Source organism: Lentzea aerocolonigenes, assembly GCF_000955955.1.
Lineage (GTDB): Bacteria > Actinomycetota > Actinomycetes > Mycobacteriales > Pseudonocardiaceae > Lentzea > Lentzea aerocolonigenes_A.
Window position 1 is genome coordinate 1 of the sequence record NZ_JYJG01000231.1, and the last position, 40,584, is coordinate 40,584.

The window sequence follows — 40,584 nt, forward strand, 5'->3', positions numbered from 1 at the left end:
CAGCGTTTTCGTTCGGTACGCTGGAGAACGGGGGGATCCCCGCGGCCTGCTCCAAGATCACGTGGGCGTTCGTGCCGCTGATGCCGAAGGACGAGACGGCGCAACGGCGGGCCCGGCCGGTTTCCGGCCACTGGGTCGTGTCCTGGAGTAGGGCGATGGTGCCCGGGGTCCAGTCGACGTGGGTCGAGGGCTCGGCGGCGTGCAGGGTGCGGGGCAGGACGCCGTGCTGCAGGGCCATGACCATCTTGATGACCGAGGCGACGCCCGCGGCCGACTGGGTGTGGCCGATGTTCGACTTCACCGAGCCCAGGAGCAGCGGGCGGTCGGCGTCGCGGTCGCGGCCGTAGGTGTTGAAGAGGGCCTGGGCTTCGATGGGGTCGCCCAGAGAGGTGCCGGTGCCGTGGGCGTCGAGGGCGTCGATGTCGTTGGTGGCCACGCCGGAGTTGGCGAGAGCCTGCATGATCACGCGTTGCTGCGACGGGCCGTTCGGGGCGGACAGGCCGTTGGAGGCGCCGTCCTGGTTGACGGCCGAGCCGCGGATCACGGCCAGGATGCGATGGCCCGCAGCCACAGCGTCGGACTGGCGCATCAGCAGGAGCATGCCGATGCCCTCGGAGAGGATCATGCCGTCGGCGGAGTCGGAGAACGACTTGCAGCGGCCGTCGCGGGCGAGGGCGCGTTGGCGGGAGAAGGCGATCAGCGGCTTGGGGTTCGGCATGATCGTCGCGCCACCGGCCACGGCGAACGCGGACTCGCCGGTGCGCAGCGACTGGCACGCGAGGTGCATTGCCACCAGAGAAGAAGAGCAGGCGGTGTCGACGGTGACGGCCGGACCCTCGAAGCCGAACACGTAGGCGACACGACCGGACAGCACCGAAGGCGAGGTGCCGGTGACCTGGTAGCCCTCGGAGCCGCCGTCACCGCCGCCGTACTCGATGTAGGAGGAGCCGATGAACGCGCCGACCTTCTTGCCGCGCAACGCGGCCGGGTCGATGCCCGCGCGTTCCACGGCCTCCCAGGTGGTTTCGAGGAGCAGGCGCTGTTGCGGGTCCATGCCCGTGGCTTCGCGCGGTGAGATGCCGAAGAACGACGGGTCGAAGTCGCCCGCGCCGGGCAGGTAGCCGCCGGCGGTGGTGTAGGTGGTGCCGGGACGGTCGGGGTCCGGGTCGTACATCTGCGCCATGTCGAAGCCGCGGTCCGCCGGGAACTCCGTGATCGCGTCCGTGCCGGCGAGCACCATCTCCCAGAACGCCTCGGGAGTGTTGGCGTCGCCCGGGAAACGGCAGCTCATGCCGACGATCGCGATCGGCTCGTCCGAGTCGATGTTCGCCGAGTAGGTCAAGGCTTCCGCTGCCGAGCCGAGCAGTTCAGCGAGCAGGTGATCGGCGAGCACGACGGGTGTCGGGTAGTCGAAGACCAGGGTGGCGGGCAACGACAGACCGGTGGCGTCGGACAGCTTCTTGCGCAACTCCACGGCGGTCAGCGAGTCGAACCCGATGTCGCGGAACGCGCGGTTCTCCCCCACCTCCTCGATCGAGCTGTGGCCGAGCGTCGCGGCGGCTTCGGCGCGGACGAGTTCGACCAGCTTGAGCTTCTGGTCCTCTTCGGACAGTGAACGCAGCTTGCGTGCGAACTCCGAGTCGTCGCGGCGAACCTCCTCGACGACCGTCAAAGCCCTGACCTCGGGCAGATCTGCCAGCAGCGCGGACGGGCGCACCGAGGTGAACAGCGGGAAGTAGGTGTCCCAGTCGATGTCGGCGACGGTGACGCAGGTGTCGTCGTGCATCACGGCACGGTTCAGCTCGACGACGGCCTGGTCCGGCTGCAGGAACGTCAAACCGCGGCGCGCCAGGTTGTCGGACATGGCCTCGTGGGTCGCCATGCCGACCTCGGCCCACGGGCCCCACGCGATCGACGTCGCCCGCAGGCCACGTGCGCGGCGCGCCTCGGCGAGGGCGTCGCAGTAGGCGTTCGCGGCGCCGTAGGCGGCCTGGCCACCACTGCCCCACACGCCCGCGATCGAGCCGAACAGCACGAAGAAGTCGACCTCGCCGACCAGCGCGTCGAGGTTCGCGGCACCGGTCACCTTGGCGGACAACACATCCGCGAAGTCGTCCAGCGACGTCAGCTCGAGAGGAGCGTGCTGCGCGGCACCAGCCGTGTGCACGACACCGGACAGATCGGAGATGCCCTCGAGGACAACGGAAAGCGCCTCACGGTCGGCGACATCGCAGGCGACGATCGAGACCCGCGGGCCGAGTTCCTCCAGCGCCGCCTTCAGCTCGGCGGCGCCCGGCGCGTCCATGCCGCGGCGGGAAGTCAGCACCAGCCCGGAAACACCGCGCTCAGCGAGCCACTTCGCCGTCGTGGCACCAAGTCCGCCGGTGCCGCCGGTGATCAGCACCGTGCCGTTCGCGGTGTAGTCGGACGGCAGCGCGTCGACCGGACGATGCGCCAGACGACGTCCCATGACGCCGGACGACCGCACGGCCAGCTGATCTTCGCCTTCGAGACCCGCGACGCAGGACACGAAGCGGCGCAACGCGTTCTCGTCGAGCACCTCGGGCATGTCGATCAGACCGGCCCAGCGCTGCGGGTACTCCAGCGCTGCCGCACGGCCGAAGCCCCACACGGCGGCCTGCGCGGCGGAGCGCACCGAGTCGGAAGTCTCGGCGGCGACAGCACCGGACGTGACCGCCCAGATCGGCGCCTCTACCGACTTGACGAGCAGAATCGACTGCTCCAGGCCGGCGGTCAGCACCTGAGCGGGCGACTGGTCCAGCGCCACCAACGACACCACGAGATCGCACTCAGGAATGTCCGCGATCGACGTGACGACCGTGGCCTCGGCGCCGTAAGCGGCGAGCGTGGCGCGGTAAGGCTCGGCGTCGACAGCCGGAGTCGTCAGAACCGTGATGTGGCCGGACAGGACCGGCGTGCCCGTGATGCGGACCGGCGCCCACAGCACCCGGTAGCGCCACGAGTCGAGCAGCGATTTCTCCTGGTTGCCCGCACGCCACGACGACAGGGCGGGGATCAGCGAGTCCAGCGAGGCGCTCTGCTCCTCCCCCAGCCTCAGCAGGGCCGCGAGCTCACGGGCGTCGCCGCGTTCGATGGCCGCCCACAGCTTGGCGTCCGCCGGGTCAGCGTCAGCGACCGCCGGAGCGACGGAGCCCAGCGGCCAGTAGTACTCGTGCTGGAAGGCGTAGGTCGGCAACGCCACGCGGTGCGCCGGGCCGAAGTAGGCCTTCCAGTCGACGGACACACCGGTGGCGAACAGGCGTCCCAGCGCCAGCGCGACCGAGGCCTCTTCCGAACGGTCCTTGCGCAGGACCGGGATCGCCCCGTCGACCAGTGCCGAGAGAGCGCCCTCGGGCCCGATCTCCACGAACGTCGTCACGCCGGCAGCGCGGGCCGCCTCGACGTTGTCGTGGAACCGGACAGCCTCTCGCACGTGTGAGACCCAGTAACCGGGCGAGGTCACGTCCCCGGACGTGTGCAGCGGGATCGACGGCGTCGCGAACGACAGGCCCGCCACGACCGCGCGGAACTCGTCGAGCATCGGCTCCATCAGTGGCGAGTGGAACGCGTGCGATACCGGAAGTTGCCTGGTCTTGCGATCGTTAAAGCTTGTAACGATCGTTAGAACCTCTTGCGCAACGCCCGCGATGGTCACGGAGTCCGGGCTGTTGATCGCGGCGATCGAGACGCCCGCGGTGAGCAGCGGGGTGACTTCGGCTTCCGTTGCCTGGATGGCGACCATGGCGCCGCCGGCCGGGAGCGCCTGCATCAGGCGGGCGCGGGCCGACACGAGGGTGCAGGCGTCGTCGAGAGAGAGGACACCGGCCACGTGGGCGGCGGCGATCTCGCCGATCGAGTGGCCTACGAGAGCGTTGACCTTCACCCCCCACGAGCGGACGAGACGGAACAGCGCGACCTCGAAGGCGAACAGGGCCAGCTGGGCGTTGCCGGTCTGCTGCAGCTCCTCCTCGGAGGAGCCCCACATGACGTCGCGAACGGGCAGGCGGTCGAGCACCTCGTCGAGCGCGGTGGCGAACACCGGGTAGCGGACGTAGAGCTCGCGGCCCATGCCGAGGCGCTGCGATCCCTGGCCGGAGAACAGGAACGCCACCTTGCCCGGCGCCACCTCCCCCTCGACCACGGCGGGGTCGGCATTCTCGGTTGCGAGAGCCCCTAGCGAACGCAACAGGGTCTCACGATCGTTAGCCACTATCGCCGCTCGCTGTTCGAACGCCGAACGCGTCGTCGCGAGAGAGAAGGCCAGGTCGTGGAGCGTGACATCAGACGACTCGACGAACGAACGCAGGCGCGCGGCCTGTCCGCGCACGGCACGGCGGGTGCGACCGGACAACACCACCGGCACGACGACGTCCGAAGGCGCGGAACCCGGAACGCCGGCGGCCGGCGGCTGCTCGATGATGACGTGGGCGTTGGTGCCCGAGATGCCGAACGACGAGACACCCGCACGTCGCGGCCGGGAAACCGCAGGCCAGGACCGCGACGAGGTCAGCAGTTCGACGGCGCCCTCGGTCCAGTCGACGTGCGAGGAAGCCGTGGTGACGTGCAGCGTCTGCGGCACGACGCCGTGACGCATCGCCTGCACCATCTTGATCACGCCGGCGACACCGGCGGCGGCCTGCGTGTGGCCCATGTTCGACTTCACCGAGCCGAGGAGCAGCGGTTCCGTGCGGTTCTGGCCGTAGGTCGCGAGAAGGGCCTGCGCCTCGATCGGGTCACCCAGCGTCGTGCCGGTGCCGTGCGCTTCGACGACGTCCACATCGGACGAAGCGAGCCCGGCGTTCGCCAGCGCGGCACGGATCACACGCTGCTGAGCCGGTCCGTTCGGCGCCATCAAGCCGTTCGACGCGCCGTCCTGGTTCACCGCCGAACCGCGGATCACGGCGAGAACGGGGTGGCCGTTGCGCTGGGCGTCGGAGAGGCGCTCCAGCACGACCACACCGGCCCCCTCGGACCAGCCCACACCGTCGGCCGAGTCGGAGAACGCCTTGCACCGGCCGTCCGGCGACAGACCGCGCTGCCGGGAGAACTCGATCAACGCGGTCGGCGTCGACATGACCGTCACGCCACCGGCCAGCGCGAGCGAGCACTCCCCCGCCCGCAGCGCCTGCATCGCCCAGTGCATTGCCACCAAAGAAGAAGAGCAGGCGGTGTCGACCGTGACCGCCGGGCCTTCCAAGCCCAGGGTGTAGGAGACACGACCGGACACAATGGACGGTGAGGTGCCGGAACCCTGGAAGCCCTCGAAGTCGCCGCCGCCCAAACGCGCCCCGTAGTCGTTGTACATGACGCCCGCGAAGACGCCGGTTTGCGTGCCGCGCAACGACACCGGGTCGATTCCGGCGTGTTCGACCGCCTCCCAGACGACCTCCAGCAGGATGCGTTGCTGCGAGTCGGTGCCGAGAGCCTCGCGGGGTGACATGCCGAAGAAGCCGGCGTCGAACTCGCCCGCGTCGTGCAGGAAGCCGCCGGAGCGCGAGTAGGTCGTGCCGGGGTGGTCGGGGTCGGGGTGGTAGAGGTTCTCCAGGTCCCAGCCGCGGTTCGACGGCAGGCCGGAGACCGCGTCGCCGCCCTCGGACACCAGGCGCCACAGGTCGTCCGCGGAGCCGATGCCGTCCGGGTAGCGGCAGCCCATGCCGACGATCACGATCGGGTCGTCCGAGCCGGCGGCCTGGACCTGCACTGGCACAACGGCATCCGCGTCGCCGTCGGACAGTTCGTCCAGCAGGTGCGCGGACAGTGCGACCGGTGTCGGGTAGTCGAACACCATCGTCGCGGGCAGGCGCAGGCCGGTCACGGCGGTCAGCTGGTTGCGCAGCTCGACGGCGGTCAGCGAGTCGAAGCCGAGGTCCTGGAACTGGCGCGTGGGCTCGATCTCGTCGCCGCTCGCATGGCCGAGGACGGCCGCGACCTGACCGCGGACCAGCTCCAGCACCGCGTCGGAGCGCTCTTCCGCGCCGAGGCCGGAAAGCCTGCGGATCAACGTGTCGGCGGTCTCCGAACCAGAGGCAGCACGGCGGGTCCGGACGCGGATCAGGCCGCGCAGCAACGGCGGCACCTCGCCGCGCTGCCGCAACGTCGCGAGGTCGAGGCGTGCGGGCACCAGTGCGGCGGCGGTGGTGGATGCCACCGCGCGGTCGAACAGGCTGAGGCCCTGTTCGACGGTCAGCGGAGGCATACCTGATCGCGTCATGCGTTCGGCGTCCTGGTCGGTGAGCATGCCGTCGCCCGCCCACGCGCCCCATGCCAAAGACACCGCGGGAGCACCGGTGGAACGGCGGAACTCGGCCAAGGCGTCCAGGAAGTGGTTGCCTGCCGCGTAGTTCGCCTGCCCGGCCGTTCCCCACGTGCCGGCCAGCGACGAGAACAGCACCAGCGGCACGCCGGGCAGCGCGACGTGCAGGTTCCAGGCGGCGTCGACCTTCGGAGCCAGCACCGGGTGCAGCCGCTCCGGCGTGAGCGACGAGATGACGCCGTCGTCCAGGACGCCGGCGCTGTGCACGACGGCGGTGATCTCGTGCCCGGAGACCAAGGCAGCGACCGCCGAGGCGTCGGTGACATCGCACGCGACCACGGAAACGCTGGCGCCCAACGACTCCAGCTCCGACACGTCACCCGTGCCACGACGTGACACCAGTACGAGCTCGCGCACGCCGTGTTCGGTGACGAGGTGCTTGGCGACGATCTTGCCCAGGCCGCCGGTGCCGCCGGTGATCAGGACCTTGGAGCCCCACTCGATCGGAGCTTCCCCGATGTCGGCGCGGGCCAGGCGCGGCGCGTAGACCTCACCGTTCCGCAACGCCAGCTGCGGCTCCTCGGAGGCGACAGCGGCAGCGAGCGCGGCGTCGGAGGCGTCGGTGCCGTCGAGCTCGATCAGCGAGAAACGGCCGGGCGACTCGGACTGCGCCGAACGCACCATTCCCCACACCGCGGCCGATGCCAGGTCCGCGCTGTTCGTGACGAAGACGACGCGCTCGTCGCGTTCTTCTTGCAGCAGGCCGAGAACTCGCTCGGTCAGTTCGTGGACCGAAGCGACGACGTCCTCGTTGCCCCGCAGCGGGATGACCAGGGCAGCGGAGTCGGCAGCGGCCGGAACCGTCACGGGCACCCAGTCGACCTGGAACAGCGCGTCTCGGTCCACAGTGGACTCTGCTGCGACCGCGCGCACCACCAGCGAATCGGCCGAGGCGACCGGCTTGCCGGCACCGTCGACGGCCGCGATGGCGTAGGCGTTGTCGCCGGAACGGGTCAGGCGGACGCGCAGCGTGGAGGCGCCGGTCGCGTGCAGCGAGACGCCCTCCCACGAGAACGGCAGCCCGGCCTCGCCCTCACCCGAGATCAGCGCGGCGTGCAGGGCGGCGTCGAGAAGTGCCGGGTGCAGGCCGAATCCGGCCGGGTCGACACCTTCGGGAAGCGACACCTCGGCGTACACGACGCCGTCCCCGGCGCGCCAGGCTTGACGCAGGCCTTGGAAGACAGGCCCGTACTCGAAGCCCATCGCGGCGAAGTTGTCGTAGCAGCCGTCGGTGTCGAGAGGTGTGGCGCCGGCGGGTGGCCACACCGTGGCGTCGAAGGCGGCTTCGCGGGCGGGGGCGCCCAGAACGCCGATCGCGTGCTGCGTCCAGGGTTCGTCGTCGGAACCCTCGGCGCGCGAGTAGATCTTGACGGTGCGGCGGCCGTTGGCGTCGGCGTTGCCGATCCACAACTGCACCTGGACGCCGCCGCGTTCGGGGACGATCAGCGGTGCGGTCAGCGTGAGCTCTTCGACGCGGTCGCAGCCGACCTCGTCGCCCGCGCGGATGGCGAGTTCGAGATAAGCCGTGCCGGGCAACAGGACCGCGCCTCGCACGGCGTGGTCGACGAGCCACGGGTGGGTCTGGCGGGTGAGGCGGCCGGTGAGCAGCGCGCCGTCCTGGTCGGCGAAGGAGACGGTCGCCGTGAGCAGCGGGTGGTGTGCCGCGCCGAGACCGGCGGCGCGCGGGTCGTGGAAACCGCCGCCGCCCTTGGGCCAGTAGTGCTTGGTCTGGAACGCGTACGTGGGCAGGTCGATGCGCTTGGCGTTGGTGTGCGCGAAATAAGCCTGCCAGTCGATCTTCGTGCCGCGGACGTGGAGGTTCGCCAGCGCGGTGGTGATCGCCTCGACCTCGTTGCGGCCCTTGCGGAGCAGCGGTGTGGCGCCCTCTTCGACCAGTGCGGAGAGGATGCCGTCGGGGCCGATCTCGACGAACTGGGTGACGCCGTGGGTGGTGAGCCAGGTGATGCCGTCGGCGAACCTGACTGCCTCGCGGACGTGGCTGACCCAGTAGTCGGCGGTGGTGATCTGCTCGACGCGGGCCTGCTCGCCGGTGAGGTTCGAGATGAGCGGGATGATCGGTGCTTCGAAGGTGATTTCGGCGATGGCCTGCTTGAAGTCGTCGAGCATCGGCTCCATCAGCGGCGAGTGGAACGCGTGGGAGACCTTGAGCTGCTTGGTCTTCTCGAAGTTGGCCGCGACTTCGCGGGCTGCTGCTTCGGTGCCGGCGATGACGATGCTCGTGGGGCCGTTGATGGCGGCGATGGAGACGTTGTCGGTGAGGTGCGGGGTGACCTCGTCCTCGGTGGCCTGGAGCGCGATCATCACGCCGCCGGGCGGAAGGTTCTGCATCAGGGTGGCGCGGGCGGTGATGAGCTTCGCGGCGTCTTCGAGGCTGAACACACCGGCGATGTGCGCGGCGGCAATCTCGCCGATGGAGTGGCCGGCGACGAAGTCCGGTTTCAGGCCCCACGACTCGGCGAGGCGGTAGAGGGCGACCTCGATGGCGAACAGCGCGGGCTGGGTGTTGCGGGTTTGGTCGAGGGCTTCCGCGTTGTCGCCCCAGATGATGGTTTTGAGGCTCGGGTCGAGGTGGTTCAGAACCGCGTCGAACGCCTCGGCGAACACTGGGAAGCGCGTGTAGAGGTCCTTGCCCATGCTCGTGCGCTGAGCGCCTTGGCCGGTGAACAGGAAGGCCTGCTTGGTGCGGGCGGCGGTGCCCTGGGTGAGGCCGGGAGCGAGGGTGCCGGTGGCGAGGGCTTCGAGGCCGGTGCGGAGGTCGCCGACGATGGCGGCGCGGTGGTCGAACGACGCGCGGGTGGTCGCGAGAGAGTAGGCGAGGTCGAGGTTGTCGAACCCGCCGGCCGGGTCGTGCGCGTCGACGGCGGACAGCAGGCGCTCGGCCTGGGCGCGCAACGCCTCGCGGGAGCGGCCCGAGATCAGGAACGGCACGGTGCCGCGCTCGATCGGCGTGGCCCCGGCGCTCGGAATCGATACGGATTCGCGGGCCCCCTGGGGGGAGCCACCCCCCATCCCAATCGTCTCAGAAGGGTCTGACAATTCCTGGCGCGCCGGTTCTGGGGCGGGTGCTTCCTCGATGATCGTGTGGGCGTTGGTGCCCGAGAGGCCGAACGAGGAGACGGCGGCGCGGCGGGGTTGGCCCGTGGCAGGCCAGGGGGTGGTCGAGGTGACCAGCTGGACGGCGCCCGCGTCCCAGTCGACGTGGGTGGACGGGGTGTCGACGCCCAGGGTTGGCGGGACGATGCCCGCGCGGATGGCCATGATCATCTTGATCACGCCGGCCACGCCCGCGGCGGCCTGGGTGTGGCTGATGTTGGACTTGATCGAGCCGAGCAGCAGGGGCTGTGAGGCCGGGCGGCTGCGGCCGTAGGTGGCCAGCAGGGCCTGGGCTTCTACCGGGTCGCCGAGGACGGTGCCGGTGCCGTGCGCTTCGACGACGTCGATCTGGTCGCTCGACAGGCGGGCGTTGACCAGGGCGGCCTGGATTACGCGTTGCTGGGAGGGGCCGTTCGGGGCGGTCAGGCCGTTGGAGGCGCCGTCCTGGTTGACGGCCGAGCCGCGCAGCACGGCCAGCACCTCATGCCCGTTGCGCCGAGCGTCCGACAAGCGCTCCAGCACCAGCATGCCGACGCCCTCGGACCAACCCGTGCCGTCGGCCGAGTCGGAGAAGGAGCGGCAGCGGCCGTCGGAGGACAGGCCGCCCTGGCGTGAGAACTCCACGAACGTCGCCGGGTTGGCCATCACCGTGACGCCACCGGCCAGAGCCAGAGACGACTCGCCCGCGCGGAGGGACTGCATCGCGAGATGCATTGCCACCAAAGAAGAAGAGCACGCGGTGTCCAGCGTCACCGAAGGGCCGACGAAGCCCAGGGTGTAGGAGATTCGGCCCGAGATCACCGAGTTCGAGGAACCCAGCAGGACCATGCCCTCGCCGCCCTCGCCCGGGCCGAGCTGGTAGTCCTGGTTCATCGCGCCCGCGAAGACGGCGGTCGAGGAGCCCTTCAGGGCGTGCGGGTCGATGCCCGCCCGTTCCAGGGCTTCCCAGGTGACCTCGAGCAGCACGCGCTGCTGCGGGTTCATGCCGAGGGCTTCGCGCGGCGAGATGCCGAAGAAGTCGGCGTCGAACTCGCCCGCGCCCTCCAGGAAGCCGCCCTGGTCGCTCGACGACAGGGCGAGCATCTCCGGGTCCCAGCCGCGGTCCGTGGGAAACGCACGGATGCCGTGCTCGCCGTTCACGACCATCTGCCACAGATCTTCGGGACTGCGCACCCCGCCGGGGAAGCGGCAGCCGATGCCCACGACGGCGATCGGTTCCGACGCGGCCGATTCCAGGTCCTGCAGGCGCCTCTTGGTGCGCTGAAGGTCCGTACTGGCCCGGCGGAGGTAGTCCCGGAGCTTCTGTTCGTTGTCCATCCCTCAACCCATCTCGAGACGCGACCTGCAGGAATCCTCGCGAAGAAGCGCCTGGCATACCCCTAGAAACGAACAGGGGCGCCCCTACAAGAGAGGCGCCCCAACGAAAAGCACGTCACCACACCACGGGGAGCTCCCGCAGCGAGTAGACGATCGCGCCGTCGCGGAAGCGGAGTTCGTCGGCGGGCTTGGCCAGAGCCAGTGTGGGAATGCGGGTGATCAACGTCAGCAGAGCGACCTGAAGCTCCACCCGGGACAGGAACTTCGCGATGCACGAATGGATGCCGTGCCCGAACGCCAGCGGAGTCGAGTCCTTGCGCGTGATGTCCAACGAGTCGGGGTCGGCATACACCGACGAGTCACGATCGGCGGAGGACAGCAGGGCGATGATCCCCTCCCCCGCCTTGATCGGCTGGCCGGCGATCTCCAGGTCCACTTTGGCCACCCGGCCGACACCGCACTGCATGACGTTCTGGTGCCGCAACAGTTCTTCGACGGCACCCACGATGAGGTCCGGGTTCTCGCGCAGCTTCACGAGCTGTTCCGGGTGCTCCAGCAGCGTCAGGATGCTCAGAGCGATCGACGACGCCGTCGTGTCGTAGCCTGCCGACAACAGCATCATGCCGATGACCACGGCTTCTTCGCGTTTGAGCTCGCCCGCGGCCATCTGCTGAGTCACGAGACGGCCCAGCACGTCGTCGGTCGGCTCTTTTTCCTTCTGGGCCACCAGCTTGGTCAGGTAGCCGAAGAGAGCACCCGCCGCGGCGTTGCGATGTGCCTGGGAGGACGTGGTTTCGACCAGGGTGTTGATCCAGCGGCCGAACGCCAGCCGGTCCTTGTAAGGGACGCCCAGGAGCTCGCAGACGACGGTCAACGGGATCGGGCGCGCGAAGTGCGTGACCAGGTCGACCGGCTGCGGCAGCTTCAGGATCGCGTCGATCCGCTCGTCCACCAGCTTCTGCGCCGACGGACGGACCTCCTCGGCCTTCTTCTTGGTGAACATCGACATGATCATGCGCCGGTAGCGGGTGTGGTCAGGCGGGTCGACCGTCACGAACGCGCCCGGCTGCGGGTCGACCGGGAACAGGTACCGCGGGTAGCCGGGGTTCATCACCTCGGCCGAGAACCGTTCGGTGTCAGCCAGCAGCGCCCGCACGTCGTGGTAACGGGCGACCAGCCACGCCGTGTCTCCCGCCGGCGTGACGACCTTCTGCACCGGGCGGTCCGCGCGCAGGCGGCCGTACTCCGGCGGCAGGTCCAGCGGGCGGTGCGGGTCGCGGGCGAACGGGAACGGGCACGCCGAAGCCGGCGCGACTACTTCTTCCGTCATCGCGGGAACCTTCAGGTAGAGGTGCGGAATCGGTTGATCGCGCCGAGATTTCTGTCGCGCAGCTCGTGGTCCAGCACGCCGAGGCCTTCGGACGGCGCCAGGCACAGCACGCCGACCTTGCCCTGGTGCGCGTTGCGGTGCACGTCGAACGCCGCCTGGCCGGTCTCGTCGAGCGAGTACACCTTGGACAGTGTCGGGTGGATCTTCCCCTTGGCCACCAGGCGGTTCGCCTCCCACGCCTCGCGGTAGTTCGCGAAATGAGAGGACACGATCGACTTCAGGTTCATCCACAGGTAGCGGTTGTCGTACTGGTGCAGGTAGCCGGAGGTGGAAGCACAGGTGACGATCTTGCCGCCCTTGCGTGCCACGAAAACCGAGGCGCCGAACGTCTCCCGGCCAGGGTGCTCGAAGACGATGTCCGGGTCCTCGCCGCCGGTCAGCTCACGGATGCGGGCGCCGAAACGCTTCCACTCGCGCGGGTCCTGCGTGTGCTCGTCCTTCCAGAACTGATAACCCTCGGCAGAGCGGTCGATGATCAGCGAGGCACCCATCGCACGGCAGAGCGCGGCCTTGTCCGGCGATGACACGACGCAGACAGGAGTCGCGCCGCCGTTCAACGCGAACTGCGTGGCGTACGAACCGAGTCCGCCGGAAGCACCCCAGATCAGGACCGTGTCGCCCTGCTTCATGTTGCCGCCGTTGACCGACACGAGCTGCCGGTACGCGGTGGAGTTCACGAGACCGGGAGAAGCGGCCTCTTCCCACGTCAGGTGCTCGGGCTTCGGCATCAGCTGGTTCGCCTTGACCAAAGCCAGATCGGCCAGACCGCCGAAGTTCGTCTCGAAACCCCAGATCCGCTGCCGCGGGTCCAGCATCGTGTCGTTGTGGCCGTCAGGGTGCTCCAGCGGCACGTCCAGGCAGTGCGCGACAACCCGATCGCCCGGCTTCCACACGGAAACACCAGGCCCGACGCGCAGCACGACACCGGCGAGATCGGAACCCACCACGTGGTACGGCAAAGCATGCCGGCCACCGAGGCGACGCAGGAACCCGAACGTCGACACCGGCTCGAAGATCGACGTCCACACCGTGTTGTAGTTGATCGCGGACGCCATCACGGCGATCAACGCCTCGCCAGGAGCCAGCGGGGGCGTCGCGACCTCGCGGACCTTCAGCGACCGCCGCGGGTCCTTGTCGCGCGACGAGAGGCCCGCGAACATGTCCGCGTCGGTCTCCTCCACGACCACCGCGCGGTAGCTGCCGGGCACCGGTAGCGCCTCGAAGTCCCGCGCCACCGCGTCGTCCGATTCGATGGCGCTGAGGATTTCGCTCATGCCCTAGACGGTAGGAGAGCGAACGCTAGGGAATCTCCGTGAGAAACTGCGGTCTGCTGGACCGCGTGCTCGTCAGATTCCTGAACCACCACCTCCGGCCCTACCGGGGAACACTCGTGCTCCTGGTGGCGCTGCAGCTGGTCCAGACAGCCGCGACCCTGCTGCTGCCCACGCTCAACGCGCAGATCATCGACAACGGGGTGCTCCGAGGCGACGCCGGCTACATCTGGAGCACCGGACTGACCATGCTCGGCGTGGCGGCCGTGCAGATCCTCACCGCGAGCGGCGCCATGCTGCTCAGCTCCCGCGCGTCCTCCGGTCTCGGCCGGGATCTGCGGCAGAAGGTGTTCCGCAAGGTGATGAACCTCAGTGCCCGCGAGGTCGACCAGATCGGCGCGCCGTCGCTGATCACCAGGACCGTCAACGACGTCGGGCAGGTCCAGAGCATCGTGCTGACCACCGCGGACGTCGCGGTGTCGGCGATCATCATGTGCGTCGGCGGTGTCGCGCTGGCGCTGGTGCAGGACGTGCCGGTGTCCACGATCCTGATCGCGCTGGTCGCGATCGTGATCATCGGTCTCGTGCTGATGCTGGGCAGGCTCTCGCCGTTCTACGAGGCCGTGCAGCGCTTCCTAGACCGCATCAACCACCTGCTGCGCGAGCAGATCACCGGCGTGCGGGTGATCCGGGCGTTCGTCCGCGACCCGCACGAACGCGGCCGCTTCGACGCCACGAACCGCGACCTCTACGGCACCTCGCGCCGGGTCGGCCAGATCATGGCGGCGATGCCGGTGATGGTCATGACCATCATGAACGTGCTGACCATCGCGATCATCTGGTTCTCCGGCCACCGCATCAACGACGGCAGCATGCAGCTCGGCGCACTGCTCGCGCTGCTGTCCTACATCACGCTGATCATCGTCGCGATCATCATGGCGATGCTGGTGTTCACCGAGGCCCCGCGCGCCGCGGTGTCGGCGGGCCGCGTGAACGAGGTGCTGCAGGCGGAATCGAGCATCAAGCAGCCGGAGAAGCCCATCACGGCAATGCGGACGCGTGGGCACCTGGAGTTGCGCGGCGCCACGTTCGGCTATCCCGGCGCCGAGAAACCGGTGCTGCGGGACATCGACCTCGTGGCCAGGCCGGGCGAGACGATCGCGATCCTGGGCAGCACGGGCAGCGGCAAGTCGACGCTGCTGTCGTTGGCTCTGAGGCTCTACGACGTCACGGGCGGCCAGGTGCGGATCAACGGCGTGGACATCCGCGACCTCGACCCGTTGGCACTGCACAAGGTCATCGGGTACGTGCCGCAGAAGGCTCACCTGTTCAGCGGCACGATCGCGTCGAACCTCCGCTACGGCGCGGAAGACGCGACCGACGACGAGCTGTGGCACGCGCTGGAGATCGCGCAGGCCGCCGAGTTCGTCCGGCCGCTCGGTCTCGACGCGCCGATCACGCAGGGCGGAACGAACGTCTCAGGTGGACAGAGACAACGACTCGCCATCGCCAGGACGTTGGTGCGCAGGCCCGAGATCTACCTGCTCGACGACTGCTTCTCCGCACTCGACCTCGGCACCGAGGCCCGTCTGCGCACAGCGCTGGAACAAGAACTCGGCACCGCCACCATCCTGCTGGTCACCCAGCGGATCAGCACCGTCGAGGCGGCGTCGCGGGTCGTCGTGCTGGAGGACGGCCAGGTCGTCGGCTCCGGCACGCACGCCGAGCTGATCGCGGCCAACCAGACCTACCGGGAGATCGCCGGCTCCCAGCCTGTGGGAGGGGCCGTCCGATGACACTGCTCGCCGATCCCGAACTCACGACGACAGCACCTGAGGAGAAGAAACCCGGCGCCACGAAACGACTGTTCGGGTTGCTGTTGCCGTACAAGGGAAAGCTCGTCGTGATCGGCTCGCTCGCGGTCGTGACGATCGGGCTCAACCTGCTCGGCCCGATCCTGCTCGGCCGCGCCACCGACCTCATCTTCACCGGCCTGGTCAGCCGCGGCCTGCCCGCCGGCGCCACCCAGGAGCAGATCCTGGCCCAGCTGCGCGACGAGGGCAAGGACACGCTCGCCAACGTCATCAGCACCGTCCACATCGTCCCCGGACAGGGCGTCGACTTCCCGGCACTCGGCCTGCTGCTGCTGTTCATCCTCGGCCTGTACGTGATCGGCTCGCTGTCGATGCTGGTGCAGGGCTGGGTCGTCAACAACATCGTCCAGCACGCCGTCTACAAGCTGCGCGAGGAGATCGACGCGAAGCTCACCCGGCTTCCGCTGGCCTACTTCGACCGCAACCCGCGCGGCGAGGTCCTTTCCCGTGTCTCCAACGACGTCGACAACCTGCAGCGGACCGTGCAGCTGTCCATCGGCCAGATGCTGACGAGCGTCGTCAGCGTCGCCGGCGTGCTGGCGATCATGCTGGTGATCTCCGTCGAACTGGCCGTGCTGGTGCTGATCTGCGTGCCGATCGCGCTGGTGCTGGCGGCGTGGATCTCCAAGCGCGCCATGCCTAAGTTCGCCCAGCAGTGGCAGTCGACCGGGGCGTTGAACGCGCACGTCGAGGAGATGTACAGCGGGCACGCGCTGATCACCGCGTTCGGGCGGCAGGAGCAGGCGGCGCGGGAGTTCGCCGAGCGCAACGAGACCATGTACCGGTCGTCGTTCGGCGCCCAGGCGATCTCCGGGCTGATCGGGCCGGCCACGAGGTTCATCACCGACCTCAACTACGTGCTCGTGGCCGTGGTGGGGGCTTTGAGGGTCGCCACCGGCACCGTGTCGATCGGTGACGTGCAGGCGTTCATCCAGTACTCCGGCATGTTCTCCCGGCCGATCATCGACGTCGCGAACTTCTCCGGCCAGCTGCAGTCCGGAATCGCGTCCGCCCAGCGGGTGTTCGAGCTGCTGGACGAGCCGGAGCAGTCGCCGGCTCCGGCCGACCCGGCGAAGGTCTCGCCCGTGCGCGGGCACGTCGAGTTCTCGCACGTGTCGTTCCGGTACGTGCCGGAGAAGCCGCTGATCGACGACCTGTCGCTCACCGCCTCCCCCGGCCAGCTCGTCGCGATCGTCGGGCCGACCGGTGCGGGCAAGACGACGCTGGGCAACCTGCTGCTGCGGTTCTACGAGCTCGATGACGGCCGGATCCTGTTGGACGGCACCGACATCACCGCGATGACCCGCGAGGACCTCCGCTCCGCCATCGGGCTGGTCTCGCAGGACACGTGGCTGTTCGAGGGCACGATCGCCGAGAACATCGCCTACGGACGGCCCGGCGCGACCCGCGAAGAGGTCGTCGAAGCGGCGAAAGCCATGTGCGTGGACCGGTTCGTGCGGTCGCTGCCCGACGGCTACGACACCGTGCTCGACGAGGAGCACGGCGGGCTGTCCGCGGGTGAAAGGCAGCTGATCACGCTCGCCCGCGCCTTCCTCGCCCAGCCCGCGATCCTGCTGCTGGACGAGGCCACGTCGTCGATCGACACCCGCACGGAAGTCCTGATCCAGCAGGCGATGACGTCGCTGAGGGCAGGCAGGACGAGCTTCGTCATCGCGCACCGGCTGTCCACGATCCGCAACGCCGACCTGATCGTCGTGATGGATCAGGGCGCGGTGGTGGAACGGGGTACGCACGAGGAACTCATTGCCGCCAACGGGTTCTACGCCCGCCTCTACACCGCCTGAAATCGGTCGCCACCGGGCCGGCGGCCGTGTCACGCTCGTGCGCATGCACATCGACACGCCGCTCGGCCCGGTGACGTTCGTGGCGCGGCCCGGCGCGGACGTGGTCATCAGCAAGGCCGAGCCCCGAATTCCCGACCACTTCCCGCGGGTGACGCTGTGGACCGCGACCTTCCGGTTCGCCGCGAGGCAGGACGTGGAGGTCACCGCTCGTCTGACCGCGACGGCGCCCGACGTCGGCGGCGGCCCCGGTTCCGGCGAGTGGCTCGACGCCGTCACGCTCGAGAACGACTCGGCGACGGTGTCCATCGGCGGACCGGACGAGGACCGCCTGCTGGAGGAGCTGGGCGTCGAGGGAACCGTGGAGTACCTCGACGACCGCACGATCACCTGGCGGTTGTCCTCGGCGGCCGAGCTGACCATCGCGGTGGCGTGGAGCGAGCTGACCTCGCATCCCGCGACCTGGGTGGCGGTCGACCTGCCGTTCCGGAACCAGTGGCGTGGCCCCTAGCCCAGCACGAACGGGATCGCGAGATCTCCCAGCTCGGCGCGCTCCGCTTCGGTCGGCGCGCGCCGACCCGTTCCCACCAGCAGCACGTCGGCATCGGACCACGCCACCGGGAACGCGCCCGCGATCTGCTCCAGCATCTCGCGGCAGCGGGCCAGGGTTTCCAGAGGCGGACCAGCGGCTTCCGGAAGGTGCATGACCAGGTCGAGGTGGTGCAGCGTCCACTCCCAGACGTACGCGCCGAGGTAGCCGGACGTGCACAGCACCATGTCCTGCGTGCTGACCTTGAGCGTCGGATCGGCCAGCTCAGCGGCCCGCAACGCCGCCCGCCCCACGTCGTCCACGTGGTGCTTCAGCATCCACGGTTCGCCGTAGGCCGCCGCGAGCCGCACGGTCAACGCGGCCAGCGGATCGTCGGACGGCGAATCGGAAGCCTTCCAGTACGTCACGGAATCATGCGTGACCGGGTCCGCGGTCGGTGTGACCAGCGTGATCAGCACGTCCTGCGCGTCGATCACGAGGTGGCACACGAGATCCCGCACCAGCCAGCCCGCACACCCGGACGGCCTGCCGAAATCGTCGTCGGAAAGCTCACCCACCGTTTCGAGCAGCGCCCCCAGGGAAAGCGAAAAAAGATCCACAGCCGCAAAACTACAGCGGCTGCGGATCCGGGGCAGATGGATCTACCAGCTGGCGGCGGCCAGCAGGTCGCCGTACTCGTGCTCGGTGGCGACGTGCTTCAGGTCGGCCTCCACCATCATCTTCATCAGCGACGAGAAGTCGACCTCCGGCTTCCAGCCGAGCTCACCGCGCACGCGGGTGGTGTCGGCGCACAGGATCTCGACCTCGGCCGGGCGGACCAGCACCGGGTCGATGTAGACGTAGTCCTCCCAGTTGAGGCCGACGTGCTCGAACGCCAGGCGCACCGCGTCGCGCACCGAGTGCATCTCGCCGGTGCCGACGACGTAGTCCTCCGGCTCGTCCTGCTGCAGCATCATGTGCATGGCGCGCACGTAGTCGCCCGCGAAACCCCAGTCGCGCAACGCGTCCAGGTTGCCCAGGGCCAGCTTGTCCTGCAGTCCCTGGGCGATCTTCGCGACACCGAGGGAGATCTTGCGGGTCACGAACTCCGCGCCGCGGCGCGGTGACTCGTGGTTGAACAGGATGCCGCCGACCGCGTACATGCCGAACGACTCGCGGTAGTTGCGGGTGATGAAGTGGCCGTACGCCTTCGCGACGCCGTACGGGCTGCGGGGGTGGAAGATCGTGGTCTCGCGCTGCGGCGTCTCGGCCGCCTTGCCGTACATCTCCGACGACGACGCCTGGTAGAAGCGGATGTTCTTGGCCGAAGCGCCGTTGTGGCGGCTGCTGGACAGGCCCGAGACGATGCGGATCGCCTCCAGCACGCGCAGCACGCCCATGGCGTTGACCTCGGTGACGAGCTCGGCCTGCTGCCACGACATCGGCACGAACGAGATGGCGCCGAGGTTGTAGACCTCGTCCGGCTGCACCAGGTCCACAGCGGACACCAGCGACGCCTGGTCCATCAGGTCACCGTCCACGAAGGACAGTTCGGACATCAGCCGCGACACCCGCATCTTGCGCGGGTTCGCCTGTCCCCTCATCAATCCCCACACCTGGTAGCCCTGCTTCAGCAGGTGCTCGGCGAGGTACGACCCGTCCTGCCCGGTGATCCCGGTGATCAGTGCCCGCTTGGTCATCCCGTTTTCCTCTCATCACCAAAGGTCCGCAACGGGACGGACCCGAATCCCTTGCAAAATTAGGGGTTCAGGCACTAGGTGATTCGCCGGAAACGAGAGCGGCGACGGCACTTCTGTTGTCCGAAAGAAAGAAATGGCCGCCGGGGAACACGTTCAACGAGAAAACACCGGAAGTGCGCTCACGCCACAACGACACCTCGTCCACCGAGGCCTTCGGATCGGCGTCACCGGTCAGCGCGGTCAGCGGACACGACAACAAGGGCCCGGGGCGATAGCGGTAGGTCTCCGCGGCCCGGTAGTCGGCGCGGATCGCGGGCAGCACCATCCGCACCAGCTCCTCGTCGTCGAACACGCGTGCGTTCGTGCCCGCGAGCCGCCGCACCTCCTCGATCAGACCGGCGTCGTCCCGGAGGTGCACGCGGTCGTCCCGGACGATCTGCGGGGCGCGGCGCCCGGAGACGAACAGGCGCTCGGGCGCGAAGCGCAGAGCCACCTCGAACGCGATCATCGCGCCCATGCTGTGGCCGAACAGGTGCAGCGGCCGGTCGCGGGTCAGCAACCCCGCGATCTGGTCGGCCACCGTCCGGATGTCGTCCAGCAACGGCTCTGACCTGCGGTCCTGCCGTCCCGGGTACTGGACCGCGACCAGCTCGCACCGGCCGGAGAAATGCGGTGCGAACGGCTGGAACCAGCTCGCCGCGCCGCCCGCGTGCGGGAAGCACACCAGCCGGGGAGCCCCGTCGGGTGCCTCGCAGAGTCGTCGGAACCAAAGACCGGTGTCAACAGCCACGCCTGCCAGCGAAACACCGTTCGGGCTGAGGAAACGCCTGGAAGCGGTTAGGTTGAACGGCATGGGCAAGTCTCCGGCTGTGGAGCTCGAGGTGGACGACCGCGTCGTGCGGATCTCCAACCCCGACCGCGTCTACTTTCCCGCGCGCGGCGAGACGAAACTGGATCTCGCGAACTACTACCTGTCCGTCGGCGACGGAATCGTCCGGGCGCTGCGGGAACGGCCGTGCATGCTGCACCGCTTCCCCGAGGGCGTGACCGGCGAGAAAGTGCACCAGAAAAGGCTTCCGCACGGCGCACCGCCGTGGGTGCGGACCGTCCGCGTGCATTTTCCGCGCTACAACCGCCATGCGGACGAACTCTGCGTCACGCACGTCGCCGACGTGATCTGGGCCGTGCAGATGTCCACTGTGGAGTTCCACCCGTGGAACTCCCGCGCGGCCGACACGGAGAAGCCCGACGAGTGGCGCATCGACCTCGACCCCGGCGAGACCTGCACGTTCGACCGGGTGCGGCGGGTGGCGCTCGTGGTGCAGGAAGTGCTGGCGGAACTGGGCGCCACCGGGTTCCCGAAGACGTCCGGCAGCAAGGGCCTGCACATCTACGTGCGGATCAAGCCCGACCACGGCTTCCAGGACGTCCGCAAGGCCGCACTGGCGTTCGCGCACGAGGTCGAACGCCGGGCGCCCGACGACGTCGAGACGACGTGGTGGCGCAAGGACCGCGACCCGTCGCTCGTTTTCGTGGACTACAACCAGAACACGCGCGACCGGACGATCGCGAGTGCGTATTCCGTGCGCGGTTTCCCCGAGGCCACCGTGTCGACGCCGATCCGCTGGGACGAGGTCCCGGACGTCGACCCGCGCGAGTTCACCATCGCGACCGTGCCGAAGCGCTACGCCGAACTGGGCGACCTGCACGCCGGCATCGACGACGCGGTGTGGTCGATCGAGCCGCTGCTGGAGTGGGCCGCGCGGGACGAACTCGAGGTTCCCGATGAGCAGTAGCGAGATCAAGTTCTCCAGCCTCGACCAGCCGCTGTTCGGCGGGACGGTCAAGGGCGACCTGGTGGAGTACCTGGACTTCGTCGCCGACCGGTTCGTGCCGGTGCTGAAAGGTCGTCCGCTGTCGGTGTGGCGGATTCTGCGCGGCCAGGACCCGTTCATGCAGAAGAACGTCCCCAAGTACACGCCGGACTACGTGAAGACCGTGGAGATGTGGGCGGAGACGTCGCATCGGCAGATCAAGTACGCGTTGTGCGACGACAAGCAGACGTTGATGTGGTTCGCGAACCAGCGCGCGGTCGAGTACCACGTGCCGTTGTTCCTGGGAGATCACCAGACCCACATGGTGCTCGACATCGACCCGCCTGAGGGCTCCGGTTTCGGCGTCGTGGTGCGGTCGGCGTTCCTGATCAAAGAGGCACTGGCGAACGCCGGTCTGGAAGGCGCGCTCAAGACCAGCGGCGCCAAGGGCGTGCACATCTTCGTGCCGCTGGGCAAGCACGATCCGGACGACGTGGCCGCGGCGACGCGGGCGGTGGCGGCCAGGGCCGAGAAGCTCGGCCCCGAGATCGCCACCACCGCCTACATCCGGGCCGAACGCGGCGGCAAGGTCTTCCTCGACTCGACCCGCGCGTGGGGCGCCACGGTCGTCGCCGCCTACAGCCCGCGCCTGCGCGAGGGCCTGCCGATCTCGTTCCCGGTGCCCTGGGACTCGCTGGCCGACATCTCCCCGTCCGACTTCACCGTGCGGACCAGGTTCGACGGCGATCCGTGGACCGACCTGATGCCCGCGCCGCAGGTGCTGCCGTCCGACCTGATCGCAGAAGGCCACGAGATCCCGGTGGCACGGGTCGTCGCGATGCACGAAGGCAAGCGGCGCAAGAAGGAGCGCGAAGGGTGATCAGCGCGCCACCTTGACGACCCGCACGACGATCCCGACGCCGGAGCCGACCGTGCCCGCGATGCCGTCACCGATCTCGTCCCGCGTCGTGACCAGGGACTCGGCCAGCGTCTCGTTCGCCACGAACGTCTCGTGCGCCTTGAGCGCGGCGAGCACCTCGTCCGGTGCGGCGATCGTGAGCACGACACGATCCGTGACTTCGAGCCCGGTGTCACGGCGCGCCTGCTGCACCACGCGCACGACGTCGCGGGCGATGCCCTCGGCGGCCAGCTCGTCGGTGATCTCCGTGTTCAGCGCGACGGAGACGCCCCGCTGGGACTCGACCACCCAGCCACTGCGCGGCACCTCCGTGACGATGACCTCGGAGACGTCCAGGGTGATCGGTTCGCCGTCGAGCAGCACCGTCGCCGCGTCGCCCGCACGCAGCTGCGCGACGAGCTCCCGCGGGTCGGCCGCGAGCACGGCGCTCGCGGCCTGCTGGGTCTGCTTGCCGAACCGCTTGCCCAGCACCCGGAAGTTCGGCTTGACGGTGACGTCGACGGCCTCGTCGGCAGCGGCCATGGGTTCCAGCCGCTTGATGTTCAGCTCCGCGGCGATGTCGTTCAGCAGCTCCTCGGACAGCTCGCTGCCGGTGGGCAGGCCGACCAGCGCCCGGCTGAGCGGCTGGCGCACCCGCACGGCACTGCCCTTGCGCGCGGCACGGCCCGCCTCGGTCACCGTCCTGGCGAGCGCGACCTGCTCGGACAACACCGGGTCGATCAGCGCCTCGTCGGCCTGCGGCCACGTCGCGAGATGCACCGACTCGGGCGCCTCGGCGTCACCAGGCCGGATCACCGACCGCCACACCTCCTCGGTGATGAACGGGACGAACGGCGCGAGCAGGCGGGTCAGCGCGTCCAGGCACTCGAACAACGTCACCAGCGCGTTCTGGTCGCCGTTCCAGAACCGCTGACGGGAACGGCGCACGTACCAGTTCGAGAGATCGTCGACGTAGTCCGACAGCAACCGGCCGGCACCGGCCGTGTCGTAGTCCTCCAGCGCCGCGTCCACGTCCCGGACGAGCCGGTGCGTCTCCGAGAGCACCCACCGGTCGAGCACGTGCCGCTGCGCCACCGGATCGGCGAGCTCCGGCGCCCACCGCGCGTGGCTGGCGTACAAGCTGAAGAACGACACCGTGTTCCAGTACGTCAACAGGATCCGGCGGGCGATGTCGTCGAGCGGGCCGGGACCGACGCGACGCGCCGACCACGGCGAGCCGGAACACGTCATGAACCAGCGCAGTGCGTCGGCACCGTGCGCGTCCATCAACGGAATCGGCGCGAGGATGTTGCCGAGGTGCTTGCTCATCTTGCGGCCGTCCTCGGCCATGATGTGCCCGAGGCACACCACGTTCTCGTACGACGACCGGTCGAACACCAGCGTCCCGACCGCCATCAGCGTGTAGAACCAGCCTCGGGTCTGGTCGATGGCCTCGGCGATGTACTGCGCGGGGTAGTTGCGCTCGAACTCCTCGACACTGCCGGGCAGATACGGGTATCCCAGCTGCGCGAACGGCATCGCACCGGAGTCGAACCACGCGTCGATCACCTCGGGCACCCGCACCGCCCGCTCCCCGCACTCGCGGCAGGAGAACGTGATCTCGTCGATGTACGGCCGGTGCGGGTCCACTTCGGACAGATCCGCGCCCGCGAGATCACCCAGCTCCGCCCGCGATCCGATGGCGGTCACGTGGCTGTTCTCGCACCGCCACAACGGCAACGGCGTTCCCCAGTACCGGGAACGGGACAGCGCCCAGTCCACGTTGTTGTCCAGCCAGTCGCCGAACCGGCCGTGCTTGATGTGGCCGGGGTACCAGTTGGTGCGCTCGTTCTCCCGCGCCAGCGCCTCCCGCACCACGGTGGTGCGGACGTACCAGGAAAGCTGCGCGTAGTACATCAACGGCGTGTGGCAGCGCCAGCAGTGCGGATACGGGTGCTCATAGCGGTCGAAGCGGTAGAGCAGCCCGCGGTTCTCCAGGTCGTCGACGAGCACCTGGTCCGCTTCCTTGAAGAAGATCCCGCCGACCAGCGGCACCTCGTCGAGGAAGTGCCCGTTCGCCGCGACCGGGTTCACCACGGGCAGGTCGTTCGCCCGGCACACCGCGAGGTCCTCGGCGCCGAACGCGGGCGCCTGATGCACCAGCCCGGTCCCGTCGGACGTCGTCACGTAGTCCGCGAGCACGACGAAGTGCGCGCCGGGGATGTCGACCAGGTCGAACGGGCGCCGGTAGCGCGCACCCGCCAACTCGGTGCCCCGCACGGTCGCGAGCCGCTCCGCGTCCGCTCCGAGCACCGCCTCGACGAGCGGCTCGGCGACGACGAACACACCACGATCGGTCCGGGTGACGACGTACTCCACGTCCGGGTGCACGGCGACCGCGGTGTTGGACACGAGGGTCCACGGCGTGGTCGTCCACACCAGCAGGTCCGCCTCGTAGCCGGCGACCGGTTCGGCGAGCGGGAACCGGACGTGCACCGACGGGTCGGCGACGGTCTCGTACCCCTGAGCCACCTCGTGATCGGACAAGGTGGTGCCGCACCGCGTGCAGTAGGGCGCGACGCGGTGGTCCTCGAACAACCGGCCGTCGGTGAAGATCTTCTTGAGCGCCCACCACACGCTGTCCACGTACTCGGGCGACATCGTCCGGTACGGGTGGTCAAGGTCGATCCAGTACCCCATCCGCTCGGTCAGCGCCTCGAACTCGTCGACGTGCTGCTGGACCGAGACGCGGCACCGCTCGTTGAACTCCGCGACGCCGATCTTCTCGATGTCCGGCTTGCCGTTGAGGCCGAGCTGCTTCTCCACGGCGAGCTCGACGGGCAGCCCGTGGCAGTCCCAGCCGGCCCGGCGGGGCACCGAGAAACCCTTCATCGTCTTGAACCGGGGGAACACGTCCTTGAAGACGCGGGCCTCGACGTGGTGGGTGCCCGGCGATCCGTTCGCCGTCGGCGGCCCCTCGTAGAACACCCAGCGGGGACCGTCCGCGGTGCGGTCGAGGCTGCGCTGGAAAATGTCGTTGTCCCGCCACCAGGCGCTCACGCGCCGGTCCAGCTCTGGCAGGTCGATCTTCGGGGGCACCGCGGTGAACGGCGAGGTCTCTGTCATCGTCCGCTTTCTCTGCCGGCAGGTTTCGTTCGCGCACGGACGGCGAACCGCCCACGCGGGGACGAAGCCACCTGACTCCGCGGTACCACCCCGCTTGTGCCCGTGAGACACGGGCACCTCTCGTTCACGGCTGTGACGGGCCGCCCCGTCCGGTTCTACTGAGGCCCCGGGGCCTGTTCTTCCGGAGGCTCCCCGGTGATGGCCGGATCAGCGCCTTTGACGAGGAACCCTAACGCACCGGCACGATCGCTCAACGTGATTTACGGGAGCGTGAGAAGCCGGCCGCCGCGAGGACCGCCGCCAGCGTGAGCACCACGTGGGCGACCCTGGTGAAGTCCAGCGAGCTCACGTAGGCGTACTCGGCGGCACGCATGAGCAGCACCGCCCCGATCGTCAGCCGTGCCGCGAGCCTCGCCGGACCGGCCGTGAGAATCTCGGCGAGCGGCACGACGACCAGCAGCGGCAGGAACGCCAGGTTGTACGGGTAGAAGCCAGGTTCCATCGCCCACGCGGCGCTGACCAGCAACAACGCCGGCGCGATCGCGTCGGGCCGGCTGTCCCGCAGCTCGAAGCCCGCCCACCCCACGAGCACCACCACGACCAGCCAGAAGACCACCGCCCACACCAGGTCGCGTTCCTGCCCGAGCAACGCCAGCGCCTCCACCAGCAGCACCGCCATCGCACCGGCACCCAGCACCGCCGCGACGGCCGAGGTCCGGACGAACACGAGCACGGCCAGCACGAGCGCCACCACCTGGAACGGACCGCTCGCGCCCGCCAGCAACCCGGCCGCACCGCCGATGAGCCCCAGCACCAGGCCCGGCAGCCAGGCACGATCGGACTGGGCACGATCGGACCAGGCCAGGGCGAACAGCCCGGCCGCCAGCAGCCACGGCAGGGCGAACGCCAGGAACGCGGTCGCGGGAACCAGGTCGTTGACGAGCGGCTGGACCACGCCGTCGTCCAGCGTCACGGTGGCGAAGACGACCGCGGCGAACGCGAGACCCGCGACCACGCGGGTCACGACGGGTCGGACCCCCGGAAGGCGCCCCACCACAGTCCCAGAGCGGCGGCGACCACCGTGGCGGTGATCCAGCCCGTGAACCCGCTGCCGTCCACATAGGCCCAGAACAGACCCACGATCGGCGCGGGCACCAGGAACACCGCGTCCGCCCGCAACTGAGCCACCAACCCCCGCGGCGCCCGCGTCTGGGGATCGGGCTGCGCCGGGTTGTCGACCCGGCGACCGCGCGGATGCCTCACCACCGCACGCCCGGACGGGTAGAGCGTCACGCCGTCGACAACAGCAACACGCCCGCCCCGCAACGAGACATCCACCGGCGACGGCAACGTCACGAGCACCGGGTCGTAGTAGACGGGCAGCCACCGCTCGACCGGCCCGTCGATCTCCAGCCACGACCTCACCATCAGCCCGGACTGCAACCGGATCCGCCGCACCGACACCGTTTCCGCGGCAGCACGCGACGACCGCACGGCCAGGAACAGCCGCACCAGACCGGCCAGCACCACCAGCAGGGCCACCGCGGCGGAGAACGTCACGCCACCCAGAGCGCGATCGGTCTCCAGCAACAGGTCCGCACCGGGAATCACGGCCACGGACGGATCCGCGGGATCGAACGCCACCTGCGTCTGCCTCCCCACGACCCGCTCGCCGTTCTCGTAGGCAACACGCGCCGAACCGGACGGCCACCGCACCGAGACGGCACCGTCCGAATAGGACACGACATCACCCTGCGAGCGCGAGGTCATGGAGGACAACAGGTCCCGATCGGACGAATACGACAGCCACGACAGCAGCGCCACCACGAGGCAGACGAGGAGCACGAGAGCGGTCGCGGCGAATCCGTGGCGGAGCGCGCGAACCGGCTGGGAGGTCTGGGAAGTCATCGCGCCGTCATCGTAACCGGGAAGCCGAAAGGCCGTGCCCGCGCTGGGCCCCCGCGCGGACACGGCCCTGGAGCTCAGTCTCAGATGTCGACGCAGGCCGTGTTGACCAGGTCGTACCGCCCGCCGCCGAGCGCCTTCCACAGCTCGGCACACGCACGACCGGGTCCGACGCCGCTACCGGTGATGATCGGGCGCACCTTGTCGTTGCTGTTCACGTCGAGACCGCCCGGCCCGGTCAGGTGGATGTGCCCGTAGATCTCGGGGTTGAGCGCCACGTCGTGGTACCCGGTGACCTGGTAGAAGTTGCCGTCCCGCCAGTCGATGTCGATGCAGACCCCGGACGGGGCACAGCCAGGAATCGGAGCCGCCGACGCCGGCGACGCCGTGAACACGGTGGCGATCGCCGCCGCCGCGAGGACCGCGCCGACTGCGGTGCGCATCTTGAACATGAGAAAAATACCCCCCGAATGAAGTTGAACCATCAGTGCCCGTTCTGTGGCACACGGTGACCATATCGACGTTCGGGGAGCGGTGATCCACAGTTGCACGACACAACGGCCCGGCAGGCGGAAAGCCTGCCGGGCCGTTGCGGCACAAGCGGTACAGCGAACTACATCAGGAGGTGAAGCCCATGGTGATGTAGTCGTACGGGCGGTTCGCGTACGCGACGGCACCGAAGTTCGCCACGTTGCTCTTCACCGCGACCGCGCCGGGCAGCTGGTAGATCGGCAGCTGGTGGCCGAGCTCCCAGATCTTCTTGTCGGCCTCGTTGGCCAGAGCGGCACGCTTGGTGTCGTCGAGCTCGCCGTTGGCCTGGTCGAGCAGCTTGTTGACCTCTTCGGAGCCGATGCGACCGTAGTTCTGGTTGGTGCTGGCCGGGTCGAGGTAGTAGATGCCCTTGCCGTCCGAGATCGGCGTGGCCGAGGCCAGCCAGCGGAAGCCGGTCATGTCGAAGTTGCCGACGTTGACGTACTGCTTGAAGAAGTCCGTGGACGGCACGGCCTGGATGTCGACCTTGGCGCCGACCTCCTTCAGCTGCGACTGCACGAGCTTCGCGATCTGGTCGGAGACGGGGTTCGGCGTCGGGATGACGTAGCGGACGGTGAGGTCCTTGCCGTCCTTCTTCCGGGTCTCGCCCTCGAGCTTCCAGCCCAGCTCGTCGAGCTGCTTCTTCGCGGCTTCCTTGTCGAACGACGCGATGGACGAGTTGTCCTTGTACTCCTTCGTACCGAGCAGGAAGAAGTGGTTACCGGTGACCTGCGCGTCGCCCTTGAGCATCTGGCCGAGCAGCGCCCGCGTGATGACCTTGGTGTCGATACCGCGCATCAGCGCGACGCGGAGCTTCGGGTCCTTGAGGATCGACGAGTCCGCACCGTTGAAGGTGATGTGCGAGTAGTCCGGCGAGATCGCCTGACGGATCGTGACGCCCTGCATCGACTTGGCACGCGTGAAGTTGTCGATGCTGGAACCGATGTCGAACCAGTCGATCTGGCCGTTGGCGAGCGCGTCCGCGACGGCGGGGCGGTCGACCTGACGGAAGGTGATCTTGTCCAGCTTCGGCTTCGGGCCCCACCACGCGTCGTCGCGGACGACGGTCACGAGCTTGCCGGTGCGGTCGATGTTACCGATCTTGAACGGACCGGCGGTGATCTTCGGGGTGTCCGCCCAGCCCTTGTTGAACTCCTCGGCGGAGGAGGACATGGCCTTCGGGTAGAGGGGCGAGAACAGGCCCTTCCACTCGGCGAACTTCTTCTTGAACGTGACCTTGACGTCCTGGTCGGTCGCGCCCTTCTCGACCTTCTCGATGTCCTCGTAGCCGGTGGTGCCGGCGACCTCGTAGGCCTTGTCGGTGCCGTTGAGCGACTTCCACATGGCCTCGAAGTCGGCCCACGACAGCGCGGTGCCGTCGGACCACTTGGCCTTCGAGTTGATCTTGAACTCGAGGACCTGCGGGTCGCTGGAGGCGACCTTCGCGTCGTCGAGGTAGTCCTTGTTGATCTCGATCGTCGAGTCGGCCAGCTGCTTGTACAGGTTCGGCATCATCGTGTCGATCATGCGGCGGCCGTCGGCGTTGGTGCCGTCGAGCTGGTTGTAGTTCCAGTTGTCCGGCAGCTGGTCGACCGGCCAGCGGAACTCGCCGCCGTCCTTGACCTTGGACGCGTCCTGCGGGTTGATGTCCGCCTGACCGACCTGACCTTCCGAACCCTTGAGCCCGGAGTCGGTCTTGCTGGGCCCACCACACGCGGTAAGCGTGAGGGCGACCGCGACCAGCGCGGTAACTCCCACCTTGGTACGTCGACTCACTGTCGTGAACCTCCCTCGTGCCCGGACACCAGTTGCCGGGGACACTGTTCCTTCGTGCTCGCAGATCGACTGAGGCGACGGATGCATCAGAGGACCTGACGGATCTGAGCGAAGTGGCAGGCGGCCTCGTGGTCGGGGGCCTGGACTTCGCGGAGCGGTTCCACCTCGATGCACGTGCGCTGCTTCTCGGGCGGCAGCTGCGCGTGCAGGAAGCACCGCGTGCGGAAACGGCAGCCGGACGGCGGGTTCGCCGGGCTCGGCAGGTCGCCGGTGAGGATGATCCTCTCCCGCTGGCGTTCCTTGACGGGGTCGGGAATCGGGATCGCCGACAGCAGTGCCTGCGTGTACGGGTGGCGCGGTGCCTCGAAGACCGAGTCCACCTCGCCGATCTCGATGATCTTCCCGAGGTACATGACGGCCACCCGGTCCGCGATGTGCCGCACGACGGACAGGTCGTGGGCCACGAACAGGTAGGCCAGGCCGAGCTTGGACTTCAGCTCCTCCAGCAGGTTGATGACACCTGCCTGGATGGAGACGTCCAAAGCGGACACCGGCTCGTCGAGCACGACGAGCTTCGGTTCCAGGGCAAGGGCTCGCGCGATGCCGATGCGCTGCCGCTGACCGCCGGAGAACTCGCCGGGATAACGCGACAGCTGCTCGGGACGCAGACCGACGAGACGGATCAGCTCCGGCACCCGCCGGTTGATCTCGTCCTTGCTGTAGCCGTGCACCTGCATCGGCTCGGCGATCACGTCGTTGATCGTCAGGCGCGGGTCCAGCGACGCCATCGGGTCCTGGAACACGACCGACATGTCCCGGCGGATCTCGAAGCGGCGCTTGGAGTTCAGCGAGGACACGTTCGTGCCGAGCACGGAGATCTCGCCGCTCATGGGCTTCTCGAGACCGAGGATCTCCATCAGCGTGGTGGTCTTGCCACAGCCCGACTCGCCGACGAGGCCGAGGGTCTCGCCCTCGCGGACGTCGAACGAGATGCCCGCCACGGCGTGCACGGTGCCGACGCGGCGCTTGAACACCACGCCCTTGTTGACCGCGTACTCCTTGACGAGGTTGTCGAGCTCCAGCACGGTCTCGCGCTGCTCGCGCGGCACCCTGGCGATCTCGGCGTCCTCGGCGACCTCGGCGCCGAAGATCTCGACGGCCGCCTCGGCACCCTCGGCGTCGGTCGCGGCGATCTCGCCGGTCCTGATGCACGCCGCGTGGTGCTCGGCCGAACCGTCCACCTCGATCAGCGGCGGTTCCGCGGTGTGACAGGCGTCGACGACCATCGGGCAGCGCGGCGCGAACGGACATCCCGGGGGAAGATCCGTGAGCGACGGCGGCTGGCCGGTGATCGGCACGAGCGCCTGCTTCTCGCTGACGTCGAGGCGCGGGATCGAGCCGAGCAGGCCGAGCGTGTACGGCATGCGCGGCTGCTGGTAGATCTCGTCGACCTTGCCGGTCTCGACGGCCTTGCCCGCGTACATGACCATCAGCCGGTCCGCGAACCCGGCGACGACGCCGAGGTCGTGGGTGATGATCACGATGCCCGCGCCGGTGACCTCCTGCGCGGTCTCGAGCAGCTGCAGCACCTGGGCCTGCACCGTCACGTCGAGCGCGGTGGTCGGCTCGTCGGCGATGATCAGGTCCGGGTCGTTGGCGATCGCCATGGCGATCACCGCGCGCTGCCGCATGCCGCCGGAGAACTCGTGCGGGAACGCCTTCACGCGCTCCGCGGCGTTCGGGATGCCCACGAGGTCGAGCAGCTCGACCGCACGCTTGTTCGCGGCCGCCTTGGACACCGCGCCACCGCGGTGCACCAGGATCGCCTCGGCGATCTGGTCGCCGACGGTGTAGACGGGCGTCAACGCCGACAGCGGGTCCTGGAACACCATCGAGATCCGCCGGCCGCGGATCTTCGACAGCTCCGTGTCCGAGCGGCCGATGAGCTCACGGCCCTGGAACCTGATGGAACCGGTGATGCGCGCCGAGTCCGGCAGCAGGCCCATGACCGCGAGCGACGACACGGACTTGCCCGAGCCGGACTCGCCGACGATGCCGAGGACCTCACCGGGCGAGACCTGGTAGCTCAGGCCGCGCACGGCCTGCACGCGGCCCGCCTCGCTGGGGAACGACACGTGGAGGTCTTCGACCTGCAGAACCGGTCCTTCGACGACCGGGTCCGCCGGCGAGTCGAACAGGATCTCCGAACTGGTCATCAGGCGGCCTTCTCCTTGGTGTCCTTCTTCTCCCGCTTGCGCACACGCGTGGAGGTGGGGTCGAGCGCGTCACGCAGGCCGTCGCCGACCCAGTTCACCGCCAGCACGAACACGACGAGGAAGCCCGCCGGGAACAGGAACAGCCAGGGGAAGGTCGTCGCGGACTCGGCGTTGCCACCGATCAGCGTGCCGAGCGAGACGTCGGGCGACTGCACGCCGAAACCGAAGTAGCTCAGGCCCGTCTCGGCGAGCACCGCGGAACCGACGTTGATGGTGGCGTCGATGATCAGCAGCGACGCCATGTTCGGCACGATGTGCTTGGCGATGATCGTCCGCGCCGGCTGGCCCATGAACTTGGCCGCCTTCACGAACTCTCGTTCTTTCAGCGTCAGCGTCATACCGCGCACGATGCGCGCGGTGATCATCCACTGGAAGGCCGCCAGCATCAGCACCAGCAGCCACCACGACTTGCCCCGGAACCACGGGCTGAGGATGGCGATGATCAGGAAGGACGGCAACACGAGCAGCAGGTCGACCACCCACATGAGCGCCTTGTCGGCGACACCGAGGAAGTAACCGGCGGTCGCACCGACGATCGCGGCCACGGTGGTCGAGATCAGCGCCACCAGCAGACCGATCAGCAGCGACTTCTGCAGTCCGCGCATGGTGAGCGCGAACATGTCCGTGCCGATCTTGTCGGTGCCGAAGATGTGGTCGGCGTAGGGCGGTTCGAGGAACGCGGTGTAGTCGCGGTCCTCGTAGGTCCAGTGCGTGAGCAGCGGGCCGAGGAACGCCAGCAGGTACATCAGCACGATGATGCCGAGGCCCACCAGCGCGAGCTTGTTGCGCATGAAGCGGATGAACACCAACCGGCCACGCGTCATCGCCTTGCCCGGTTCGGGCGCGGCGTCGACGGGGCTGCCAGAGGCGGCGCCGGCGGTTCCCGCGGAGTCGCCCTCGTTGAGGATCACGGTCACGTCGTCGTCACCTTGCCTAGTTCACACGGATTCGGGGGTCGAGCGCGGCGTACAGCACGTCGGCGAGCCAGCCGGAGAACAGCACGCACACCGCGACGAACAGCGTCACCGTGGCCGTGATGTTGGTGTCCTGGGCCGAGATGCCGGTGACCAGCCAGTCACCCATGCCGAACCAGCCGAAGATCCGCTCGGTGAAGGTGCCGCCGACCACCAGCAGGCCGAAGCCGAACGCGAACAGCGTCGCCATCGGGATCAGCGCGGTGCGCAGGCCGTGCTTCATCAGCGCCTTGCGGCGGGTCAACCCCTTCGCCTGCGCGGTGCGCAGGAAGTCGCTGCCCAGCACGTCGAGCATCGACGAGCGCTGGTAGCGGCTGTAGTAGGCGATCTGGCCGAGCGCGATCGCGAGCGTCGGCACGATCAGGTGCTGCAGGCGGTCGCCGAGGTGCTCGAACCAGTTGCCCTGGAAGTTCGGTGTCTCCTCGCCGACGAAGATCAGCACGTTCGAGCCGATCGAGTCGTTGAGGCCCTGCGCGCCCATCTTGAGCAACGTGCCCAGCACGAAGACCGGCGTCGACAGCAATATGAAGGAGAACAGGGTCGCGAAGTAGTCGCTGAACTTGTACTGCCTGATCGCGCTCACCACGCCGAGCAGGACGCCGAACAGGATGCCGAGCGTGATGCCGAGCAGGAACAGCCGCAGGCTCACACCGATGCGCCGGCCCAACTCCTCGGTGATCGGGCGGTCGACGATCGTCTGACCGAAGTCACCCTTCACCACACCGCTCATCCAGGTCACGAACCGCTGCGGGATCGGCTGGTCGAGGTGCAGGTCTCGTTTCTTCGCCTCGATCGAGGCGGCCGGTGGCGGTGGGTTGCGTTGCTGCAACACCCCGATCGGGTCAAAGGTGGCGGAGGCCAACGTGAACGCGAGGAACGTCGCCACAAGGGCGAGCACCACGTAGTTGACCAACCGCCGCAACAGAAATCCGGCCACCCGTGTTCAGTCCTCTCCCCGGTGGTTGCGACGTCGGCGCACTGGATTGCAGTGGACGAGTTGCAAGAGATTAACCGCCGATCTGGCGGACCGCCGCCCACCCCCACCATTAGGCGAGGGCCCACTGACCGGGCCATAGTAACCCATGCGTGGCGGAATGGACGGCCGAACAGCCACATCAACAGTTGACTCTCGGCAATTGTGTGTCCAAGCGTGACCATTGTGCGTCCAGATCGCTGTATTCACCGTGAAGTTCTGTCAAGCCATGACGCATCCGGGTGAATGCAATGACCGGAAGATGTGGGACAAGCAGCGCAATGTGATCAAAAGTCGGGCATCACGCTGTGGAGCGCTTTGAGCGTGCACGGTTACTGCATCGATGCGGACCAGGTCAGAGGGCCGTCCAGCGCACCGGGAGATGGGCCACCCCGCCCACCAGCTGCTCCGCCCGAGGGGTGAGCTGCGCCACGCCGACCGCTAGGCCGAACGTCGCGAACCGCGTCACGAGGGCGGTGAAGACCTCCGTCAGCTCGACCCTGGCGAGGGGCGCGCCGATGCAGAACCTCGGGCCGTGACCGAACGTCAGGTGCGGGTTGGAGTCCCGCGGTACGAACAGGGCCGGCTCTGGGAAGCGGGTCTCGTCGCGGTTGGCCTGCTCGATGCCGAGCAGCACGAGATCGCCGGACTGGATGTGCACGCCGTCGATGTCGATGTCGGCCATCGCGTACCGGGGCATGCCGATGTCGTCGGACCGTGTCGAGATCGGCGACCTGTGCCGGAGGATCTCCTCCACGGCGTCCGGGATCGTTCGGGGGTTTTCGCGGATCGCGTCCCATTGGTCGGGGTTGATGCTCAGCAACATCACGCCCCGGTCGATTACCGCGACTGTTGTCTCATGTCCCGCGAACAGCAAACCCGCGCTGAGCTGCGCGATCACTTCTTCCTGTCCGGGCCCGGCACCTTCGATGAGCCTGGTGATGACATCGTCGCCCGGTTCCTTCTTCTTCCGTTCGACGAGTTCGCCCATGTAGGTCCCCAGGTTCGCGAAACCCTGCTGTGACTTTTCCGGGTCGTTGAGCGTGCTCATTGCCTCTGACCAGCGGCGGAACGTTTCGCGGTCCTCGTACGGGACGCCGAGCAGTTCGCAGATCACGAGTACGGGCAGCTTGAACGACACGGCCTCGTGGAAGTCGGCGGGCTGGGGCTGGCCGGTGAGCTCGTCGAGCAGGCCGTCGGCGATCTGCCGCACGCGTGGACGCAGCTTCTCCATGTTCCTGGCGGAGAACGACGGCGCGAGCATCCTGCGCATCCACGTGTGGCGCTCGTTCTCCTCCTGTTCGGTGCCCTGGCGCGGCCGGCCGAGCACGGCCGAGTCGATGAACCTCGGCGCGTTGTCCGGGTCGACGTGGCTGCGGCCGAGCCTGCGGTCCGCGAGCAGCGTTCTGATCTGGTCGTAGCCGGTCACCAGCCAGGCCTGGTCGCCCGCGGGTGTGGGCACTCGCTTGATCGTCATCCTGTCCCCCTAGATCCGTCGCATACGACGCGTCGTGCTCAACGTACCTTCCCGCCTAGACTTCGCGCCATGGTCGATGCCTTCCACGACGCCGAAACCGTGATGGCGCATTTGCGCGCTCTGCGACAGGAGCTGCTGACGACGTCGATGGAACCGGCGAGCGACCAGGCCCGCAGCGGGTTGACCGCCCCGCAGATCGGCCTGATCCGCTCGCTGGTGGTCGAGGGGTCGGCGACGGTGACGGAACTGGCGCGGCGGCTGAGCCTGTCGCACTCCACCACGTCCGGGATCGTGGATCGGCTGCAGGCGCGCGGGCTCGTCTCCCGGGAGGTCGACGCGTCCGACCGCCGCTACACGCGGGTGCGGGTGACCGAACCGGTGCAGAACTACACGCGAGAGATCTCGCAAGGTCCGTACGCCCGGCTGACGTGCGCGCTCGCCGAGGCCTCCCCCGTCGAGCGGAAGGCCGTGCTGGACGGCCTGGAAACCCTGCGCGCCCTACTGGCCCGCTGAGTGCTTGATGAAGGGATCCTTCATCGACCTGAGGTGGATGAAGGATCCCTTCATCCACCTAGGCGCCAGAGGTGGGCGCCCGCGATCAGGAAGACCTGGTCGCCTGCCCGTTCGGCCGCGGTGACCGCGCCGGTCGGGCCGTTCGCGGGGCGTTCGTCCTTTTCGGACACGAGCTTGACGCCGTCGTGGTCGATGAACAGCGTCGGGGTGCCGTTGACCGGGACCGGGGCGGCGAGGACCTGGTCGTCGCCGACCGGGATGTCCGGAGTGGTCAGCTTCTTCCAGTCCGCGCCGGTGCCGGTCCACCAGGCGAGCTTGCCCTTGCTGCGGCCCACGACGTGGCAGGTGCCGTCCCAGCAGCGGGCGGCCAGCGCGGCGTCGCCGTCCGGGAGCGCCGCGGTGGTCCAGGTCCTGCCGTCGAACTGCCAGACCGCGGCGCTGACCTGGCCCTTGCCGGTCTGCCAGCCGGCGACGAGGACGCCGTCGCCGTTCTGCGTCACGGCGAGCGGGAAGCGCAGCAGGTCCTGCGAGCTCTCCAGGACGGTGCCCGCTGACGGCTGGCGGCTCCACGTGTCGGCCGCGTAGGTCCACATCGCGATGTCGAGACCCGCCTTGTCGCTCTGCCAGGTGCCGATGATCAGCGGGCCTTGAGGCGTGCGGGCCGGGCCGATCAGCTCGCCCGCGCCATAGCCGCCGAACGTGCTGAACGCCTGCGGCTTCTCCACGATCTGACGGGTGTCGCCGGTCCAGGCGCTCCACCGGACGTTGCCGTGCGCGCCGCCGCGTTCGCCTCCGACGCCGGTGATCGTGACGCCGTCGGAGGTGATCCCGTACCAGTGGGCTTCCTTGCCGTACGGGGTGGCCGGGGTGAGCCGCGCGTTGCCGAGCGCGCCGTCCTTGCTGCGGGTGACCAGTTCCGGGTGGTCGCTGGGGCGGGTGCCGATGACGAGCATGTCTCCGTGCGCGGCCAGGGCTTCCGGGGTGGCTGTGAGGTCGATGGCGGTGAACCCGGTCGCACCGTCGTCGGTGGACGACGAGCAGCCGGTGAGGACGAGCAGAACCGCGAGCGTCAGCCTCCGCATGCGGGCCAGTATGACCACATGCGGCCCGAACCCGGTCAGGTACTGCATTTTTCCGAAGACCCGTCGATCACGCGGTTCGTGCCGCACCTGGCGGCCACCGCGCAGCAGCCGGGCGAGTACGTGTGGGCGGTCGGCTTCGACCGTTGCCCCGACTACTGGTTTCCGAGGCAGTGCCCGCGCGCGATGGCGTGGACGACCGAGAGCTCTGCTGCCGAGGACCAGAAACGGATCATCGGACCTGGGTGCGGCGAGCGGGTGCACGCGATCGAGTACAGCTGGCTGGAGCGGATGCGGACCGTGGAGCTGTACGCCTACCGGTTGCCCGAGGACGTGTTCCGCCCGTTCGGCGAGGAAGGCGACGGCCGGGGGCACGCGGTGGTCGCCACTGAGCCGGTGCTGCCGCTCGGCCCCGCGGAACGGGTCGGTGATCTGTTCGAGCTGCACGAACAGGCAGGCATCGGGTTGCGGGTGCTGCCGAACCTCTGGCCGTTCTGGGACGCGGTCCGTTCCAGCTCGCTCGGGTGGAGCGGGATCAGGTTGAGGAACGCGCTGGCACGACCAGTGGAATGATCAGCGCCCATGCGGGTGCTGCTGGTGGAGGACGACGAGCCGATCGCGGAATCGCTCACGCGCGGGCTGTCCCGCTACGGCTTCGAGGTGCGGTGGGTCAAGACCGGGGCCGAGGCGCTGGCCGACACCGGCGAGGCGGCCATCGTGCTGGTCGACCTCGGGCTGCCGGACATGGACGGCCTGGACGTGTGCCGCGAGCTGCGGGCGCGCGGTGACGTGCCGATCATCGTGATCAGCGCGCGATCCGACGAGGTCGACCGGGTGGTCGGGCTGGAGATCGGCGCCGACGACTACGTGACCAAACCGTTCGGGGTGCGGGAGGTCGTGGCGCGAATGCGAGCAGTGCTCAGGCGCGTGCAGCCGCCGGCGAAAGAAACCCAGCAGGAGCACGGGCGGCTGCGGATCGACCGGCGCGGCAGGCGGGTGCACCTCGACGGCGCCGCGCTGGAGCTGACGCCGAAGGAGTTCGACCTGCTGGTGTTCCTCGCCGAGGAGCCGGGCGCGGTGTTCACCCGCGAGCAGATCATGGAGGCGGTGTGGGACGAGAACTGGTTCGGGCCCACCAAGACGCTCGACGTGCACGTGGGGGTGCTGCGCCGCAAGCTCGGTGACGCGGCGTCGCTGGAGACCGTGCGCGGCGTGGGATTCCGGTTGGTGCTCGCGTGATCCGCCAACTCGTCTGGAGCTACGTGCTGCTGGTCGCGGTGGCGATCGCGGCGTTCACCGTGCCGGTCGCGTTCACCCTGAACAACCAGCTGTACGAGGACGCGGAGAACACCGCGCGCAGGGAGGCCGAGACCGCCGCGCTGCTGCTGGCCTCTGGCGACACGCGGTCGTTGAGCGCCCTGGTCGACGCCTACGAACGGCAGACGCCCGGCCAGATCGACGTGCTCGGCCCGGAACCCGAGCACAAGGAGTGGGACTCCGAGGGGCTGAAGCTCACCGTGCAGGCCACAAAGCCGGACGGGGAGGTCGTGGGCGCGATCCGGCTGTCCTATCCGGACGATCCGATCACGCAGAGGCTGTGGCAGATCTGGGGTTTCCGGGCGTTGCTCGCTGTCAGCGTGCTGATCGTGGCGGCGTTCCTGGGGCTGTGGCTGGCAAGGCGGGTCACGCGACCGCTGCGCGAGCTGACCGGGATGGCGACAAAGCTCCGGGACGGCGACCTGTCCGCGCGAACCGAGGAAACCGGCCCGCCCGAGATCCGCACGCTGGCGCGGACTCTCAACACCGCCACCGAGACGATCGGCACGCTGGTCGGGTCGCAGCGGGCGTTCATCGGCGACGCCTCGCACCAGCTCAGGACACCGCTCACCGCGCTGAGGCTGTCGCTGGACAACGTGGCGGACGGCGTCGACGACCCGCACGTCCGTGAGGACGTCGAGATGGCGACCGCCGAGGTCGTGCGAATGTCCCGGCTGGTCAACGGTTTGCTGGCGCTGGCCAGGGCCGAGGCCAACGTCGCCCACCCGGAACCCGTGCAGGTGCTGGACATCGTCTCCGAACGCTTCACCGCGTGGCGCGCGGCCGCCGACGAACGCTCGATCTCGCTCGTGTCCGAGGGGTTCGACATCCGCGTGCTCGCCACGCCGGGGCACCTCGAGCAGGTGCTGGACAACGTGCTGTCCAACGCGCTGGAGGTGTCCCCGGACGGCGGCACGATCCTCGTCCGCACGACCCGGCCCGGCCTGCTGGAGATCATCGACTCCGGGCCCGGCCTCGCGGACGCGGACCGGGCGCGGGCGTTCGACCGGTTCTGGCGCGGTCAGGGGCTGACCGGCAAGGGCGGGTCCGGACTCGGCCTCGCGATCGTGAAGCAGCTCGTCACCGACGACGGCGGGTCGGTGCGCCTGGAAGCCGCTTCGAGCGGCGGGTTGTGCGTGCGGATCAGACTGTCTCCGGCATAGCCGACGAGTGGTGGTTCACGATGAGCCACTTGCCGTCGATCTTCTCGTAGACGAACGTGTAGCGGGCGTCCACAGTGGTCGGCTTGCCGTCCTTGGTGAGCGCGAACCGGTACGTGCCGGCGTCGATCGCGTCGTCGGCGTTGAGCACGGCGACGTGCGAGTCGAGGATGGTGCCGCTCGGCTTGTTCTGCAGGAAGTGCTCGAAGTAGTCGACGATCTCGGCCCGCGTGGACCGCACCTGGTTCGACACCGTGGGCAGCAGGACCGCGTTCGGAGCGTAGTGATCGGCCACCTTCTGGGCGTCACCCGTCGCGAGGGCCGCGTTCCAGTCCGCGAACAACGCCTTGATCTGCTCCGTCGTCGGCTTCGCGTCCGCCACCGTGCCCGATTTTGGGGCCTCGGCGGCGTTGCTGGCACATCCGGTCACCAGCAGAGCAGTCGCGGCCAGTGCGGTAACCCCAACAAGCTGCTTGCGCATCGTCATCCTCATCCCCGATCGAGTGGCTGTTGACAACCACTTTCGGGTAACGCACGGAAGCGTCAGGACAAGAGAACGCCTGCTCAGGTACAAGCTTTCGGAAAGCCTGGTAAACGTGGACGTATGGGACTTCTCAGCGGGATGATGGGGAACGCGTCGAAGCTCGACCCTCGCGCGGCTGCGAAGGAGTTCGGGCGGCTGCTGGCGCAGGGGGAACAGCTGCACGCGGCGTACCAGCTGGTGCGCGACTCGTTCCTGTTCACCGACCGGCGGCTGATCCTGGTCGACAAGCAGGGCATGACGGGCAAGAAGGTCGAGTACCACTCGGTGCCGTACAAGGCGATCACGCAGTTCTCGGTCGAGACGGCTGGTCACTTCGACCTGGACGCGGAGCTCAAGATCTGGGTCTCGTCGCACGACGTGCCGATCTCCAAGCAGTTCGGCAAGGGCGTCGACGTGTACGAGGTGCAGGCGCTGCTGGCAGCCTTCGTGGCGCGGTAGCCGGGGCCGTCCGGCCGGGGCTGCGAGCCGATCGCGACGGCGACCTCGCACAGCGCCACGAGCAGCGCGGTGACGAGGTGGCTGGTGTCCAGCAGGAGGTTCAGGGCGGCCAGGACGGCGGGCGCGAACCGGCTGCGGACCAGCACTCGCGTGATGACGGTGGCGCAGCGGGTGGTGGACATTTCCGTTCCCTTCCAACGATTCGGCCTCTACCACTACGTCGAACCAGACCGTCCCGTTTCGACGTCCGAAGCACGAAAATGGTGGCTGCGCAAAGAAAAATCCCCCGCCGGCACGTGGCCGGCAGGGGATTTCGCCTGCGAGATCTAGCGGTACTGCAGCACGCCGCGGAACTTGTCGCGGTACGCCCACGCCAGCCCGAGCTCGGCGGCGACCACGACCAGCGCGGTCACGATGCCGGACGGCTCCAGGAACACGTGGAACAGGAAGAT

At 68.6% G+C, this 40,584-nt stretch carries 28 protein-coding genes; 11 read left to right on the forward strand and 17 right to left on the reverse strand.

Features of this window, described 5'->3' with window-relative positions:
• The 3 genes from UK23_RS27925 to ccrA all read right to left on the reverse strand — a co-directional run.
• A partial coding sequence (locus UK23_RS27925; RefSeq protein WP_045314633.1) for a type I polyketide synthase occupies positions 1-10,765 on the reverse strand: 10,765 nt, incomplete at its 3' end.
• Positions 10,766-10,880: 115 nt separating this feature from the next.
• Entirely contained in the window at positions 10,881-12,095 is a 1,215-nt protein-coding gene (locus UK23_RS27930) for a cytochrome P450 (RefSeq protein WP_045314634.1), read from the reverse strand.
• A gap of 11 nt (positions 12,096-12,106) precedes the next feature.
• A complete protein-coding gene (gene ccrA / locus UK23_RS27935) occupies positions 12,107-13,429 on the reverse strand; it encodes a crotonyl-CoA carboxylase/reductase (protein ID WP_045314635.1) in 1,323 nt (440 codons plus the stop codon).
• 65 nt (positions 13,430-13,494) lie between these two features.
• Here ccrA and UK23_RS27940 point away from each other — a divergent pair, with 65 nt between their 5' ends.
• Genes UK23_RS27940 through UK23_RS27950 form a run of 3 tightly spaced genes read left to right on the forward strand, consistent with a single transcriptional unit; the run spans position 13,495 to position 17,613 of the window.
• Positions 13,495-15,222 (forward strand): ABC transporter ATP-binding protein, encoded by a 1,728-nt coding sequence (locus UK23_RS27940; RefSeq protein WP_045314657.1) that lies wholly within the window; start codon positions 13,495-13,497, stop codon positions 15,220-15,222.
• Positions 15,219-17,105: an ABC transporter ATP-binding protein gene (locus tag UK23_RS27945; protein WP_045314636.1), complete on the forward strand. Its 1,887-nt coding sequence runs from the start codon at positions 15,219-15,221 to the stop codon at positions 17,103-17,105. Before UK23_RS27940 ends, UK23_RS27945 begins: the two co-directional genes overlap by 4 nt.
• Before the next feature lie 43 nt (positions 17,106-17,148).
• Entirely contained in the window at positions 17,149-17,613 is a 465-nt protein-coding gene (locus tag UK23_RS27950; protein ID WP_045314637.1) for a hypothetical protein, read from the forward strand.
• On the opposite strand, the gene UK23_RS27955 is transcribed toward UK23_RS27950, so the two are convergent.
• The 3 genes from UK23_RS27955 to UK23_RS27965 all read right to left on the reverse strand — a co-directional run bounded on the left by UK23_RS27955 (position 17,610) and on the right by UK23_RS27965 (position 20,121).
• Positions 17,610-18,251: a maleylpyruvate isomerase N-terminal domain-containing protein gene (locus tag UK23_RS27955; protein ID WP_045314638.1), complete on the reverse strand. Its 642-nt coding sequence runs from the start codon at positions 18,249-18,251 to the stop codon at positions 17,610-17,612. The two genes, UK23_RS27950 and UK23_RS27955, sit on opposite strands and share 4 nt — an antisense overlap.
• Before the next feature lie 42 nt (positions 18,252-18,293).
• Positions 18,294-19,331: a GDP-mannose 4,6-dehydratase gene (locus UK23_RS27960; protein ID WP_045314639.1), complete on the reverse strand. Its 1,038-nt coding sequence runs from the start codon at positions 19,329-19,331 to the stop codon at positions 18,294-18,296.
• A gap of 67 nt (positions 19,332-19,398) precedes the next feature.
• Positions 19,399-20,121 (reverse strand): thioesterase II family protein, encoded by a 723-nt coding sequence (locus tag UK23_RS27965; RefSeq protein ID WP_045314658.1) that lies wholly within the window; start codon positions 20,119-20,121, stop codon positions 19,399-19,401.
• Between the two features lie 61 nt (positions 20,122-20,182).
• Between UK23_RS27965 and ligD the strand changes: the two genes are divergently transcribed.
• Positions 20,183-21,127, forward strand: a complete 945-nt coding sequence (gene ligD, locus UK23_RS27970; protein ID WP_045314640.1) for a non-homologous end-joining DNA ligase — start codon at positions 20,183-20,185, stop codon at positions 21,125-21,127.
• Complete coding sequence (locus UK23_RS27975; RefSeq protein WP_045314641.1) at positions 21,117-22,025, forward strand: DNA polymerase domain-containing protein; 909 nt, start codon at positions 21,117-21,119, stop codon at positions 22,023-22,025. The genes ligD and UK23_RS27975 overlap by 11 nt, the downstream gene beginning before the upstream one ends.
• Here the strand turns inward: UK23_RS27975 and ileS are convergent, their stop codons facing one another.
• From ileS to UK23_RS28020, 9 genes are all read right to left on the reverse strand, one after another.
• Complete coding sequence (gene ileS / locus UK23_RS27980) at positions 22,026-25,169, reverse strand: isoleucine--tRNA ligase (RefSeq protein ID WP_045314642.1); 3,144 nt, start codon at positions 25,167-25,169, stop codon at positions 22,026-22,028.
• A gap of 250 nt (positions 25,170-25,419) precedes the next feature.
• A complete protein-coding gene (locus tag UK23_RS27985; protein ID WP_045314643.1) occupies positions 25,420-26,193 on the reverse strand; it encodes a hypothetical protein in 774 nt (257 codons plus the stop codon).
• Positions 26,190-27,077, reverse strand: coding sequence for a hypothetical protein (locus UK23_RS27990; RefSeq protein WP_045314644.1), 888 nt, complete (start codon positions 27,075-27,077; stop codon positions 26,190-26,192). The genes UK23_RS27985 and UK23_RS27990 overlap by 4 nt, the downstream gene beginning before the upstream one ends.
• Positions 27,078-27,157: 80 nt before the next feature.
• Positions 27,158-27,517: a hypothetical protein gene (locus UK23_RS27995; protein WP_156213437.1), complete on the reverse strand. Its 360-nt coding sequence runs from the start codon at positions 27,515-27,517 to the stop codon at positions 27,158-27,160.
• 175 nt (positions 27,518-27,692) lie between these two features.
• A complete protein-coding gene (locus tag UK23_RS28000; RefSeq protein ID WP_045314646.1) occupies positions 27,693-29,381 on the reverse strand; it encodes an ABC transporter family substrate-binding protein in 1,689 nt (562 codons plus the stop codon).
• 86 nt (positions 29,382-29,467) lie between these two features.
• Positions 29,468-31,597, reverse strand: a complete 2,130-nt coding sequence (locus UK23_RS28005; protein ID WP_045314647.1) for an ABC transporter ATP-binding protein — start codon at positions 31,595-31,597, stop codon at positions 29,468-29,470.
• Positions 31,597-32,574, reverse strand: a complete 978-nt coding sequence (locus tag UK23_RS28010) for an ABC transporter permease (protein WP_196777919.1) — start codon at positions 32,572-32,574, stop codon at positions 31,597-31,599. Before UK23_RS28010 ends, UK23_RS28005 begins: the two co-directional genes overlap by 1 nt.
• Positions 32,575-32,590: 16 nt before the next feature.
• Positions 32,591-33,568: an ABC transporter permease gene (locus UK23_RS28015; protein ID WP_045314648.1), complete on the reverse strand. Its 978-nt coding sequence runs from the start codon at positions 33,566-33,568 to the stop codon at positions 32,591-32,593.
• 391 nt (positions 33,569-33,959) lie between these two features.
• Positions 33,960-35,081 carry a cytochrome P450 gene (locus tag UK23_RS28020; RefSeq protein WP_045314649.1) on the reverse strand — a complete coding sequence of 374 codons (1,122 nt, stop codon included), beginning with the start codon at positions 35,079-35,081 and terminating at the stop codon, positions 33,960-33,962.
• Positions 35,082-35,150: 69 nt separating this feature from the next.
• Here UK23_RS28020 and UK23_RS49005 point away from each other — a divergent pair, with 69 nt between their 5' ends.
• Positions 35,151-35,594, forward strand: a complete 444-nt coding sequence (locus tag UK23_RS49005; RefSeq protein WP_052685123.1) for a MarR family winged helix-turn-helix transcriptional regulator — start codon at positions 35,151-35,153, stop codon at positions 35,592-35,594.
• Positions 35,595-35,644: 50 nt separating this feature from the next.
• Here the strand turns inward: UK23_RS49005 and UK23_RS28030 are convergent, their stop codons facing one another.
• Positions 35,645-36,676, reverse strand: a complete 1,032-nt coding sequence (locus UK23_RS28030) for a hypothetical protein (protein WP_156213438.1) — start codon at positions 36,674-36,676, stop codon at positions 35,645-35,647.
• An 18-nt stretch (positions 36,677-36,694) separates the two neighbouring features.
• On the opposite strand from UK23_RS28030, the gene UK23_RS28035 reads away from it, so the two are divergent.
• From UK23_RS28035 to UK23_RS28045, 3 genes are read left to right on the forward strand one after another with little or no spacing between them, the layout of a single operon-like run.
• Entirely contained in the window at positions 36,695-37,246 is a 552-nt protein-coding gene (locus tag UK23_RS28035) for a DUF6886 family protein (RefSeq protein ID WP_045314651.1), read from the forward strand.
• A 9-nt stretch (positions 37,247-37,255) separates the two neighbouring features.
• Positions 37,256-37,912 carry a response regulator transcription factor gene (locus UK23_RS28040; RefSeq protein ID WP_045314652.1) on the forward strand — a complete coding sequence of 219 codons (657 nt, stop codon included), beginning with the start codon at positions 37,256-37,258 and terminating at the stop codon, positions 37,910-37,912.
• A complete protein-coding gene (locus tag UK23_RS28045; RefSeq protein ID WP_045314653.1) occupies positions 37,909-39,153 on the forward strand; it encodes a sensor histidine kinase in 1,245 nt (414 codons plus the stop codon). Before UK23_RS28040 ends, UK23_RS28045 begins: the two co-directional genes overlap by 4 nt.
• Here UK23_RS28045 and UK23_RS28050 read toward each other — a convergent pair.
• Complete coding sequence (locus tag UK23_RS28050) at positions 39,134-39,631, reverse strand: SgcJ/EcaC family oxidoreductase (RefSeq protein ID WP_231114708.1); 498 nt, start codon at positions 39,629-39,631, stop codon at positions 39,134-39,136. The genes UK23_RS28045 and UK23_RS28050 overlap by 20 nt on opposite strands.
• 123 nt (positions 39,632-39,754) lie before the next feature.
• Between UK23_RS28050 and UK23_RS28055 the strand changes: the two genes are divergently transcribed.
• Together UK23_RS28055 and UK23_RS51940 are read left to right on the forward strand one after the other, a co-directional pair.
• Complete coding sequence (locus tag UK23_RS28055) at positions 39,755-40,132, forward strand: PH domain-containing protein (RefSeq protein ID WP_045314655.1); 378 nt, start codon at positions 39,755-39,757, stop codon at positions 40,130-40,132.
• Between the two features lie 153 nt (positions 40,133-40,285).
• On the forward strand, positions 40,286-40,462 hold the full coding sequence (locus tag UK23_RS51940; RefSeq protein WP_156213440.1) for a hypothetical protein: 177 nt from the start codon (positions 40,286-40,288) through the stop codon (positions 40,460-40,462).
• Positions 40,463-40,584 lie beyond the last annotated feature (122 nt).

Bases quoted from the DNA above. Each gene is read 5' to 3' on its own strand.
- UK23_RS27930 (WP_045314634.1), bottom strand. From the start codon at position 12,095: ATGACGGAAGAAGTAGTCGCGCCGGCTTCGGCGTGCCCGTTCCCGTTC.
- ccrA (WP_045314635.1), bottom strand. From the start codon at position 13,429: ATGAGCGAAATCCTCAGCGCCATCGAATCGGACGACGCGGTGGCGCGG.
- UK23_RS27945 (WP_045314636.1), top strand. From the start codon at position 15,219: ATGACACTGCTCGCCGATCCCGAACTCACGACGACAGCACCTGAGGAG.
- UK23_RS27950 (WP_045314637.1), top strand. From the start codon at position 17,149: ATGCACATCGACACGCCGCTCGGCCCGGTGACGTTCGTGGCGCGGCCC.
- UK23_RS27960 (WP_045314639.1), bottom strand. From the start codon at position 19,331: ATGACCAAGCGGGCACTGATCACCGGGATCACCGGGCAGGACGGGTCG.
- ligD (WP_045314640.1), top strand. From the start codon at position 20,183: ATGGGCAAGTCTCCGGCTGTGGAGCTCGAGGTGGACGACCGCGTCGTG.
- UK23_RS27975 (WP_045314641.1), top strand. From the start codon at position 21,117: ATGAGCAGTAGCGAGATCAAGTTCTCCAGCCTCGACCAGCCGCTGTTC.
- ileS (WP_045314642.1), bottom strand. From the start codon at position 25,169: ATGACAGAGACCTCGCCGTTCACCGCGGTGCCCCCGAAGATCGACCTG.
- UK23_RS27990 (WP_045314644.1), bottom strand. From the start codon at position 27,077: ATGACTTCCCAGACCTCCCAGCCGGTTCGCGCGCTCCGCCACGGATTC.
- UK23_RS27995 (WP_156213437.1), bottom strand. From the start codon at position 27,517: ATGCGCACCGCAGTCGGCGCGGTCCTCGCGGCGGCGGCGATCGCCACC.
- UK23_RS28005 (WP_045314647.1), bottom strand. From the start codon at position 31,597: ATGACCAGTTCGGAGATCCTGTTCGACTCGCCGGCGGACCCGGTCGTC.
- UK23_RS28020 (WP_045314649.1), bottom strand. From the start codon at position 35,081: ATGACGATCAAGCGAGTGCCCACACCCGCGGGCGACCAGGCCTGGCTG.
- UK23_RS49005 (WP_052685123.1), top strand. From the start codon at position 35,151: ATGGTCGATGCCTTCCACGACGCCGAAACCGTGATGGCGCATTTGCGC.
- UK23_RS28030 (WP_156213438.1), bottom strand. From the start codon at position 36,676: ATGCGGAGGCTGACGCTCGCGGTTCTGCTCGTCCTCACCGGCTGCTCG.
- UK23_RS28035 (WP_045314651.1), top strand. From the start codon at position 36,695: ATGCGGCCCGAACCCGGTCAGGTACTGCATTTTTCCGAAGACCCGTCG.
- UK23_RS28040 (WP_045314652.1), top strand. From the start codon at position 37,256: ATGCGGGTGCTGCTGGTGGAGGACGACGAGCCGATCGCGGAATCGCTC.
- UK23_RS28050 (WP_231114708.1), bottom strand. From the start codon at position 39,631: ATGCGCAAGCAGCTTGTTGGGGTTACCGCACTGGCCGCGACTGCTCTG.
- UK23_RS28055 (WP_045314655.1), top strand. From the start codon at position 39,755: ATGGGACTTCTCAGCGGGATGATGGGGAACGCGTCGAAGCTCGACCCT.
- UK23_RS51940 (WP_156213440.1), top strand. From the start codon at position 40,286: ATGACGGTGGCGCAGCGGGTGGTGGACATTTCCGTTCCCTTCCAACGA.